General features: G+C 73.2%; 43 protein-coding genes and 1 pseudogene. 30 read left to right on the top strand and 14 right to left on the bottom strand.

Annotation, left to right across the window (positions count from 1 at the left end):
* Positions 1-73: 73 nt before the first annotated feature.
* Positions 74-598 (bottom strand): hypothetical protein, encoded by a 525-nt coding sequence (locus WA762_RS31745; RefSeq protein WP_335940622.1) that lies wholly within the window; start codon positions 596-598, stop codon positions 74-76.
* Positions 599-942: 344 nt separating this feature from the next.
* Between WA762_RS31745 and WA762_RS31740 the strand changes: the two genes are divergently transcribed.
* The 6 genes from WA762_RS31740 (at position 943) to WA762_RS31715 (ending at position 8,162) form a co-directional block, all read left to right on the top strand.
* Complete coding sequence (locus WA762_RS31740) at positions 943-2,568, top strand: peptide ABC transporter substrate-binding protein (RefSeq protein ID WP_335940619.1); 1,626 nt, start codon at positions 943-945, stop codon at positions 2,566-2,568.
* Positions 2,569-2,728: 160 nt separating this feature from the next.
* The gene (locus tag WA762_RS31735; RefSeq protein WP_335940617.1) at positions 2,729-3,652 is read left to right on the top strand and encodes an ABC transporter permease; all 924 of its coding nucleotides are present in this window, start codon (positions 2,729-2,731) and stop codon (positions 3,650-3,652) included.
* Positions 3,645-4,619, top strand: coding sequence for an ABC transporter permease (locus WA762_RS31730; RefSeq protein WP_335940615.1), 975 nt, complete (start codon positions 3,645-3,647; stop codon positions 4,617-4,619). The genes WA762_RS31735 and WA762_RS31730 overlap by 8 nt, the downstream gene beginning before the upstream one ends.
* 14 nt (positions 4,620-4,633) lie before the next feature.
* On the top strand, positions 4,634-5,611 hold the full coding sequence (locus WA762_RS31725; RefSeq protein ID WP_335940614.1) for an ABC transporter ATP-binding protein: 978 nt from the start codon (positions 4,634-4,636) through the stop codon (positions 5,609-5,611).
* Positions 5,601-6,815, top strand: coding sequence for an ABC transporter ATP-binding protein (locus WA762_RS31720; protein WP_335940613.1), 1,215 nt, complete (start codon positions 5,601-5,603; stop codon positions 6,813-6,815). The genes WA762_RS31725 and WA762_RS31720 overlap by 11 nt, the downstream gene beginning before the upstream one ends.
* 117 nt (positions 6,816-6,932) lie before the next feature.
* Complete coding sequence (locus WA762_RS31715; protein ID WP_335940612.1) at positions 6,933-8,162, top strand: hypothetical protein; 1,230 nt, start codon at positions 6,933-6,935, stop codon at positions 8,160-8,162.
* Between the two features lie 18 nt (positions 8,163-8,180).
* On the opposite strand, the gene WA762_RS31710 is transcribed toward WA762_RS31715, so the two are convergent.
* Entirely contained in the window at positions 8,181-10,313 is a 2,133-nt protein-coding gene (locus tag WA762_RS31710; RefSeq protein ID WP_335940611.1) for a S9 family peptidase, read from the bottom strand.
* 165 nt (positions 10,314-10,478) lie between these two features.
* Here WA762_RS31710 and WA762_RS31705 point away from each other — a divergent pair, with 165 nt between their 5' ends.
* From WA762_RS31705 to WA762_RS31675, 7 genes are all read left to right on the top strand, one after another.
* Positions 10,479-10,673, top strand: coding sequence for a hypothetical protein (locus WA762_RS31705; protein ID WP_335940610.1), 195 nt, complete (start codon positions 10,479-10,481; stop codon positions 10,671-10,673).
* A gap of 266 nt (positions 10,674-10,939) precedes the next feature.
* Positions 10,940-11,932 (top strand): N-acetyl-1-D-myo-inositol-2-amino-2-deoxy-alpha-D-glucopyranoside deacetylase, encoded by a 993-nt coding sequence (gene mshB / locus WA762_RS31700; RefSeq protein WP_335940608.1) that lies wholly within the window; start codon positions 10,940-10,942, stop codon positions 11,930-11,932.
* A complete protein-coding gene (locus tag WA762_RS31695) occupies positions 11,929-12,375 on the top strand; it encodes a DUF6113 family protein (RefSeq protein WP_335940606.1) in 447 nt (148 codons plus the stop codon). Before mshB ends, WA762_RS31695 begins: the two co-directional genes overlap by 4 nt.
* Before the next feature lie 175 nt (positions 12,376-12,550).
* On the top strand, positions 12,551-14,599 hold the full coding sequence (locus WA762_RS31690) for a peptidoglycan binding domain-containing protein (RefSeq protein ID WP_335940604.1): 2,049 nt from the start codon (positions 12,551-12,553) through the stop codon (positions 14,597-14,599).
* Between the two features lie 268 nt (positions 14,600-14,867).
* The gene (locus WA762_RS31685; protein ID WP_335940602.1) at positions 14,868-15,806 is read left to right on the top strand and encodes an ABC transporter ATP-binding protein; all 939 of its coding nucleotides are present in this window, start codon (positions 14,868-14,870) and stop codon (positions 15,804-15,806) included.
* Entirely contained in the window at positions 15,800-16,564 is a 765-nt protein-coding gene (locus WA762_RS31680) for an ABC transporter permease (RefSeq protein WP_335940600.1), read from the top strand. The genes WA762_RS31685 and WA762_RS31680 overlap by 7 nt, the downstream gene beginning before the upstream one ends.
* 131 nt (positions 16,565-16,695) lie before the next feature.
* Positions 16,696-17,889 (top strand): sensor histidine kinase, encoded by a 1,194-nt coding sequence (locus WA762_RS31675; RefSeq protein WP_335940624.1) that lies wholly within the window; start codon positions 16,696-16,698, stop codon positions 17,887-17,889.
* On the opposite strand, the gene WA762_RS35805 is transcribed toward WA762_RS31675, so the two are convergent.
* Both WA762_RS35805 and WA762_RS31670 read right to left on the bottom strand, forming a co-directional pair.
* Positions 17,843-18,586 (bottom strand): transposase, encoded by a 744-nt coding sequence (locus WA762_RS35805; RefSeq protein WP_443080725.1) that lies wholly within the window; start codon positions 18,584-18,586, stop codon positions 17,843-17,845. The genes WA762_RS31675 and WA762_RS35805 overlap by 47 nt on opposite strands.
* A complete protein-coding gene (locus WA762_RS31670) occupies positions 18,541-18,939 on the bottom strand; it encodes a GNAT family N-acetyltransferase (RefSeq protein WP_335940598.1) in 399 nt (132 codons plus the stop codon). The genes WA762_RS35805 and WA762_RS31670 overlap by 46 nt, the downstream gene beginning before the upstream one ends.
* A 480-nt stretch (positions 18,940-19,419) precedes the next feature.
* On the opposite strand from WA762_RS31670, the gene WA762_RS31665 reads away from it, so the two are divergent.
* Together WA762_RS31665 and WA762_RS31660 are read left to right on the top strand one after the other, a co-directional pair.
* Positions 19,420-20,061: a response regulator transcription factor gene (locus WA762_RS31665; protein ID WP_335940596.1), complete on the top strand. Its 642-nt coding sequence runs from the start codon at positions 19,420-19,422 to the stop codon at positions 20,059-20,061.
* An 874-nt stretch (positions 20,062-20,935) separates the two neighbouring features.
* Positions 20,936-21,157 (top strand): hypothetical protein, encoded by a 222-nt coding sequence (locus WA762_RS31660; RefSeq protein ID WP_335940594.1) that lies wholly within the window; start codon positions 20,936-20,938, stop codon positions 21,155-21,157.
* Between the two features lie 140 nt (positions 21,158-21,297).
* Here WA762_RS31660 and WA762_RS31655 read toward each other — a convergent pair whose 3' ends face one another.
* The gene (locus WA762_RS31655) at positions 21,298-22,329 is read right to left on the bottom strand and encodes a hypothetical protein (RefSeq protein WP_335940592.1); all 1,032 of its coding nucleotides are present in this window, start codon (positions 22,327-22,329) and stop codon (positions 21,298-21,300) included.
* A 284-nt stretch (positions 22,330-22,613) separates the two neighbouring features.
* Here WA762_RS31655 and WA762_RS31650 point away from each other — a divergent pair, with 284 nt between their 5' ends.
* Both WA762_RS31650 and WA762_RS31645 read left to right on the top strand, forming a co-directional pair.
* Positions 22,614-23,438, top strand: coding sequence for a helix-turn-helix domain-containing protein (locus WA762_RS31650; protein WP_335940590.1), 825 nt, complete (start codon positions 22,614-22,616; stop codon positions 23,436-23,438).
* Positions 23,425-23,727 carry a DUF397 domain-containing protein gene (locus tag WA762_RS31645; RefSeq protein WP_335940588.1) on the top strand — a complete coding sequence of 101 codons (303 nt, stop codon included), beginning with the start codon at positions 23,425-23,427 and terminating at the stop codon, positions 23,725-23,727. Before WA762_RS31650 ends, WA762_RS31645 begins: the two co-directional genes overlap by 14 nt.
* A gap of 130 nt (positions 23,728-23,857) precedes the next feature.
* Here WA762_RS31645 and WA762_RS31640 read toward each other — a convergent pair whose 3' ends face one another.
* Positions 23,858-24,583, bottom strand: coding sequence for a class F sortase (locus tag WA762_RS31640; RefSeq protein ID WP_335940586.1), 726 nt, complete (start codon positions 24,581-24,583; stop codon positions 23,858-23,860).
* 370 nt (positions 24,584-24,953) lie between these two features.
* Here WA762_RS31640 and WA762_RS31635 point away from each other — a divergent pair, with 370 nt between their 5' ends.
* Entirely contained in the window at positions 24,954-25,928 is a 975-nt protein-coding gene (locus WA762_RS31635; RefSeq protein WP_335940583.1) for a hypothetical protein, read from the top strand.
* A gap of 606 nt (positions 25,929-26,534) precedes the next feature.
* Here WA762_RS31635 and WA762_RS31630 read toward each other — a convergent pair.
* From WA762_RS31630 to WA762_RS31620, 3 genes are all read right to left on the bottom strand, one after another.
* Positions 26,535-27,308 (bottom strand): alpha/beta fold hydrolase, encoded by a 774-nt coding sequence (locus tag WA762_RS31630; protein ID WP_335940582.1) that lies wholly within the window; start codon positions 27,306-27,308, stop codon positions 26,535-26,537.
* 245 nt (positions 27,309-27,553) lie between these two features.
* On the bottom strand, positions 27,554-28,420 hold the full coding sequence (locus WA762_RS31625) for a transglutaminase-like domain-containing protein (protein ID WP_335940580.1): 867 nt from the start codon (positions 28,418-28,420) through the stop codon (positions 27,554-27,556).
* Between the two features lie 16 nt (positions 28,421-28,436).
* Positions 28,437-29,549 carry a GNAT family N-acetyltransferase gene (locus WA762_RS31620; RefSeq protein ID WP_335940578.1) on the bottom strand — a complete coding sequence of 371 codons (1,113 nt, stop codon included), beginning with the start codon at positions 29,547-29,549 and terminating at the stop codon, positions 28,437-28,439.
* A 117-nt stretch (positions 29,550-29,666) separates the two neighbouring features.
* Here WA762_RS31620 and fdxA point away from each other — a divergent pair, with 117 nt between their 5' ends.
* A complete protein-coding gene (gene fdxA / locus WA762_RS31615) occupies positions 29,667-29,987 on the top strand; it encodes a ferredoxin (protein WP_018956287.1) in 321 nt (106 codons plus the stop codon).
* A gap of 182 nt (positions 29,988-30,169) precedes the next feature.
* Positions 30,170-31,270, top strand: coding sequence for a succinyldiaminopimelate transaminase (dapC, locus tag WA762_RS31610; RefSeq protein ID WP_335940574.1), 1,101 nt, complete (start codon positions 30,170-30,172; stop codon positions 31,268-31,270).
* Between the two features lie 172 nt (positions 31,271-31,442).
* On the opposite strand, the gene WA762_RS31605 is transcribed toward dapC, so the two are convergent.
* A complete protein-coding gene (locus WA762_RS31605) occupies positions 31,443-31,841 on the bottom strand; it encodes an ATP-binding protein (RefSeq protein ID WP_335940572.1) in 399 nt (132 codons plus the stop codon).
* 299 nt (positions 31,842-32,140) lie between these two features.
* Positions 32,141-33,271, bottom strand: a complete 1,131-nt coding sequence (locus tag WA762_RS31600; protein WP_335940571.1) for a VldE C-terminal domain-containing protein — start codon at positions 33,269-33,271, stop codon at positions 32,141-32,143.
* Between the two features lie 155 nt (positions 33,272-33,426).
* Between WA762_RS31600 and dapE the strand changes: the two genes are divergently transcribed.
* Positions 33,427-34,506 (top strand): succinyl-diaminopimelate desuccinylase, encoded by a 1,080-nt coding sequence (dapE, locus tag WA762_RS31595; protein ID WP_335940569.1) that lies wholly within the window; start codon positions 33,427-33,429, stop codon positions 34,504-34,506.
* A 285-nt stretch (positions 34,507-34,791) separates the two neighbouring features.
* Positions 34,792-35,541, top strand: coding sequence for an LOG family protein (locus WA762_RS31590; protein WP_335940568.1), 750 nt, complete (start codon positions 34,792-34,794; stop codon positions 35,539-35,541).
* A 293-nt stretch (positions 35,542-35,834) separates the two neighbouring features.
* On the opposite strand, the gene folP is transcribed toward WA762_RS31590, so the two are convergent.
* Complete coding sequence (gene folP, locus WA762_RS31585; RefSeq protein ID WP_335940567.1) at positions 35,835-36,707, bottom strand: dihydropteroate synthase; 873 nt, start codon at positions 36,705-36,707, stop codon at positions 35,835-35,837.
* A gap of 258 nt (positions 36,708-36,965) precedes the next feature.
* On the opposite strand from folP, the pseudogene WA762_RS31580 reads away from it, so the two are divergent.
* Both WA762_RS31580 and WA762_RS31575 read left to right on the top strand, forming a co-directional pair.
* Positions 36,966-37,343 (top strand): annotated as a pseudogene (locus WA762_RS31580) (DivIVA domain-containing protein); the annotation flags it as partial.
* A 149-nt stretch (positions 37,344-37,492) separates the two neighbouring features.
* On the top strand, positions 37,493-38,098 hold the full coding sequence (locus tag WA762_RS31575) for a DNA-3-methyladenine glycosylase I (protein ID WP_335940565.1): 606 nt from the start codon (positions 37,493-37,495) through the stop codon (positions 38,096-38,098).
* 104 nt (positions 38,099-38,202) lie between these two features.
* Here the strand turns inward: WA762_RS31575 and chcB are convergent, their stop codons facing one another.
* Positions 38,203-39,015 (bottom strand): 2-cyclohexenylcarbonyl CoA isomerase, encoded by an 813-nt coding sequence (gene chcB, locus WA762_RS31570; RefSeq protein ID WP_335940564.1) that lies wholly within the window; start codon positions 39,013-39,015, stop codon positions 38,203-38,205.
* A gap of 327 nt (positions 39,016-39,342) precedes the next feature.
* Here chcB and WA762_RS31565 point away from each other — a divergent pair, with 327 nt between their 5' ends.
* On the top strand, positions 39,343-39,510 hold the full coding sequence (locus WA762_RS31565; RefSeq protein WP_003966491.1) for a DUF3117 domain-containing protein: 168 nt from the start codon (positions 39,343-39,345) through the stop codon (positions 39,508-39,510).
* Positions 39,511-39,837: 327 nt separating this feature from the next.
* Here WA762_RS31565 and WA762_RS31560 read toward each other — a convergent pair whose 3' ends face one another.
* Positions 39,838-40,503, bottom strand: coding sequence for an O-methyltransferase (locus tag WA762_RS31560; protein WP_335940370.1), 666 nt, complete (start codon positions 40,501-40,503; stop codon positions 39,838-39,840).
* A 180-nt stretch (positions 40,504-40,683) separates the two neighbouring features.
* On the opposite strand from WA762_RS31560, the gene sigE reads away from it, so the two are divergent.
* The 5 genes from sigE (at position 40,684) to WA762_RS31535 (ending at position 46,036) form a co-directional block, all read left to right on the top strand.
* Positions 40,684-41,448 (top strand): RNA polymerase sigma factor SigE, encoded by a 765-nt coding sequence (gene sigE, locus WA762_RS31555; protein ID WP_335940369.1) that lies wholly within the window; start codon positions 40,684-40,686, stop codon positions 41,446-41,448.
* Positions 41,445-42,557, top strand: a complete 1,113-nt coding sequence (locus tag WA762_RS31550) for an anti-sigma factor family protein (protein ID WP_335940368.1) — start codon at positions 41,445-41,447, stop codon at positions 42,555-42,557. The genes sigE and WA762_RS31550 overlap by 4 nt, the downstream gene beginning before the upstream one ends.
* Positions 42,558-42,665: 108 nt before the next feature.
* Positions 42,666-44,669 (top strand): trypsin-like peptidase domain-containing protein, encoded by a 2,004-nt coding sequence (locus WA762_RS31545; RefSeq protein ID WP_335940367.1) that lies wholly within the window; start codon positions 42,666-42,668, stop codon positions 44,667-44,669.
* Between the two features lie 99 nt (positions 44,670-44,768).
* A complete protein-coding gene (locus WA762_RS31540; protein WP_335940365.1) occupies positions 44,769-45,254 on the top strand; it encodes a sec-independent translocase in 486 nt (161 codons plus the stop codon).
* A 116-nt stretch (positions 45,255-45,370) separates the two neighbouring features.
* Complete coding sequence (locus tag WA762_RS31535; RefSeq protein WP_335940363.1) at positions 45,371-46,036, top strand: hypothetical protein; 666 nt, start codon at positions 45,371-45,373, stop codon at positions 46,034-46,036.
* Positions 46,037-46,205 lie beyond the last annotated feature (169 nt).

The raw sequence follows: 46,205 nt of genomic DNA, 5'->3' as shown, positions 1-46,205 counted from the left end.
CGGCGTACCGTCGTCCTCCGCTGTCACCGACGGTGCGTCGACCGGCGATGTGCCGACCGGCCGCGGGGCGGGCCTACTGGTACTGGATGCCCCACAGGTTGTTGTTCCGCTTGACCGGGGCGACGTTGTTGGACTTCTTCCAGACCTTCACCTTCTCGCAGCCGCCGCCGAACTTGGGCTGGAAGCGGTACTTGGTGACGCTGAAGCCCTTCGCCTCGTGGTACATCATCAGGCGGCCCCGGCTCTTGCCCTTCTTCTTCGCGACCTTGGCCGAGTACGTCCAGGTGTCGGACTTCGCCCAGGACTTGCCGACCGAGACGCTGAACGAGGCCGACGCCTTGGCGAAGATGACGCCCGCCTCGGTGCCGACGGTCGCGGTGCCGGTCGCCGTCCAGGTTCCGGTCTTGTTCTTGGCGTAGCTGATGGTCACGCCCGGCTTCGCCCAGTCGCTGTGCACATTGGTCGCGCGCCAGACGGTCTTCTTGTCGCCGATCGAGTAGACCGGCGGCCCGTCGCAGATGGCGCCGGCCGCGGCCGGCGTGGCGGACACCGCCACGACTCCGGCGCTCAGCAGAGCGGTGGAGAGAACGGTGCTCATGACACGCTTCACGTAGATCCTCCGGATCCGAGGCGTTCTTGTGAGGTACACGCCATATTCTTCCAGCCAAGTTCCCGAGTACGCACGGGATTTGAGTGACTGTTGAGGTTCGGTTGCGGAACACGGACGGACCCGTCGTCATGTCCCGGGACGGTGCCGGTCCGGTGACGCGCGGCCTCGGATCCCGGCTCCCTCCCGGTCGGCGCGACCGGCGCGGCGCGGTCCCCGCCCCCCGACAGACAGGTGACGGATAAACACGTACGGGCGCAGACAAAATGCATGGGTGCTGACATGGGGGTGATATTTGGGCGCAAGTGAAACGGATCACGAGGAGGAGGCACTCCATGCGCGGAGCCACACGGGCCGGATGGGCGGCATGCGCGGCGGTCCTCGCCCTGGCGGCGGCGGCGTGCGGCGGGGGCACCCCGCTCCGCGGCGGCCCCGACGGCATCGTGCGGTCCTCCTGGGGCGACCCGCAGAACCCGCTGGAGCCGGCGAACACCAACGAGGTGCAGGGCAGCAAGGTCCTCGACATGATCTTCCGGGGGCTCAAGCGGTACGACCCGAGAACCGGCGCGGCCGTCGACATGCTCGCCGAGCGGATCGCCACCGAGGACAACCAGAACTTCACGATCACCGTGAAGGACGGCTGGACGTTCAGCAACGGCGAGAAGGTCACCGCGCGGTCCTTCGTGGACGCCTGGAACTACGGCGCCCGGCTGAAGAGCAATCAGAAGAACGCCTACTTCTTCGGGTACATCGACGGCTACGACAAGGTCCACCCCGACCACGGCGCCGCCACGGCGAGCACGCTCTCCGGCCTCCGGCTCGTCGACGCCCGGACCTTCGCCGTGAGGCTGTCGCAGAAGTTCTCCCTCTGGCCCGACACCCTCGGCTATCCGGCCTTCGCCCCGCTGCCCCGCGCCTTCTTCACCGACCACGCCGGCTGGCTGGCCAAGCCCGTCGGCAACGGCCCGTACACCGTCGACTCGTACACCAGGGGCGCGGCGATGAGCCTGCGCCGATGGGACGCGTACCCCGGTCCCGACAAGGCGCGGAACGGCGGCATCGACCTCCAGGTCTACACCGACGGCAACACCGCCTACACCGATCTGACGGCCGGGAACCTCGACCTCGTCGACGACGTGCCCGCCGCCCAGCTGAAGAACGTCAGGACCGACCTCGGCTCCCGGTACATCAACACCCCGGCCGGCATCATCCAGACCCTGGCCTTCCCCTTCTACGACCGGAGGTGGGCCCGCGCCGACGCGGTCAAGGTCCGCCAGGGGCTGTCGATGGCCGTCAACCGGGAGCAGATCACCCACCAGATCTTCCAGAACACCCGCACCCCGGCCACCGACTGGACCTCCCCGGTCCTCGGCGCGCAGGGCGGCTTCAAGGCGGGGCTGTGCGGCGCGCCCTGCGAGTTCGACGCGGCCCGCGCCAAGAAGCTGATCCAGGAGGGCGGCGGCATCCCCGGCGGCCGGCTCACGATCACGTACAACGCGGACACCGGCTCCCACAAGGAATGGGTCGACGCCGTCTGCAACAGCATCAACCGGGTGATGGGCGACAACAACGCCTGCGTCGGCTCACCGGTCGGCACCTTCGCGGACTTCCGCGACCAGGTGTCCCGGCAGAAGCCGACCGGGGCCTGGCGGGCCGGCTGGCAGATGGACTACCCGCTGATCCAGAACTTCCTCCAGCCCCTCTACTACACCGACGCCTCCTCCAACGACGGCAAGTGGAGCAACCGGAAGTTCGACGGGCTGGTCGACCGGGCCAACGCCGAGAGCGACCGCAGCAGGGCCCTGGTGACCTTCCAGGACGCGGAGAAGGTCCTGGCCGAGCAGATGCCCGCCATCCCGCTCTGGTACCAGAACGGCAGCGCGGGCTACTCGGACCGGCTGACCCAGGTGTCGCTCAACCAGTTCAGCGTCCCGGTGTACGAGCAGATCAGGGTCAAGTGACCGCCCGGCGGCCGCGCGCACGCGCCGGACCCGCCGCCCGGGACGGGCCCCGCCCCGCCGCCCCTGGCCGCCCTGCCGCCCCGTTTCTCCGCCTCGGCCCCCCGGCCGCCCCGCCCCTCCGCCCCGAGCCTCCGTCCCCCCGCGACCCCCGGAGCCCTTCATGGGACGTTATGTGATCCGGCGACTGCTGCAGATGATCCCGGTCTTCGTCGGCGCCACGCTGCTGATCTTCCTCATGGTGAACGTGATGGGCGACCCCGTCGCGGGCCTCTGCGGCGAGCGCCGGTGCGACCCGGCGACCGCCGCCCGGCTCCGCTCGGAACTCGGCCTCGACAAGCCCGTCTGGCAGCAGTACGCGACCTACATGGGCCACGTCTTCACCGGCGACTTCGGCACCGCCTTCAACGGGCAGAAGGTCACCGAGCTGATGGGCGGCGCCTTCCCCGTCACGATCCGGCTGACCCTCGTCGCGATCGTCTTCGAGATCGTCATCGGCATCAGCCTCGGCGTCGTCACCGGGCTGCGCCGGGGCCGCCCCGTCGACACCGCCGTCCTCGTCCTGACCCTGGTCGTCATCTCCGTCCCGACCTTCGTCACCGGACTGCTGCTCCAGCTCCTGCTGGGCGTGCAGTGGGGCGTCATCAGACCCTCCGTCCCCCCGGAGGCCCCCATCGACTCGCTCATCGTCCCCGGGCTCGTCCTCGCCTCCGTCTCCCTGGCCTACGTCACCCGGCTCACCCGGACCTCGATCGCGGAGAACTCCCGCGCCGACTACGTCCGCACCGCCGTCGCCAAGGGACTGCCCCGGCGCCGCGTCGTCGTCCGGCACCTGCTGCGCAACTCGCTGATCCCCGTCGTCACCTTCATCGGCACCGACATCGGCGCCCTGATGGGCGGGGCGATCGTCACCGAGCGGATCTTCAACATCCACGGCGTGGGCTACCAGCTCTACCAGGGCATCCTGCGCCAGAACTCCCAGACCGTCGTCGGATTCGTGACCGTCCTGGTCCTCGTCTTCCTCGCGGCCAACCTGATCGTCGACCTGCTGTACGCCGTACTCGACCCGAGGATCCGCTATGCCTGAACAGACACCGGACGAGGCGATCTCGTCGGCCGGGGCGGGAGGCGCGATGGACCTCGCCCTGGAAGAGGGCACCACCCTGGAGAGGACGCCCGGCGGTCCCGAGGGCACCGGCCCCGCCGGGAAGCCGCGCAGCCTGTGGTCCGACGCCTGGCGGGACCTGAGCCGCAACCCGGTCTTCCTGGTCTCCGCCCTGATCATCCTGTTCCTGGTGGTCATCTCGGTCTGGCCGTCGCTGATCGCCGGACAGGACCCGCTCGACTGCGACCTCGCCCGGGCCCAGGACGGTCCCCGGCCCGGACACCCCTTCGGCTTCGACGGGCAGGGCTGCGACGTCTACACCCGTACCGTCCACGGGGCCAGGAACTCGGTCACCGTCGGCGTCTGCGCCACCCTCGGCGTCGCCCTGCTCGGCGGCGTCCTCGGCGGCCTGGCCGGGTTCTTCGGCGGCTGGTGGGACGCCGTGCTCTCCCGCGTCACCGACGTCTTCTTCGGCATCCCCGTGGTCCTCGGCGGGCTGGTCTTCCTCTCCGTCGTCACCAGCTCCACCGTCTGGCCGGTGATCGGCTTCATCGTGCTGCTGGGCTGGCCGCAGATCGCCCGCATCGCCCGCGGGGCCGTGATCACCGCCAAACAGAACGACTACGTGCAGGCGGCCCGGGCACTCGGCGCCTCCAACCCCCGGATGCTGCTGCGCCACATCGCCCCCAACGCCGTCGCCCCGGTGATCGTCGTCGCGACCATCGCGCTCGGCACCTACGTCGCGCTGGAGGCGACCCTCTCGTTCCTCGGCGTCGGCCTGAAACCCCCGGCCGTCTCCTGGGGCATCGACATCTCCGCCGCCTCCCCGTACATCCGCAACGCCCCGCACATGCTGCTCTGGCCCGCCGGGGCCCTGGCGGTCACGGTGCTCGCCTTCATCATGCTCGGCGACGCGGTGCGCGACGCCCTCGACCCCAAGCTGCGCTGAGGAGCCCCGCCGTCATGCTGCTCGAAGTACGTGATCTGCACGTGGAGTTCCACACCCGCGACGGCGTCGCCAAGGCCGTCAACGGAGTCGCCTACGCGGTGGACGAGGGCGAGACCCTGGCCGTCCTCGGCGAGTCCGGCTCCGGCAAGTCCGTCACCGCGCAGGCCGTCATGGGCATCCTCGACACGCCCCCGGCCCGGATCACCGGCGGCGAGATCCTCTTCAAGGGCCGCGACCTGCTGAAGCTGGGCAGGGACGAACGCCGCGGGATCCGCGGCCGGGAGATGGCCATGATCTTCCAGGACGCCCTGTCCTCCCTCAACCCCGTGCTCACCGTGGGGGAGCAGCTCGGCGAGATGTTCACCGTGCACCGGGGGATGTCCCGCCGGGACGCCCGGGCCGAGGCCGTGGAGCTCATGGACCGGGTCCGCATCCCGGCCGCCCGGGACCGCGTCCGCGACTACCCGCACCAGTTCTCCGGCGGGATGCGCCAGCGCGTCATGATCGCCATGGCGCTGGCCCTGGAACCCTCGCTGATCATCGCGGACGAACCCACCACCGCCCTCGACGTCACCGTCCAGGCCCAGGTGATGGACCTGCTCGACGAACTCCGCCGCGAGCTGGACATGGGCCTGATCCTGATCACCCACGACCTGGGCGTGGTCGCCGACGTCGCGGACCGGATCGCCGTGATGTACGCGGGCCGGATCGTCGAATCGGCCCCCGTGCACGACATCTACCGGGCCCCCGCCCACCCCTACACCCAGGGCCTGCTCCGCTCGATCCCCCGGCTGGACCGGAAGGGCCGGGAGCTGTACGCGATCAAGGGCCTGCCGCCCAGCCTGCTGCGCATCCCGCCCGGCTGCGCCTTCCATCCGCGCTGCCCGCTGGCCCGGGACGTCTGCCGGACCCAGGTGCCGCCGCTGTACGAGGTGTCCGCCGACCGCGAGAGCGCCTGCCACTTCTGGAAGGAGACGCTCGATGCGAGCTGACCGGCCGACGCGCGCGGCGGAGGGGGCGGCGGACGCCGGCCGGGGCGGCGCCCGCCCGGGCGGCGAGCCGATCCTCCGGGTCCGGGACCTGGTCAAGCACTACCCGCTGACCCGGGGCATCCTGTTCAAGAGGCAGATCGGCGCGGTCAAGGCGGTCGACGGGGTCTCCTTCGATCTGGCGGCCGGCGAGACGCTCGGCATCGTGGGGGAGTCCGGCTGCGGCAAGTCCACCGTGGCCCGGATGCTGGTGCACCTGGAACGACCGACGGCCGGCGCGATCACCTACAAGGGCGAGGACATCACCCGGCTGTCGGGACGCGCCCTGAAGGCGGTGCGCCGGAACATCCAGATGGTGTTCCAGGACCCGTACACCTCGCTGAACCCGCGCATGACGGTGGGCGACATCATCGGGGAGCCGTACGAGATCCACCCCGAGGTGGCGCCGAAGGGCGACCGCCGCCGCCGGGTGCGGGAGCTGCTGGACGTCGTCGGCCTGAACCCGGAGTACATCAACCGCTATCCGCACCAGTTCTCCGGCGGCCAGCGCCAGCGCATCGGCATCGCCCGCGGCCTCGCGCTCAACCCGGAGATCATCGTGGCCGACGAGCCGGTCTCCGCGCTCGACGTCTCCGTACAGGCGCAGGTCGTCAATCTGCTGGCCCGGCTCCAGAGGGAGTTCGGGCTGAGCTATGTCTTCATCGCGCACGACCTGTCGATCGTCCGGCACATCTCGGACCGGGTCGGCGTGATGTACCTGGGCCGGATCGTCGAGATCGGCACCGACGCGCAGATCTACGACCACCCGACGCACCCGTACACCCAGGCGCTGCTGTCCGCCGTGCCGGTGCCGGACCCGGGGGCCCGCGCGCGGCGGGAGCGGATCATCCTGCACGGCGACGTCCCCTCGCCCGCCGACCCGCCCTCCGGCTGCCGCTTCCGGACCCGCTGCTGGAAGGCGCGGGAGCGGTGCGCGCGGGAGACGCCGGCGCTGGCCGTCCCGGAGGCCTTCCGGTCGGCGCGGGGCCCGGCCCGGCACGACTCGGCCTGCCACTTCGCGGAGGAGCTGCGGGTGGTGCCGGCGGGCGGGGCGGCCGGAACGGACGTGCCGGGCCGCCGGGAGGCCCGGGACGCCGGGCCCGGCGGGGAGGACGGAGCGAGCGGCGGGGGCGGGGCGCCGCCCCCCGGGACCGGCCGGGCGGGCTGATCCCGCGTCCGCGCCGTGGCCCGGCCGGGGCCAACTCCCGTCGGCCGTGCGCTCGTTCGCGCGACATCCCGGGCGGACCCCTTGCCGGGCACACGGGGACGGGGGAGTATCGCTCGGGTGATACTGACACGGGGGGCAAGGGCAACCGGGGCCGTTCTCTGCGCCCTGCTCGCGGCGATCGTCGCGGGCTGGCTGTTGCGGGACCTCGGCGCGGCCGACGATCCGGGACAGGTGCTGCGGTACTGGGCCGGCTACTACGACGCGCGGCTGTCCACGGCGCCGGCCACATCGGCCGACGACGTGGCGCTGCTGGTGATGTACGTCGTCGTGGCCCTCGCGGCGCTGCGGTCGGCGGCGGCGTCCGGCGCGCTCGTCGTCACCGGAGTGGTCACCTTCGCCGTACGGCTTCCCGGGCTCTGGACCATCGGGAGCCCCGGGGCGCACGGCCGGTTCTCCGACGGACTGAGCACCCTCGCCATGGTCAGCGCCTTCGCGGCCCTCGCGGCCGGGATCGCGCTGCTCATCACGGTCGGCGCGGGACGGCGTCCGGCGGCCGGTTTCGGCGAACGCGTCCCGGACCGGCCGGGACAGGGCGCGAGCGTGACCGCCTTCCTGCTGCTGGGCGCCTCGGCGGCGATCGTCGCCGCCTGGGAGATCCGCCAGACGGTGAAGCTTCCCGAGCTCCTCCCCGGCTGGTTCGTGGGCGGGGAGCGGTTCTGGCAGGCCCTGACCGACGCGCCGCCCGGCTGGCGCAACGCGCTCCTCGTCCTGCTCTGTCTGTTCACGGCGGTGAGCGCGCTCGCCCGCGCCCCGCACACCCGGCCGTTCGGTCTCGTCGCCGCCGGACTGCTGCTGCTGAACGGGGTGCTGGCCGTGGTCACCGCCGCGCACTACAACATGCTGGAGCACTTCGGCGAACTGCCGACCGAGGACCAACTCAGGGTGCTCAGCTGGTTGTTCGAGGCGTTCGCCGCGGTGGTCGTGCTCCTGGTGCTGGCCCGCAGGGGCCCGGCCGACGCCCCCGTCCCGCCGTACCAGGGCTACGACCCGGCCTACGGACAGGGGTACCAGGGCCACGACCCGGCCTACGGGCAGGGCCCCGGTCGCACCCCGGGGCACGGGCAGGACCAGGGGGCGGGCCAGGGGCCGGGAGACGGGCCCGGCGGGGCTCCGGGCCCCGGGCGGCCCCAGGGGCCCGGATACGGCGCTCCGGGCCCCGGCAACGGCCCCTACGGGACGCCGCCCCCGCCCTCGTATCAGCCCCCGCCCTCGTACCGGCCCCCGTACCAGCCGCCGCCTCCGCCGAACCAGCCGCCCCCGCCGCCCTCCCAGCCGCCGGGCTGGTGACGCCGGGGCGCGGGCGGCTCAGTCCCGCAGGCCCAGCGACCGCTTCAGGAAGTCCACCTGGAGCAGCAGCAGGTTCTCCGCCACCTGCTCCTGCGGGGTCATGTGCGTCACCCCGCTGAGCGGCAGCACCTCGTGCGGACGTCCCGCCGCCAGCAGCGCCGACGACAGCCTGAGCGAGTGCGCGACCACCACGTTGTCGTCCGCCAGCCCGTGCACGATCATCATCGGCCGCACCTGCTCCGCCGCTTCCGAGAGCCCGTCGTCCGTCAGCAGCGAGTTGCGGGCGTACACCTCCGGCTGCTCGGCGGGGTCGCCGAGATAGCGCTCGGTGTAGTGGGTGTCGTACAGACGCAGGTCGGTCACCGGCGCGCCCACCACCGCCGCGTGGAACACGTCCGGCCGCCGCAGCGCCGCCAGCGCCGCCAGATATCCGCCGAACGACCAGCCGCGCACGGCCACCCTGCCGAGGTCCAGCGGGTACTCGCCGGCCAGCGCGCGCACCGCCTCGACCTGGTCGTCCACGGTCAGGACGAGATCGTCCCTGACGGCCTTCTCCCAGGCCGGCGAGCGCCCCGGGGTGCCCCGGCCGTCCGCGACGACCACCGCGAAGCCCTGGTCCGCGAACCACTGCGAGGTCAGATACGCGTTGTGCGCCGCGAGCACCCGGCGGGCATGCGGTCCGCCGTACGGATCCATCAGCACCGGCAGCGGACCGTCCGACTCCTGGTAGTCACGGGGGAGCAGCACGGCGCACGGAATCCGGCGTGCGCCCCCCTCGGTGAGCCGCACCCGAGGCGAAATCACCGGTTCCTGGGCGAAGTTCGCGACGGCGGCGATCCGCTTGCCGCCCCGGAACACCTCGGCGCGCACCCCCGGCCACCGGAGCGACTGGGAGACCAGCACCGTGACCTCGCCCGCGCGGACGGCCGAGTGCACCCCCGCGCCCTCGGAGACCCGCTCCACGCCCAGCTCGTTGACCCGGTACACATGGGTCTCGCCGGTCTCCGGCTCCGGGGCCTCCTCGCCCGCCGACGCCGCGATCAGAATGTCCGAATCGCCGATGTCCAGGACCGACTGGAGATGCAGCTTCGCTCCGGTCAGCAGCCGGTCGCCGACCGCGAGCACCCGTGCCCCGCCCTCGTCCGCGATCCGGACCAGCCGTCCATCCGGCGCCCAGGCGGGCACTCCAGGGAAAATTTCCAGCCAGATTGGATCCTCGTCCACGTGGACCGTGCGCGTCGCCCCGGTCTCCGTGTCCACCGCGAGGTGGAGCTGGCTGCGCTGGTCCCGGGCCTGCACCAGGAGCAGCGGCGCGCCCGCCGAGGACCAGTGCACCTGCGCCAGGTACGGGTGCCGGGCGCGGTCCCAGACCACCTCGGTCCGGCTGCCGTCCAGGCCGGTCAGGAAGAGCCGCACCTCGGCGTTGGGCGTCCCCGCCGTCGGGTAGGCGATCTCGGCGGGCCTGCGGTCCGGGTGGGCGGGATCCGCGATCCACCACCGCCGCACCGGGCTGTCGTCGACCCGGGCGACCAGCAGCCGGTCGGATTCCGGCGACCACCAGAAGCCCCGCGAGCGCTGCATCTCCTCGGCGGCGATGAACTCCGCCAGGCCGTACGTGACGTTCCCGTCCTCCGGCTCCGCCAGCGCCCGGTCGCCCTCGCCGTCGGAGCCCACGACGCGCAGCGCGCCCCCGGACGCGTACGCGATGTGCCGCCCGTCCGGCGACGGGCGGGGGTCGATCACCGGGCCCGGCACCGGCAGCGCCCGCGCGGTGCCCGCCCGGAGCTCCGCGACGTACACCTTCCCCGAGAGCGCGAAGGCGGCCAGCTCGACGGCCGCGTCGACCGCGTAGCCGACGATCCCCGCGCCCCCCTCGCGGCTGCGCTCGCGCCGGGCGCGCTCCTGGGCCGACAGCCGCTCCGACGAACCGCCCAGCAACACCTCGGGATCGGCGACGACGCGCTCCTGCGGAGCGCCGCCCTCCGGCAGGTCCAGCACCCACAGCCGGCCCGACCGGTCGGTGCCGGAACCTGACCGAAGAAAGACCACCCGCTCCCCGTCGGGTGAGATGGTGAACGCGCGCGGAGCGCCCAGCGTGAAGCGCATCGTCCTGGCGTGCTGGCGAGGAAATGAGATCTTCTGCGAAGTCATGGCCCGAACCTAGCTCCCGACCGCCCGGTCGTGCGCCCCTCGTGCTGCCGTGCCCCGATCAATGCGGTGGCACGGATAGTTATGATCCGTAGCGCTCGGTGGGTATGAACCTGCTGGCTCCACGTGTGCTGCCCGTCCCGACCGTACTGATGGAGGTGAACCGCCGTGGCACTCTCGATTTCGGCGGTGGTGCTGCTGGCGATCGTCGTCTTCCTGCTGATCCGGAAATCCGGACTGAAGGCCGGACATGCGGTGGTCTGCGCGCTGCTCGGTTTCTATCTCGCCAGCTCGTCCATCGCGCCCAGCATCTCGAACCTGACCACGAACGTGGCAGGCATGATCGGCGGCCTCAAGTTCTGAGGCGCGCCCCGACGGCTTGCGGGCACGGTTCCGAGGTACGGTCCGGCGGCACGGGAGCGCGCCCCTGAGGCGTCGCTCGACGGCACGCGGGCTCTGACGGGCCCGGGGCACGGCCCCGCAAGCGCGCGAGACGCGAGAACGGCCTCCGGGGCCCGGCGCGACGGCGCCGCGGTGCGGTCAGGGGGGCCGGTCGCGGCTGCCCACGCCGACGGCCGGAACGCGGGCGCGGTCGGTTCTCCAGGCGCTCGGCTCGTAGGGTGGTCCCCATGACGGACCACCCAGCCCGGCGCCTGCTTCTGGTGCACGCGCACCCCGACGACGAGTCGATCAACAACGGCGCCACCATGGCCAGGTACGCGGCCGAGGGCGCCCGGGTCACGCTGGTGACCTGCACGCTCGGCGAGGAGGGCGAGGTCATCCCGCCCGCCCTCGCCCGTCTCGCGGCGGACCGGGACGACGCCCTCGGCCCCCACCGCCGGGGCGAACTCGCCGCCGCCATGCGGGAGCTGGGGGTCACCGACCACCGCTTCCTCGGCGGCCCCGGCCGCTACCGCGACTCCGGGATGATGGGCGCCGAGCAGAACCACCGCCCCGGCTCCTTCTGGTCCGCGGACGTGGACGAGGCCGCCGCGCACCTCGTGACGGTGATCCGCTCGGTGCGCCCGCAGGTCCTCGTCGCCTACGACCCCGACGGCGGCTACGGGCACCCCGACCACATCCAGGCGCACCGCGTCGCGATGCGCGCGGCCGAGCTGGCCGCCGACCCCGCGTACACCGCCGTCCCGGGCGACCCGCACACCATCGCCAAGATCTACTGGAACCGGGTGCCGCGCCCGGTCGTCGAGGCGGGCTTCGCCCGTCTGCGGGAGACGGCGCCGGACGCCTTCCCCGGGATCGCCGCCGTCGAGGACGTGCCGGGCGTGGTCGACGAGGCCCGGATCACGACGCGGATCGACGGCTCGGCCCACGCGGAGGCCAAGCGCGCGGCGATGCGCGCCCACGCCACGCAGATCGTTGTGGACGGCGACTTCTTCGCCCTCTCCAACGACCTCGGCCAGCCCGTCCTGACCACCGAGTACTACGAGTTGGCGCGGGGCGTCCCCGGCGCTCCCGAGGGACTGCTGGAGGACGACCTGTTCGCGGGCGTGCCGGGCGCGGAACCGGCCGCGGGCGCGCCGGCCGCCGGTGCGCGGGAGACCGCCGGCACGGGCGCGGCGACCGGGCCCGGGGCCGCGGCCGAGGCGGGAGCGGGACGATGAGCGACGGCAGGCAGCGCGCGGCACGCTCCGGCGCGCCCTCCCGGGAGGCGCCGGCCACCGGCCTGGCCGCCCCCCTCGCACCCGGCCGGATCGGCGTCTATGTGGGCCTCGCCGTCCTCGGCGCGCTCGTCGGGATCGCCGGCGCGCTCGTCCAGGCGGCCTGGTTCCCCGGCGGGCTGCTGCTCGCGCTCGCGGCCTGCGCCGGACTGTTCCATGGCGGGCGGCTGATCTTCGGCACTCAACTCGGTGCTCTGGCGCCGGCGGCGGGGTGGCTGATTTCGATCGTGGTGCTGCTCGGAGGACGGCCGGAAGGCGACTATGTCTTCGGCGACGTGGTGGGTCTCGCCCTCTTCATGCTGGGCGGGATGGCCATCGCTGTGATCTGTGCCACCATGTCGCGGGCGCCCCGGCCGGGCGCCGACAGTGGCCGACCTGGCAAGTAAGGTGCCACGGCCGATCCCGTAACGCCCCTGGCCCGTCAGGGGTTCATGCGTTCGTCTCCCCCGGTCGCGGGGGGACGTCGACGCTGGCCAGTATGGTGGTTCGCGCGCCGAGCCGTCCCCCTGGCCCGCGGCATGGGGGGCGTACGGGCGGCGGAGCCAATCGGGAGAACCTGCTTTGAGTCGTGAAACTGACAGTTCGTCCTCCGGGACCCAGGGGCGCGGAGGAACCGCGTACCCCTCGGGGACGCCGCCGTACGGATCCCGCCAGTATCCGTCGCCGCACCCCTCGCAGGACGCCCCGGACGGGGACGCGGAGTCCGGGGACCGGAAGCGGCCCGAGGAGCCGCGCACCGAGACGACCCTGACGACGCGTATCCGGATCAACATTCCGGGCTCGCGTCCCATCCCGCCCGTGGTGATGCGCACGCCCATGGGCGAGGGCGCCGACGCCGAGCGCACCGGCACCGTCCCGCGCCCCGGCCCGGTGGCGTCGGACACGTCCGACGCCGTCCCCGGCGCCGACGCCGCGCCCGCCCCGGCGCCCGCGGAACCGGCCCCGGAGAAGCCGGCCGCCAAGGACAAGGGCGGCAGCGACTGGTTCGCCCCGCGCAAGCCCCCCATGAGCACCTCGGTCACCGGCCCGAAGACCCCGGTCGCGGGCGGGCCGGCGGGCGGCGCGGCCGGCTCCCCGGCCGCCGGCGGCACGGGCGGCGTGGGCGGTGCGGGCGCCCGCGAGGGCGCGGGGGCCACCCCGCCCCGGGCCGACCTGCCGTACTTCTCGGACGGTCCGCAGCGGACCGGCGTACCGGACGCGCCCCGCCCCGGCGGCGGCAGCGCCCTCGACGACTTCGGCGTCGGGACCCCCGCCGGCCCCGCGGCCGGTCCGCGCCCCACGCCGGACCTCGGGGTCCGTACGCCCGGCCCCACCGGCCCCACCACGGGACCGGCGACCGGCGCCTCGCCGCTGAGCGCGGACCCGGTTCCCCGGCTGTCCGACGACACGGCGGAGCTGACGCCGCAGTTCGCCGCCGCGGTCCGGGCCGGCGCCGACGGCAACGTCTCCGGTGACACGCTCACCAGCGGCATCCCGGTCATCAAGCCGGAGCAGCGCTCCCCGCATCCGTTCCCGGGCGCGGGCGGCCCCGGCGGTCTCGGCGCCCGGCGCGCCGAGGCGGGGCACCGGGTCGAGGAGGACGCGATGGGCACCGGCCCGGTGGGCACGCCCGCCGCGGCCCCGTCGCCCGCCCCCGCCCCGTCGTCCGGTCCCGCGAAGAAGAAGGGCCGCTCCAAGCTGGTCCTGCTCGGCGCGGGCGTCGTCGGCCTGCTCGCCGTCGCGTACGGGGCCGGGCTGCTGGTGAACCACTCCGAGGTCCCGAAGGGCACCACCGTCCTCGGCGTCGACATCGGCGGCGGCACGAAGGACGAGGCCGTCGCGAAGCTGGACGCCGCCCTCGGCAAGCGCGCCGTGGCGCCCCTCCAGCTGTCCGTGGACGGCAAGAAGACCGAACTCGTGCCGGACCGGGCCGGACTCGCCCTGGACAGCCAGGAGACCGTGCGCTCCGCCGCCGGCAGCGACTACAACCCGATGTCCGTCATCGGCTCCCTCTTCGGCCAGAAGCGCGTCGTCGACCCGGTGATCCCGGTCGACGAGGAGAAGCTCGGCGTCGCGCTGACGGACCTGGCGGGCGTCTCCGGCTCCGCGAGCGACGGCACGATCGAGTTCAAGCCCAACAAGGCCGTCGCGGTGCCCGGCAAGGCGGGCAAGGCCCTGGACGTCAACCAGTCGATGATCTCGGTGCGCGACGCGTACCGGGCGCAGGTGCAGACCGGCCGGGCGGCCACCGTGCAACTGCCCGTCACCACCCGCGAACCCACCATCACCAAGGCCGAACTGGACCGGGCGATGAAGGAGTTCGCGGAGCCCGCGATGTCCGGGCTGATCACCATCCAGGCCGGTCCCAAGCAGATCCAGTTCGGCCCCGCCAGGTCGCTGCCGCAGATCCTGTCGATGGTGCCGGTCGACGGCAAGCTGGTCCAGCACTACGACAAGAAGGCCATCGACACCCTGTGCGACGGCGTCTTCGACGGCATCATGGTCACCAAGGGCGACGGCAAGAAGCACCAGCTCAACGCCGACGACGTCGCGGCGGCCATGCAGAGCGCCCTGCTCGGCAAAACCCCCGCCGAGCGGACCGCCGTCATCAGCCTCGACGGCAACGGCTGACCCGGCCGCCCGGCCCGCGCCCCGCCCGGCCCGGACCCCCGGAAGCGAAACCCGCACCCGCCGCCCCCGCCCGGACCTCCGGCCGGGGGTGGCGGCTTTTCCGCCTCGGGCGCCCCGCCTGGGGCCTTCCACGTCGCGCGTCGCGCCCGGCCGTGTGCGTGTACGTGTACGCGATGTCCCCTCACCGCCTCCGGCATGACATCTGTCATCCCGTTTCCACGACCGGCGGCCCTGCCGGGCCGGCCCCCCGTTCCGTGACGCTGGACGCATGACGACGACAGCCACCGAGGCCATCCCGGCGACGACCGCCGCGGTCGCCTTCGACCGGGTCAGCAAGTCCTACGGCGAGGTGCGCGCCGTGGACGGCCTCACACTCGCACTGCGCCCCGGCGAGACCGTGGCGCTCCTCGGTCCGAACGGGGCCGGGAAGTCCTCCGCGCTGGATCTGCTGCTGGGCCTGCGCACCGCCGACTCCGGCACGGTCCGGCTCTTCGGCATGACCCCGCGCGAGGCCGTCACCGCCGGGCGGGTCGGCGCGATGCTCCAGACCGGCGGCCTGATGGAGGACGTCAAGGTCGGGGAACTGGTGCGCCTGGCCTGCGAGCTGCACCCCAGGCCCCACCCGGTGGACGAGGTCCTGTCCCGGGCCGGTCTCGGCAGGATCGCCGACCGTATGGTCAACAAGCTCTCCGGCGGCCAGGAGCAGCGGGTGCGGTTCGCGCTCGCGACCGCCGGGGACAACGACCTGATCGTCCTCGACGAGCCGACCACCGGCATGGACGTCACCGCCCGCCAGGAGTTCTGGGCCACCATGCGGGTCCAGGCCGAACAGGGCCGCACCGTGCTGTTCGCCACCCACTACCTCGAAGAGGCCGACGCGATCGCGGACCGCGTCCTCGTCCTCCACCGGGGCCGCCTCCTCGCCGACGGCACCGCCGCCGAGATCAAGGCGCGGGCCGGGGCCCGCCGGGTCTCCTTCGAACTGGACGGCCCGTTCGACGAGACGGCGCTGCGCGGGCTGCCGCACCTCGCCTCGCTCGACATCCGCGGCGGCCGGGTCCGCATCCAGTCGCACGACGCCGACGCCACCGTCCACGCCGTCTACGCGCTCGGCCTCCGCCCGCGCGGGCTGGAGGTCACCGGAATCGGCCTGGAACAGGCCTTCGTCGCTCTCACCGAGGCCGAGGAGGCCAGGACCGCATGCTGAACCTCCCGACCTTCCCCTCCTGGTCCCTGACCCGGCTCGAAGTCGCCCGCACCCTGCGGAACAAGAAGTTCTTGTTCTTCTCGGTCATCTACCCGTCGGTGATCTACCTGCTGATCGCGGGCCCCCAGAGCACCACCGGCCGCATCCCGGGCACCGGTCTGAGCTTCCCCGCGTACTTCATGGTCTCGATGGCGTCGTTCGGCGCGCTGACCGCCGTCCTCATGGGCAACAGCGAACGCATCGCGAAGGAACGGGAGAACGGCTGGATCCGCCAGCTGCGGCTGACCGCCCTGCCCGGACGCGGCTACGTCCTGGCGAAGACCGCGGGCGCGGCGATCGTCACCCTGCCCTGCATCGTGGTCCTCTTCCTGGTCGCCGCCGTCGTCAAGGGCGTGCGGGTGGAGACCTGGCAGTGGTTCGCGCTGACCGGGGTCGTCTGGGCCGGTTCGCTGGTGTTCGCCGCGCTCGGGGTGGCCATCGGCTATCTCGCCGACGGCGACGCGGTCCGCCCGCTCACCATGATCGTCTACTTCGGGCTGTCCATCCTCGGCGGCCTGTGGATGCCCACCACGACCTTCCCGCAGTGGCTCCGGAGCGTCTCGGAGTGGGTGCCCACCCGCGCGTACGCTGCTCTGGGCCAGGCGATCGAGGCGGGGAACGCGCCGCACGCCAGGGACGTCGGCATCCTCTGCGTCTCCTTCCTGGTCTTCGCGGGCGGCGCGGCCTGGCTCTACCGGAAGGACACTCGGAAGGCGTGAACGACGACGGTACGACGGCGGCGACCGGTTGGAGCGGCACGGGAGCGGCTCCCGGCGGCACGGCGGCGACCCCCGGCTGGGGTGGCACAGCGGCGGCTCCCGGCGGGATCGGAACGGCGGCGGCCGGTGGCGTGACCACGGTCCCCGGCGGCGGTACGGACGTCGGCGTCGGCCGCCCGCCCGGGGGCCGACGACAGGTCTGGATCAAGCTGTTCTGGATCGGCATCTGGCTCGCGTTCATGAGCGCCCCGGTGACGGACCTCGTCGACGGCCGGCACACCGGGTGGGCGACGGGCTGCGGCGCGCTCGGTCTGGTGGTCTTCGTCGCCTCGTACCTGGTGCTGGTCTTCCGCCACACGGCGAGGCCGACGGGCCGGCGCCTCGTCCGGGGGACGATCGCCTTCCTCGGCGCGCTCTCCGTCGTCCTCACGCTCACGCTCGGCACGGCGTGGCTGGTCCTCTTCGTGTACGTGGCGGTCTCGGTCGGCGCCACCCTGCCGCCGCGGACGTCCCGCTGGCTCATTCCCGGCGTCACGGCCGTCATGGCGGGCCTCGGCCTGGCCGACGGCCACCCCCGCGAGACCATCGTCTCCCTGCTCTTCCCGGCCCTGCTCGGCGGCTTCTCCATGGCCGGTGTGCAACAACTGGTCCGCACCACGGTCGAGCTGCGCGAGGCCCGCGCGACCGTCGCCCAACTCGCCGCCAACGAGGAACGGTTGAGGCTCGCCCGGGACCTGCACGATCTCCTGGGGCACTCGCTCTCCCTGATCACGCTCAAGAGTGAACTGGCCGGACGGATGCTCCCCGGCCACCCGGAGGCGGCCGCCGCCCAGGTCGCGGACATCGAGCGGGTGAGCCGCCAGGCCCTGGCCGACGTGCGCGGCGCGGTCACCGGCTACCGCAGGCCCACGCTCCCCGGCGAACTGGCCGGCGCCCGCACCGCCCTCGCCGCGGCGGGCATCGCCGCCGACGTCCCGCCCGAGGCCCCCGACGGCGTCCCCGAGCAGGCGGAGGAGGCGCTCGCCTGGGCGCTGCGGGAAGCAGTCACGAACGTGGTGCGCCACAGCGGCGCCCGCTCCTGCGCGGTCGGCCTCGCCCCGCGCCAGACCCTGGACGGCAGGGTCCTGGAGCTCACCGTCGAGGACGACGGCGCCGGCCCCTCGGGCGCCGCCCCCGGCAACGGCCTCACCGGCATCGCCGAACGCCTCGCCGCGGTCGGCGGCGCCATGACCGCCCGCCCCGCCCACCCCGCCTCCGGCAAGGGCTTCGCGCTCGTCCTCACCGTTCCCCTGGGCCCGGCCCCGGAGCCGGCGGAGGGGGCCTGACCGGAGTGCCTCGCGCGGGTGGGCCGGTGGGGGCCTGGAGCCGGCGCAAGTTCGTGCAAGTCTCTGGTGCGGGGACCGTGAGCCGGCGGTAGCCGAACAGCCAGGCGATCGACCGCTCGATCTTCCAGCGGTGCCGGCCGAGCCGCTCGCTCGATTCGATCCCGGGACGTGCGATGCGTGGGACGAGTCCGCGTTCGCGCGGCCAGGCGAGGCGTTCGGCGGAGAAGTACGCCTTGTGCACCCGGAGTTTGACGGGGCGGCGCCGCCGCGGCCCGCGTCGGGAGGGGACGGCGGGTATGCCGCGGATCAGTGGCTTGAGGGCCAGGCTGTCGTGGGTGTTCGCACCGGACACCGCAACGGCCAGAGGGATGCCCTGGGCCTGGGACGGCACGTGCGGTTCGCTGCACTTCTTGCCGCGAACGACCGGGTTCGGCCAGCGTGCTCTCCTTCTGGCCCGGACCGAGGCGGCGTCGACGATCGCCGAGGCCCAGTCCAGCTCGCCCCGCGCACCGAATCCGTCCAGAACTGCCCGGTGGAGCCGACGCCACAGCCTCGCCCGGGTCCACGCGGTGGACCGGCGATGCGCCGTCGCCGGCGCGACGCCGAACGTCTCCGGCAGATGCCGCCGGACGACTGCGGAGCAAGCGTGAACTAGCGCAGGGCGATGAGCCCTGCGTCCGTGGGTCTGAAGCCGCACGCGTCGAAGTAGAAGGGACGCAGATGCTCGTCAAAGTCAACGTGGAGCCATTCACAGTCCGCTGCACGGGCGCCTTGCACTGCGGTCGTCACGAGTCCGGTCCCGACGCCGGCCTTGCGCACGTCCTGAGCGACCATCGTGTCGAGAACGAAGGCATGGACGCCACCGTCCCAGGCAACGTTGACAAACCCTACGAGCCTGCCGCCTTCCCGGGCACAGACCCAGCCGAGGCTGTGACGGTGCACTTGTGCCTGCCAATCGATGGGCATCTGGACGTGACCGAACGCCTCCGCGTGAAGCGCGTTGACGGCAGCGTTGTCGAAGTCGCCGCGCCACTCATACGTGATCACCATGGGCCGCATCGTAGGTCAAGAGACATCCGGCTCAGCCCTCTTTTTTCGGGGCCTATGCCCCTTTCAGCCAGAGGCATTCCGGGAGTTCCAATACCCGACTCCACCATTAGCGACCGCCTAATACTCCAGTCTGGTTTCGTGATCTTGCGGTGGGCCCAGCCGGGAATGGGTACGGCCACCGCGTGATCATCGGGGGTTGTGTGGACTCCTGAAGATCGTGCGGTGGCCGCAGGCCATAGCGTAGACCCTGTCCGCTGGCGGGCGATGTTCGACCAGGTCATGGCCCGGATCGCGGGACAGTTCGGCAGAGTTGAGCCGAGGGCGAGTGCCCGCGCCTATCTGCTCGGGCTGCTGTCGAAGAAAGGGCCAGAGCGGTCAGCGATCAGACCCATGGCCTGTGCCTCCGGCCGTCCGTTCACCCATATGACCGGCGTCCGGTCTCCTCGGAGTCGGGTGGGGCGCGGTCCGTACGCTTGTGCCGTGACGGATACACCGCAGGACGAGCAGTCGGCGAGGTGCGTGAGACTCCTCCTCGCCGAGGACCAGTCCATGGTGCGCGAGGCGCTCGCCGCGCTCCTGGGCCTGGAACCGGACATCGAGGTGGTGGCCCAGGTCGCCCGGGGCGACGAGGTGCTGTCCGCGGCCCGCGAGCACCACGTCGACGTGGCGCTCCTGGACATCGAGATGCCCGGGATGACCGGCATCGACGCGGCGGCGGTGCTGCGTCGTGAACTCCCGGACGTGAAGGTCGTCGTCGTCACCACCTTCGGCCGCCCCGGCTATCTGCGCCGGGCGATGGAGTCGGGCGCGGACGCCTTCCTGGTGAAGGACGCCCCGGCCGCCCAACTCGCCTCGGCGGTACGGAAGGTGCTGGCCGGGGAACGGGTCATCGACCCCGCCCTCGCGGCGGCGGCGCTCGCGGACGGGGCGAACCCGCTCACCGACCGTGAACGCGATGTGCTGCGCACGGCGGCGGACGGATCCACCAACGCGGAGATCGCTTCCGCGCTCCACCTCTCGCAGGGGACGGTACGCAACTACCTCTCCATGGCGATCCAGAAGCTGGCCGCCCGCAACCGCGCGGAGGCGGTCCGCATCGCCCGGGAGAAGGGCTGGCTCTGAGCGCCGGCTCAGAGGGGAGGGCCGGGCGGGGGTCCGTCGGCCGCGTGGTCTCGTCGGCCCATCGTCACATGGTCTCAAAGAGTGCTAAGCAGCTGTAAAGCGAACAAGCTGCTCATATCGGGATCTTTCTCATGTTCTTCTGATGTCGCGTCACCTGACGCTCGCCTCACCACTCATGAGAAGGAGCTGCTGGTATATGACATGGCACTGGAGACCGGGCGCGTCCGGACGCGCGAGAGGGGCGCTCGTCGTGGGCGTCGCCCTGCCCTGCCTGCTGGCCGGGTTCACGGCGACGGCCCAGGCGGCGACCGCCGTACCGGGTCCGTCGCGGGCCGACTCACCCAGGACCGGCGGGCCCGGGGAGGGCGCCGGGGGACCTGACGGCTGCGAGGACCACGGCCACAAGGTCATCGGCAAGTACTTCCGGGGCCACGGGCCCGAACCCGACTGCTCCCACAGCAAGCCCGGCCCCCCTGGGCCTCCCGGACCTCCCGGACCCGAAGGGCCTGCCGGACCTGCTGGACCCGCCGGGCCTGCCGGGCCTGCAGGGCCTGAAGGTCCGCAGGGCGAGAAGGGGGACCCGGGCACGCCGGGAGCCGAGGGACCCGCCGGGCCCGCCGGACCTGCCGGACCTGCCGGGCCGCAGGGCGAGGCCGGGGCCGAGGGGCCCGCCGGACCCGCCGGAACGCCGGGTGAGACCGGTCCTGTCGGGCCGCAGGGTCCGGAAGGGCCGCAGGGACCTGCCGGGACGCCGGGCGAGACCGGTCCCGTCGGGCCGCAGGGTCCCCAGGGTCCGGAAGGGCCCCAGGGTCCGGAAGGGCCGCCCGGACCGATCTTCCCGCCGCGGTACGAGTACTTCGAGACCATCGCCGTGGTGCCCGCGGGGGCGACCCAGTACGAGGTCGTGGCTCCGCAGTGCCCGTTCTTCGAGGGCACGGCGGCGGTGGGCGGCGAACCGCTCGACCCGGCCGCGAACCCGGAAGTCGTCACCTCCAGCAACATCATCCGGCCCGGCGAGGCCATCCAGCGGTTCAACAACCCGAGCGCCGTCGACGTGCCGGTTCGCGTGTGGGTCTCCTGCCAGATCCCGTTCTAGGCACTGTTCCGGCGGATCACGGCCGGAGTCACCAGCGGATCGCTGCTGCGGTGACGGTGCCATGGAAGGCGAGAGTCACATGATCCGCCGGGCGGAGCCCAGTTCCCTGGGTCGGCTCGTCCTCGCGTCGGCCGTCCCGGTCAGCGCCGGAGGGCGGGCCGCTCGGACAGTCCCGCGCGTACGGCCGCCGCGCCGCGCGCCGTGGACGCCGTGTACCGGTCCCGTTCAGGCGTCCCGCCCTGGCGGCACGCGGCGCACAACTCCTCGTCGCCCGCCGGGGCGAAGAGGCGGGGCTGCACGTGTGCCCCGGCGCATTCCCGCATCCGGGTCACTCGGGGTGGAGTCCGGTGCGGGGCGGGCAGGGGGACGGGCCTCGGCTCGCGGAGCACGTAGCGCAGGAGGCCGCCGGGGCGGTGGATGGCCTGGCTCCGCCCCGGCAGGCTGCGCCCGATCTCCGCGCGCACGTCGTCGACGGTGTGGCCGAGGGTCAGCCATTGGGAGACGAGCGTGACGAGTTGCGGGAGCATCCCCCGGGGGACGGTCAGCCGGGGGTCGAGGGCGGTGATGCCGTCGAGCAACTCCCTTGCCTCGTCGCTGGTTTCGCGCGCCGTCTGTGGCTGCGGTTGCGGCTGAGACTGCGTCTGCGGCTGTTCCTGTGACTGTTCCTGTGCCGCCGCCTCGGCGTCCGGTGTCGCTTCCGCTCCCGGCGTCGCCTCGACGGCCGGGATCGGAGCCGGGGGAAAGGGCGGGGGAGGGGTGGAGGTGTTCCCTTCGGGGGTCTTTCCGGGATGACGTCCGGCGACCGGACCCCTCGGCTGACCGGCGGCCGGACAGACGGCCGTCGGACGCCCGTCGCGCACGGTGGCGGCCTCCTCGGCGGTCAGCGGCACGGACGACACCAGTTGCACGGTGGTCCATAATCCGCGCAGCCCCTGCTGCCGCCACTCATGGACGTAACCCTCCTCCTTGAGCTGGGACTTGGCGCGGTTGAAGGCGGCCTTCTTGATTCCGGCGCGTTCGGCCGTGCGGGAGAGGGACTCGTCGGCGTCCTGGGGGAGGGAGAGCTGCCAGGTGAGGATGCGCGCCGCGTCGGACGACAGCCGGGGATGGCGCAGGATCTCGTTGGAGATCTGTGAGAAGAAACGAACAGGCGCGATAACATGCCGAAGCATCGCTGGTGCTCCTTGGGTTTAAGCACTGACGGTGAAGGCCCTCGTCGCCGGCTGCAACCAGCGATGGGGGCCGCTTTGTTGGTCACCGTACAGCAACGACCGGGCACGCATCGTCACTTCGCTGATGCCTGACGTTCCCTCCGTAGGCGTTCGGCCCGGGCGGCGTCGCCGTTTACCGCGCCATTCACTCTATGTAGGTGATTCGCGTCACAGGGTGAGCTTCTTGTGGTTACGCTCGCCCTGGGTCCGAGAGGCGACGCGTTCCGCACGCAAGGGAGTTGGCGATGGCGATCGAGGACAATCCCGTGACGCGAGTCTCGTACGGCAAGGAGCTGCGCATCCGCAGAGAAGCCGCCGGGTTGACGCAGGAGGAGCTGAGCCGCCGCGCGATCCTGACCGCGTCGCACATCTCGCACATGGAGAAGGGGCGGCGCCGGCCCGCGCTGGAGGACGCGCAGCGGCTGGACGAAGTGCTGGGAACGGGCGGCATCTTCGAACGTTTCCTGCCCATGCTGGACGGTCGCAAGGTCGCCGAACACTTCGAGGAGGCCTCCGAGTTGGAGCAGAAGGCGACGGTGATCCGGTTCTACGAGCCCAAGTTGGTGCCCGGGATTCTTCAGACCGAGCCGTACGCGTACGAGGTGCTCAGCTCCGGCTTCCCCACCAAGAGCGACGAGAAGCGGGACGAGCTGCTGGCCTCGCGGCTCGAACGGGCCCGCATTCTCGACACCTTCGGTTCGCCCGTGGTGTGGGTGCTGCTCGACGAGGCGGTGCTGCGGCGTCCGATCGGTGGTCCCGCCGTGATGGCGGAGCAGTTGCGTCACCTCGTGGAGGTGGGGGAGAGCCGACGAATCCGGCTGCATGTCCTGCCGTTCGCGGTCGGCCATCACGCGCTGTTGGAGGGCATGGTTTCCCTGATGTGGTTCAAGGATCTGCCGCCGGTGGCGTACGCGGAGGGGCTCATGACGGGCAAAGTCTGGGAGATTCCGTCGGTAGTGCGTGACTGTCAGGTGGCCTACGATCACGCACTGGGGGACGCGCTCTCGCACCGCAAGTCCCTGGCTTTCATCCGGTCGGTCGCGGAGGAATACGAGCATGAAGCGCAGTGAGTACGTCGTCCGAGATGCCTCGTCCCTGCCCGCGTGGCGCAAGTCCAGTTACAGCGGTGCCAGCGGCGGTTCGTGCCTGGAGGTCAGCGAGGCGTTCGCGGTCTGGCGCAAGTCTTCGTACAGCGGCGGCAGCAGCGGTGACTGCCTTGAGGTGAACGATGCCTGTGCTGCCTGTGTCCCTGTGCGCGACAGCAAGAACCCGCAGGGTCCGGCTGTCGTCTTCTCGGCTTCGGCGTGGACGCCCTTCGTCGCGGCGGTCAGGGGCGACGGCGGCGGTCTGCGGCACTGACGACGACGATGTGAGGTACGGCGGCGGTCTCAACTGCCGCCGTACGCAAGGCCCCCCCGCCCGGTCCTCGTACGCCATTCCGGGGCGTACGCGGCCGGGCCGGGGGGAGTCGGTCGAGGGCCCGTGGCCGTCAGCCCTTCTTGGACGATTCGAGGTGGGCGAAGGCCACCACGTTGTCCTCGTAGTCCTTGGCGGTCTTGTTGTACGCGCCGCCGCAGGTGATCAGGCGCAGTTGGGCGGACGGGGTGTCGGCGTAGACCCGGTCGTCCGGGAAGTTCGACTTCTTGAACCTCTCGACGGAGTCGACCTTGAACGTGGCCACCGAACCGTCGGCACGGGTGATGTCGACCGTTGCGCCCGGCTTGAGGAACTGGAGCTGGAGGAAGACGGCCGGGCCGGTCTTCGTGTCGACATGGCCCGCCACGATGGCGGTTCCGCGCTCGCCGGGCGTGACGCCGTCCTTGAACCAGCCGACCAGGTTGCTGTTGTTCGCGGGCGGCGGGTTCAGCCGGCCGTCCGCGCCGATGGCCAGGTCGGTGAAGGGCGCGTTGACGGCGAGGGTGGGGATCCGCAGTCGCGTCGGGACGGACCGCAGCATCGACGGGCCCTGGGCCGGGGGCGCGGGGCGGGGCGGCGCGTGCGAGCCCAGCACCTCGTCGGGGGCGGCGGGCATGGCGGGAGCCATCGCGGGTGGGGGCGGCTGCGTCGCCGTGCTGTCGGCCGCGTTGCCGAAGGAGTTGTAGATCAGGATCACGCCGAGACCGGCCGCCAGCGCGGGCAGCAGCAGGGTGGGGCGCGGTCTGGAGGGGCGGGCCTTGCGGTCGGAGCTGGAGCCGGGTGGCTGCGGGGCGGCCATGGGAGCGTGCCTTTCACTGGTGCGGGGTGGGGGGTGCGGTGTGTGGGGTGAGCGGGGACGGGCGAGAGGGGGATGGGCGAGAGGGGCTGGACGGGCGGGGCGGAAACGCAGCCGCCGCGGTCGTCGCCCCCGGGGGACGACGACCGCGACAACGTTGACGACCGGTTGAGTGGGTTACTGGTCACGGATGACGGGCTGCGACGGGTTGTGGTGCGTTGTGACGGGCTGCCTGGCGGGGAAACCGTCAGGCGACCGCGCCACCCGTCGAGCGGCGGCGCAGCTTGTACGCGCCGATGCCGAGGCCGCCGAGCAGCAGCGCCGAGCCGGCGGCCAGGCTGCTGCCGGTCATCGCCGTTCCACCGCCACCGGTGTGCATCCCGCCGTGCGGGCGACCGCCTTCGTCGCCGCCGCGACCGCCTTCTTCGTCGCCGCCACGGTCCCCGCCGCGGCCGCCTTCGTCACGGTCCCCGCCGCGGCCGCCCTCGTCACGACCGCCGTCGCGGCCACCCTCGTCACGACCCCGGTCGCCGCCGCGCCCGTAGTCGTCGTCGCTGGTGAAGGCCGTGGCCATGAAGCCGCCGCCGGTGTGGACGCCGCCGTGCGGGCGGCCCTCGTCGCGGCCGCCGTCGCCGCCGCGTCCGTAGTCGTCGCCGCCTTCGTCGCCGCCACGGCCGTAACCGCCGCGACCGCCTTCGTCGCCGCCACGGCCGTAACCGCCGCGACCGCCTTCGTCGCGGCCGCCGTAGCCGCCGCCCCGGCCGCCCTCGTCCCCGGCGGTCACCCGGGCCATGAAGCCGCCGCCCGTGTGCATGCCGCCGTGGGGCTTGTCCCCGCGACCGCCCCCGCGGCCGCCCTCGTCGCGACCACCGCCGCGGCCGCCCTCGTCACGACCGCCGTGGCCGCCGCGACCGCCTTCGTCACGACCGCCGTGGCCGCCGCGACCGCCTTCGTCACGACCGCCCTCGTGGTCGTTCGCGACGACGCCGGCCATGAAGCCGCCGCCGGTGTGGACGCCGCCGTGCGGGCGGCCCTCGTCGCGGCCGCCGTCGCCGCCGCGTCCGTAGTCGTCGTCGCCTTCGTAGCCGCCGCGACCGCCTTCGTCGCCGCCACGGCCGTAACCGCCGCGACCGCCTTCGTCGCCGCGACCGCCGCGGTCGGATCCGTACCCTCCGTGCTCGTCGTCGCGCGAGGGCGACGAGCCGATGCTCTGTGCCGAGTCCCCGGCCGCGACCATGGCGTACGCGGAGGGACCGGTGATGGCGAGGACCGCTGTGACAGCGGCCGAAGCGAACAGTGTGCGGGCAGAGCGCATCTGAACACATTCCTTCCGCCGCGACTGCGATGAGTGACGGGGTGTCGACTCGATGTGGAGCAGTGGCGACATGATCCACCGTCAGCCGGAATGCGATGGCGCGCCATCGGGGAGCGCCGCATTCGAGCTACGCCGTGGGCTCATCGGGTGGCGCGGCGCTGATAATCACCCGTTGGATCGCATGCGAGGCGTCGCGAGGTTTGAACGGCGACCTTCCACCCGTTTGCCGAGGTTCCGGCGCTGTCGTCCGGTCGGCCCGAGGCGATCCCGGACGACCCCGCGCCGGTCCTGAACTCCGCCTGGGGGAACGGTGGTTGGCGGGCGCTCTCGATGTGCCTGGCGCCCGGTGCGCGCGTACCGCCCGAGGCGGTCGCACCGGCCGTCCGCCCCGGACCGCCCGCGAATCCACCGTGCGGCGTACAAGAGGCGGAGAGACGCGCCGACGCCGGGTTACTTGTCTTCGGCCACCCCGATGTGGTCCAGGGCGAGGCGAACGGGTGTGCGTACGGGCCCACGTGGCTTCGGCCCGTCGAGCCCCGGGCTCGCGTGACCCCGGTTCGTCGGGCCCCGGGCCGCCCGGCCCCAGGTTCGTCAGGCCCCGGGTTCGTCAGGCCCCGGTCCGTTTCAGTCCTGGTCCGCTCAGTCCTGGTCCGTGAGCGCCGCCGCGGTGGCGCGTACGAAGGCTTCCGGATTGTCCAGCATGATGTTGTGGCCGCAGTCCGGGACCGCGACGACGGACACCCCGGCGTCCCTGAGCGCGTCGGCGCCCGGGAGCGGGCCGTCGGCCTCGGGCAGCAGGTAGGCGCGGGGGATCTTCAGGCTCAGCAGCAGCTCGCGCAGGGTGGGAACGGTCCCGCGGACGAGGTGGACGGCGCTGCGGTGGAGGGCTTCCCGCCCGGCGAGGCGCATGGTGGACCACCAGTGCGGACCGACCCGGTCGCGGACCTCCGCCCAGCCGCCCGCCGAGAACTCCCGCTCGGAGTACGCGGCGATGCCGCTGCTGCCGCTCGCGCCGGGGACCGGCGGGATCGGGTCGAGATTGGCGTCGACCAGGACCAGGCGGGAGACCAGACGGGGGTGACGGGCGGCCAGGACGATGGCCACGGAGCCGCCCATGCTGTGCGCGATCAGCTCGGCGCCGGTGACGTTCGCGGAGACGAGCGCCGCGGCGAGGGCGTCGGCGTGCGACTCCAACGTGTAGTCGAAATCCGTCGGCCGGTCGCTGATGCCGTGCCCGAGCAGGTCGATCAGCAGCGAACGGTGACCGGCCAGCAGCGGATGGACCGCGACCTCGGCGAAGTAGGCGGGCGATGTCGCGCCCAAACCGTGCACGTAGACGCGGGACGGCTCCCGGCCCGGCAGTTCGACCCAGCGGATCCGGTCGCCCTCGGCCGTCACGGTGGCGGTGCGCACAGCCTGCTCTCTCTCCTGTGGTCGGGGTCGGTGGTGCCGGACGAGCGTAGCCGTACGGCCGCACGAGCGGGCATGCCACCGTCGCACGAGCGGGCATGCCACCGTCGTACGCGCGGGCACGTCACTGCCGCAGGGGCCGGCGTCCAGCGGCATAGGGCTGTGTCCACGACGCCCCCGCCCGGCTCATGGCCGCCTCGCCGGACGGCCAGGCCCCCGCGCGCCCGCCAGGGATTACGGGACAGCCCTCAGTTCAGCAACGCCCGTGCCGAGCGGGCGCGTTGGCGGATTTCCTCGGCCGCCTCCGGCTCGATCCGGGCCACCACGTCCGCGTACTCCTCCATCTCCGCCGCCCCGCGGAGGAACTGTCCGCTCTGCACCAGCAGCTGCGCCCGCTCGTAGCGCAGCCTGGCCGGGTGCGAGGGCAGCCGCAGCGCGAGGTCCACCGCCCACAGCGCCACGTCCGTGTGCTCCGGACGGGCCGCCGCCCACGCCCTGACGTTGTTCAGGATCCGCAGCACGATCTCCAGCGGCCGGGCGGGCTCCAGCATCGACTCCTCCAGCGGCGCCCCCGTCGTCCCGGCCACCAGCAGCCCGGCGTCCCGTTCCGTCATCGGGCGGCCGCCCTCGAAGGGATCGACCAGCACCCGTTCCGACGGGTCACCGAACCCGACCACGAAATGCCCCGGCAGGGCCACCCCGTACACCGGGGCGCCCGCCCGCCGGGCCACCTCGATCCACACCACCGACAGCAGGATCGGCAGCCCGCGCCGTCGGCGCAGCACCTCATGGAGCAGCGACGACTCCAGCCGCCGGTAGTCCGCCGAGGAACCCGCGAAACCGCACCGCTCGCCGAGCAGCCCGGCCAGCGCCGAGGCCCACGCCCGGCCGCCCCGCAGCCCGTACGGAAGCCGGCCGGCCAGCTCGTCCAGCTCGATCTGCGCCGCGTCGATCCCGTCCTCGCCCAGGGCCGGGTCGGCCACCGCGGCCAGCAGCAGGCACAGCTGCGCCAGGTCCGGCCGCTCGGCGCGCGCCTCGGCGGCGAACCGCCGGTACAGCTCCTCGCGGTCCGGGCGCTCCGGGCGGCCCTGCCGCCCGGGCCGGTCAGCGTTCATCGGACACCACGCCCCCTCACGCCGACCGGAAGTGGTGGTACCGGTGATGGACCGCGAACCCCATGGCGTCGTACAGCGCCCGCGCCGCCTCGTTGTCCTCCTCCACCTGGAGCCACGCCGCCGACGCGCCCTCCTCCAGGGCCCGGCGGGCGAGCGCGGTCATCACGGCGGTGGCGAGGCCCCGGCGGCGGTGCGCGGGGTCCACCTCGACGGCCATGAACCCGGCCCACCGCCCGTCCACCACGCACCGCCCGATCGCCGCGGGTGCCCGGGCGGCGGCCGCGTCCGAGCCCCCGCCGGCCGCGTCTCCGGCCCCGCCGGCCTCCGCGCTTCCACCGGCCCCCGCGCCCTCGTCGGCGTCACCGGCCTCACCGCCCCCGGGCGCGCCCTCGGCCGGCACGGAGGCGAACCACACCGAGGGGCCGCCCCGCAGCACCTCCAGGACGTGCGCCCCCGGGGTCTCGAAGCGCTGGTAGCGGGAGAGCCACGCGGGATCGAGGTCCCGGCTCAGCCGCACCCGCGCCACATCGGCGTCCAGGTCGCCGATCGGGGCCAGCGCCGCGACCCGTACCTCCGTCGTCACCTCGCGCCGCCAGCCGCGCTCCTCCAGCTCCGCGCAGAGCCGCTCCTGCGTGCCCTCCGCGCCGGTCGCGACCTGGAGATACGCGGGCAGCCCGCGCTCCCCGTACCACCGCTGGACGCGCCGGAGCGCCTCGTCGAGCGGCACGCCGGGATCGCCGAGCGGCAGCACGGAATTGGCGCGCCGGGTGAACCCGCGCGCGGCCCGCAGCCGCCAGTCGCCCAGGGCCTCGCTCTCCACCGGGGGCCAGGATCGGGCGCAGACTCGGGCGAGCTCCTCGAAGGCGACCGCGGGCACCCCGCGCCGCCGGGCCGGGGCGGCGGGCACGACCTTGCCCGCCACCAGTTCCGACTCCGGGATGCGGACGGACTCCCCGCGCCGCGTTGTGATCGACAGCACACCGTGTTCCCACGATGTGAGAACGCCGACCGTGTCGCTGAAGCCCGCCTCCCGCGGGCCATGCCCGGACGCACGTCGGACTGATACCCGTTTGCCCACGTCAGTCGGTGCAATTCGGACGGTGAGTCGTCCGCCGATGGTGAATTCCACAGCTCTGTCCGCCCCTCCTGTTCGGTTCGTGCCCGGGAACGGAGATACTAGGGGTGGGCATCGACGACGCCGCGCTCCCGCGCGAGAGCCAACGCCCTACCGAGGAGGAACGACAGCGTGACCTACGTCATCGCGCAGCCTTGTGTCGACGTGAAGGACAAGGCCTGCATCGAAGAGTGCCCCGTCGACTGCATCTACGAGGGCCAGCGGTCCTTGTACATCCACCCGGACGAATGTGTCGACTGCGGAGCCTGTGAGCCGGTGTGCCCGGTCGAGGCCATCTTCTACGAGGACGACACCCCGGAGGAGTGGAAGGACTACTACAAGGCGAACGTCGAGTTCTTCGACGACCTCGGGTCGCCGGGTGGTGCCTCCAAGCTGGGCCTGATCGAGCGCGACCACGCGTTCATCGCCGCGCTGCCGCCGCAGAACCAGTAATCGGCGGGCCGCACGTGCGTCGCCCCGGTCCCGTACGGCTCGTCACCGTGCGGGACCGAGGCGTTTTCGCGCACCGGCGGCCCCCGGTGGTCCGGGCGGCCCCCGGCCGGCCCCGCGCCTGTCGTCGGCCCCGCGCCGTCGAATGACGCCGCCCGTCCACCCGTACGAGAAAGCAGAGATCCGTGTCCGCAGTCTCCTCCCGTCTCCCGGTCTTCCCCTGGGACAGGCTCGTGCCGCACAAGACGACGGCCGCCGCCCACCCGGACGGCATCGTCGACCTGTCGGTCGGCACCCCCGTCGACCCGGTGCCCGAGCTGATCCAGGGGGCCCTCGTCGCCGCCGCGGACAGCCCCGGCTATCCCACGGTCTGGGGGACCGCCGCACTGCGTGACGCGATCACCGGCTGGGTGGAGCGGCGGCTCGGCGCGGCCGGGGTCGCGCACGAGAACGTGCTGCCGGTCGTCGGCTCCAAGGAGCTGGTGGCCTGGCTGCCCACCCAGCTCGGACTCGGCCCGGGCGACAAGGTCGCCCACCCGCGCCTGGCGTACCCGACGTACGAGGTGGGCGCCCGGCTCTGCGGGGCCGAGCCCGTGGTCTACGACGACCCCACCGAGCTGGACCCGGCCGGTCTCAAGCTCCTCTGGCTCAACTCGCCGTCCAACCCGACCGGCCGCGTCCTGGCCAAGGACGAGCTGATCCGGATCGTCGCCTGGGCGCGCGAGCACGGCGTCCTGGTCTTCAGCGACGAGTGCTACCTGGAGCTGGGCTGGGACGCGGAGCCCGTCTCCGTGCTGCACCCGGACGTCTGCGGCGGCACGTACGACGGCGTGGTCGCCGTCCACTCGCTCTCCAAGCGCTCCAACCTGGCCGGGTACCGTGCCGCCTTCATCGCGGGCGACGCGTCCGTGCTCGGGGAGCTGCTGCTGATCCGCAAGCACGGCGGGATGATGACGCCGGCCCCGGTCCAGGCGGCGGCGGCCGCGGCCCTGGGCGACGACGCGCACGTCGCGGAGCAGCGCGCCCGGTACGCGCGACGGCGGGCCGCCCTGCGCGAGGCACTGGAGTCCCACGGCTTCCGGATCGAGCACAGCGAGGCGAGCCTCTACCTGTGGGCGACGCGGGACGAACCCTGCTGGGACACCGTGGCCCATCTGGCGGAGCTCGGCATCCTGGTCGCGCCGGGGGACTTCTACGGCCCGGCCGGCGACCGCTTCGTACGGGTGGCGTTCACGGCCACGGACGAGCGGGTGGCCGCCGCGGTCAAGCGCCTGACCGACGGCTGACGGAGGGCCCGGCGGCCGGGGAACGCGAGGAGCCGGGGCACGCGAGGGGCCACGGGAGGCGCACCCACAGGGGTGGCTCCCGCGGCCCCTCGCGTGTGTGAGGAGGCGTACCCACAGGGACGGCGGCTCCTGCGGCCCCGCGTGCGCGAGGAGGGGGCGGCCCGGGACCGGATCAGCCGATCGGCAGGCCCCGGGTGGGCAGGCCGCCCTTGGTCGCGGCACCCGCGGTGTCGCCGAGGACCTTGCCCGCGTTGCCCGCGGCGCCCCCGGCGGTCTTCTGCACGGTCGGGACGGTCTCGGACTGCGCCTTGCCGACGGTCTTGCCCGCGGCCGGGAGCGTCGTCCCGACGAGCCTGCCGCCGGTCTCGCCCGCCGCCTTGGTGCCCTGCTTGGACACGCCGTCGACCGTCTTGCCGAGACCGGAGCCGTCGACGGAGGTCAGACCGCCGAGCTCCGGCGTCTGCGGGAGCGGGGCGGCACTCGCGGCTCCGGCCGCGCCGACCACGGGGGCCGCGCCCGCGGCGAGCAGCAGGGCGGCACGGGTGATGCGGCGGGTCAGGGGGAGGGACATGATGCTCCTTACGACGGGATGAGGAATCTGCCTGTCCGTTGATCGGACGCAATGACAACCGTCATGAGGGCGGGAGAGGTTGCGGTGGGCCGAGGTAAAGACTCGGTAACGCCGCTCCCGGCCCCCGGCGGAGGAACCCGGACGGGCGGCGCGTTCCCGGTGTACCCGATGAATGTCTGACGACACGTCAGTTTGCCGTGCGGGCAGGGGATTCGGGCTCTCGCCGAGGGGCGCGGGCGGGGGTGGCGCGAGGCGGCGTCACGGGGGTGCCCGATGACGCCGCCGGGTGATCGTTCGTTCTACTGTGCGAGCTTCATGCGGACCTTGTCGGTGGTCGATTCCGAGCGCTCCGTGCGCCAGCCCGACCCGGCCTTCCACACCCGGTCTCCGTACACGACCTCGGCCAGGCCCAGGGACTCGGAGCGTGCGACCGCCCAGTGCGCCAGCTCCCAGCCGCGCCGCTCCGCGTCGTCCTCGTCGGAGTCGGGCGTCGCGCGCACCGGCACCGCGACCGTGTTCGCCGCCGCCGGCGCGCCGGCCGCGCCCCTCGCGCCCCCCTCGGATCCGCCGGAACTCTCCGACGCGCCGGAACCCCCGGACCCGCCGGGGGGCCCGGACGCGTCCGAGCCCTCGGACACCGCCGAGTCCCTGGACGTCCCGGAGCCCCGGGAGCCCCGGGAGCCCTCGGAACCGGCAGAGCCTTCGGGGCCCTCGGTCCCGTCGGAGTCCTCGGACGCCAGGGACGCCTCCGTCGAGGGCAGCACGTCCTTGCCGAAGTCGCGGACCAGTTCCGTGCGCACCTTGGCCGCGTCGGCCACCGTGCCCGTCACCCGCGGCGGATTGCAGTTCAGGGTGGCGGGCGTACGGCCGGTCAGCGCGGCCGCCAGCAGCGCCGCGTCCGGCTCGTGCTTCGCGTACGCCTGCGGGAAGCCGCTGCGCTGCACCCGCTGCGCGGCGACCGTCAGCGGCAGCCGCGAATAGCCGGGCACCTCGGCCAGGTGCCGGTAGAACTGGCCCGCGGAGTACACCGGGTCCATGATCTCGGCCTCGGTCCCCCAGCCCTGCGAGGGCCGCTGCTGGAACAGCCCCAGCGAATCCCGGTCGCCGTGCTCGATGTTGCGCAGCCCGGACTCCTGCAGGGCGGTCGCCAGCGCGATCGTCACCGCGCGCTCGGGCATCCCGCGCGAGGTGCCGACGGCGGAGATCGTCGCGGCGTTCGACGCCTGCTCCAGACTCATCCGATAGGTGCGGTTCTTGCCGGAGGAGCCGTCGGCGGACTCGACGGTGCACCCCTGGGCGACGGCTTTACCGGTTATGTACTGGATGAGCACGTAGCCGCCCAGGGCGGCGAGCACGACGAGGGCGGCCGCGACACGGAAGAGGCGGCCGAGGCCGAAACGGCGGCGGGCTGAGGAGTCGGTCCGGGGCACGGGGCCACCGTACTTGAGTACCCGTCCGGGGCCGAGGGCCCCAGGTCCCCTTCGTCGGCCCGGCCGGTCCGGACGGGACCGCCGGACGCCGCACGGGCCGGTCCGCCGGGCCTCGGACACCGGGCTCCCGCGACGGTCGGTCTATGGTCGGTGCCATGACCGAAAGCACCCTTGACCTCACCCTGGACGGCCCCGCGCTGACCGCCCGTCTCGTCGACTTCCCGTCGGTCAGCGGCCAGGAGAAGGACCTCGCGGACGCCATCGAGGCGGCGCTGCGGACCCTCCCGCACCTGACCGTCGACCGGCACGGCAACAACGTCGTGGCCCGGACGCACCTGGGCCGTGCCGAGCGGGTCGTGCTCGCCGGACACATCGACACCGTGCCGATCGCCGACAACGTGCCGTCCCGGCTCGACGACGACGGCGTGCTCTGGGGCTGCGGCACCTCCGACATGAAGTCGGGCGTCGCCGTCCAGCTCAGGATCGCCGCCACCGTGCCCGAGCCCAACCGCGACCTCACCTTCGTCTTCTACGACAACGAGGAGGTCGCCGCGCACCTCAACGGCCTCGGCCACATCGCGGAGGCCCACCCCGACTGGCTGGCGGGCGACTTCGCCGTCCTGCTGGAGGGCTCCGACGCCGAGGTCGAGGGCGGCTGCCAGGGCACCCTGCGGGTCTTCCTGCGCACCGAGGGGGAGCGGTCCCACTCCGCGCGCAGCTGGATGGGGTCCAACGCCATCCACGCCGCCGCCCCGATCCTGGCCCGCCTCGCCGCGTACGAACCGCGCCGCCCGGTCATCGACGGCCTCGAATACCACGAGGGCCTGAACGCGGTGCGGATCGAGGGCGGCGTCGCCAACAACGTCATCCCCGACGCCTGCACCGTCGTCGTCAACTACCGCTACGCCCCGGACCGGACGGCCGAGGAGGCGCTGGCCCACGTCCGCGAGGTCTTCGCGGACTGCGGCGTCGCGCAGTTCGTCGTCGACGACCACTCGGGCGCGGCCATGCCCGGCCTCTCCCACCCGGCGGCCAAGGCGTTCATGGCGGCGGTCGGCGGCACCGCCCGCCCCAAGTTCGGCTGGACCGACGTCTCCCGCTTCGGCGCCCTCGGAGTGCCCGCGGTGAACTACGGGCCGGGCGACCCGCTCCTCGCGCACAAGCGGGACGAGCACGTGCGGGTCGACCGGATCAGCCACTGCGAGGAGCGGCTCCGTTCCTGGCTGACCAGCTGACCAGCTGACCAGCTGACCGGCTTGGCCTGCTCGGCCGGCTGACCGGCCGGGCCGGCTGCCGGGCCGGTGGCCCACCCGGCTTCCCGGCCTCCCAGCTGCTTGGCTTCCCGGCTGCCCGGTCGACCGGCCGTCGGGCGGGGCCGGGAGACGGGCCGCGGGCCCGGGGCCGGTCGCCCGACCTCGGGGATTCTCCCGCGCGTAACCTCCGTGGATCTACGCTGACCTGACAGAGACGGTCATCGCGGACGACGGATGGCTGTCGACCGTCGTCGGAGGGAGCAGGTCATGGGCAACCCCGAGGGAGCGCAGGTCCCCGAGGAGCAGCGGCTCGGACCGGTACTGCGCCGCAGGGAGCAGGTGCAGCCGGGCACCACGGACCAGCGGCTGCTGGACACCGAGGGCGACTCCGAGTGGGTGCACACCGACCCATGGCGGGTGATGCGCATCCAGTCGGAGTTCGTCGATGGGTTCGGCGCCCTCGCCGAGCTGCCGAGCGCCATCAGCGTCTTCGGCTCGGCCCGGACCCGTCCCGGCGGCCCGGACTACGAGGCGGGCGTGCGGATCGGCCGGGCCTTGGTCGAGGCCGGCTTCGCGGTGATCACCGGCGGCGGCCCCGGCGCCATGGAGGCGGCGAACAAGGGGGCGCGGGAGGCCAGGGGCATCTCGGTGGGGCTCGGCATCGAGCTGCCCTTCGAGTCCGGTCTCAACCCGCACGTCGACATCGGGGTCAACTTCCGCTACTTCTTCGTCCGCAAGACGATGTTCGTGAAGTACGCGCAGGGCTTCGTCGTCCTGCCGGGCGGCCTCGGCACCCTCGACGAGCTCTTCGAGGCGCTCACCCTCGTCCAGACCGGCAAGGTCACCCGCTTCCCGATTGTGCTGTTCGGCACCGCCTACTGGAGCGGGCTGGTGGACTGGCTGCGGGACACGGTGGTGGCGCAGGGCAAGGCGTCCGAGCGGGACCTGCTGCTGTTCCACGTCACGGACGACGTGGACGAGGCGGTCGACCTGGTGACCAAGGAGGTCGGCCGGTGACCGTGACCAAGGAGGTCGGCCGGTGACCAGCGGTTCCTTCCGGGCCGCCCGCCGGTGACGGACGGGAGGGCCCGGGCCGTCGGCCGGTGAGCGGCGGCGCGGAGACGGCGGCCGGCCGGCGGCCCGGGACCTTCGTGGTCTTCCGGGTCTTCGTGGTCCTCGGGGGCCCTCCGGCCTCGGGGGCCTCCGAGGCTTCGAGGCCTTCCGGTCCTGGGAGTCTTACGGTCCTGGGACTTCCGGTCCTGGGAGTCTTCCGGGGCTTCGGAGGCTGTCAGGGTGCGGCGGCGGCCGCGTCAGGCGAGTCCGCGCCTCGCCACCGCGGGCTCCCGGAGCCCCGCGATCGACGCGACCATGTCCAGCACCTGCCGCGTCTCCGCCACCTCGTGCACCCGGTACACCCGTGCGCCCAGCCACGCCGACACGGCCGTGGTCGCCAGCGTCCCGATCACCCGCTCCTTGACCGGGCGGTCCAGCGTCTCGCCCACGAAGTCCTTGTTGGACAGCGACACCAGGACCGGCCACCCGGTCTCCGCCATCTCCCCGAGCCGACGCGTGGCCTCCAGCGAGTGCCGGGTGTTCTTCCCGAAGTCGTGACCGGGGTCGATCATGATCCCGTCCGGCCGGACCCCGAGCCCGACCGCCCGCTCGGCCAGCCCCACCGTCACCCGCAGGATGTCCGCCATCACGTCGTCGTACGCGACCCGGTGCGGCCTGGTCCGGGGTTCGGCGCCGCCCGCGTGGGTGCACACCAGGCCGGCCCCGTGGCGCGCGGCGACCTCCGCGAGCTTCGGGTCGACCCCGCCCCACGCGTCGTTCAGCACGTCCGCGCCGGCCTCGCAGACCGCCTCGCCGACGTCATGGCGCCAGGTGTCGACGCTGATCACCACGTCCGGGTGACGGCGTCGCACCTCCGCGACGAACCCCACCGTGCGGCGGGCCTCCTCCTCGGCCGTCACCTCCGCGCCGGGGCCCGCCTTCACCCCGCCGATGTCGATGATCGCCGCGCCGTCCGCGACCGCCTGCTCGACCCGGGCCAGCGCGGGCTCGTCCCGGAACGTCGCGCCCTGGTCGTAGAAGGAGTCCGGAGTACGGTTCACGATCGCCATGATCACCGGCTCGTGCGCATCGAATTCGCGCCGTCCCAGCCGCAGCGCACCGCTTCGCATTCCGTGTCTCTCCTCTGGCCGGATCACCCTTGGTCGCCTGCGACCCTAGTGCCCCTCCCGGTTCCGGCGCCGTCACGGCTCCCGTGGTCTCGTGGCTCCGGTGTCCTCCCGGCACCGGTGTTCCGCCCGGTGGGGGCGGTGTCCCGGCGGCGGACCCGGTGTCCCGGTACGGCAGGACCGCGCCGTGCGGGGCACCGGCTGTCGGTGCCGCGTGGCACGATCGGACGCGGACAGGTTTCCGCTCCCGGGGAGATGCGCGTGTTCTGGTTCTTGCTGCTGACGATGGTGGTGGTCGTGTCCGCGGTCACGCTCGCGGTGGTCGGCGGGGGGAAGAGCGCCGTCCTCCAGGACGTGGCCCCCGAGCGGCTGACGGACCCGCTGCCCGCGACGCGCGCGGTCGGCCGTGCGGACGTCGAGGCGCTCCGGCTGCCGGTGACCCTGCGCGGGTACCGCATGACGGACGTCGACGACGCGCTCGACCGGCTCGGCGCCGAGCTCGCCGAGCGGGACGCCCGGATCGCGGAGCTGGAGTCGGCGCTGGCCGGCGCGCAGGCGACCGCGGTCGGCGGTCCCGGCCTCCTCAAGCGGCCGGAGGATGACTCGCACCCGGAGCCGGAGCGGCCGGAAGACGACCCGCACCCGGAGCCGGAGCGGTCCGAGGACCGTTCGAGAACCCCCTGGGACACTTCCTGGCAGGACGAGCCCCCGCAGCACGAGCCCCCGCAGCACGGGACCCAGCAGCACGCGTCCGAGCGGACGGAACACACCGGAGAGGAGCCCCGGCGATGAGCGGAGGCACACAAGCGGCACCGGACGGCGGCCTGCGCTGCCCCTGGGGGCTTTCCACCGACGACTACCTCGTCTACCACGACACCGAATGGGGCCGTCCCGTCCACGGCGACGACGCCCTCTTCGAACGGCTCTGCCTGGAGGCGTTCCAGTCGGGCCTGTCCTGGCTGACGATCCTGCGCCGCCGGGAGGGCTTCCGTTCCGCCTTCGCCGGGTTCAAGATCCCCGCCGTGGCGGCGTTCACCGACGCCGACAAGGACCGTCTCCTCGCCGACGCGGGCATCATCCGCAACCGGGCGAAGATCGAGGCCACCCTGGCCAACGCCAGGGTGCTGGCCGAGTGGCGCTCCGGCGAGCTGGACGAGCTGATCTGGTCCCATGCCCCCGACCCCGGCGGCCGCCCGGCCCCGCGCACCGTCCAGGACGTTCCCGCGGTCACGCCGGAGTCCACCGCGCTGTCCAAGGACCTCAAGAAGCGCGGCCTGCGCTTCATCGGCCCGACGACGGCCTACGCCCTGATGCAGGCGTGCGGCCTGGTCGATGATCATCTTGCCGACTGCGTGGCACGCGGCGGCGGGGAGGTGCGCGACTCCGCGGCCTGACCCGGCGCCGGGGCCACGAGCCGGCCGGGACGCGGACACCGGGGGCCGGCCGACGAGCGGCGGCGGCCGGCGGCCGCCGGGTCCGGCCGGCCGCCGGCCGAGGGCTACCGGCCCAGGTACTTCGGCTTCTCCTTGTCCAGGAACGCCCGCACCGCGATCGCGTGGTCCTCGGACACGCCCGCCTTCGTCTGGAGTTCGTCCTCCTTCTCCAGCGCCTCGTCCAGCGAGTGGGCGGCGCCGTAGGCCAGGGACTCCTTGAGCGAGGCGTACGCCACCGTGGGCCCGGAGGCCAGCGCGCGGGCCACGGCGGCGGCCTCGGCGGCCAGGTCGGCGGCGGGCACCAGCTTGTTCACGATGCCCAGCTCATGGGCCTCCCGCGCGGAGATCGAGCGCGGGAAGAACAGCAGATCGGCGGCGCGGCTCTGCCCGATCAACCGGGGCAGGGTCCAGGAGACGCCCGAGTCGGCGGTGAGCGCGACCCCGGCGAAGGACGTGTTGAAGGAGGCGGTGTCCGCGACCACCCGGTAGTCGCAGGCGAGCGCGAACCCGAAACCGGCCCCGGCGGCGACCCCGTTCACCCCGGCGACGACCGGCTTGGGCATCTCCGTGATGGCCCGCACGATCGGGTTGTAGTGCTCCCGCACCGTGCCCAGCGCGTTGCCGCTGCCGGACTCGCGGACCTCCGCCAGCTTTCCGACGTGCTCCTTCAGGTCCTGGCCCACGCAGAAGGCCCGCCCCGTCGCGGTGAGCAGCACCGCCCGTACGGCGGTGTCGGCCGCCGCGGACCGCAGCGCGTCGCGCAGGCCCTCCTTGGTGGGGGTGTCCAGGGCGTTCATCGCCTCGGGACGGTCGATCGTGATCGTCGCGAGCCCCTCGCCCACCTCGTAGCGCACGCTGTCCGCCGTCTCGTCGGCCATGTCGCCGTCCCCTCTGCTCGCCTCGGCGATTTCTCTGTCGAGGCAAGCATGGCCCGGTCCGGCCACGGGCGAACATGTGACCTGCGTCTAACAATCGCGTTCAGATGCGCTCGGGTGAGGGGGCGAAGAGGGCGGAGTATCGCAGGCCGGTCCCCGAATTGGGTGGTTTTGAGTGCGCGCGTTGCGCAAGCGATGCCGACCGATGTTGGTCATTGGGGTCTGTGATGCGGGATAATGGCCTGGAAGCAATGTGTTCGATGCCGGTGACACAGCGCCTGTCATGGGGCCGCCGGTTGCGATGAGCTGGTTTCAGGAAGGGGAACGAGCATGGCGGCCATGAAGCCGCGGACGGGCGACGGCCCGCTCGAGGTGACCAAGGAGGGGCGGGGCATCGTCATGCGCGTTCCGCTCGAAGGCGGCGGTCGGCTTGTCGTGGAGCTGACGCCGGACGAGGCCGACGCGCTCGGTGACGCCCTCAAGAAGGTTGTCGGCTGAGCCGAGGCTCCCACACTTCGGCGCTGCCCCGGCACGATCTCCTCGTGCCGGGGCAGCGCTGTGTCGCGACTCTGTCACGGTTGTGTCGCACACGCCTGTGTCGCGGAGCGCCGCGCCGCGGACGGATCCGGTCGTTCCCCGCGGCGGTCCGGTCACGACCGGTCACGCCACGCGCCGCGGCCGTGCCCGTCCATGCGCGGTCGGGAAAGCGTCACGGCCGCTCGGAATCGTTCGCCCTCGATCACGCCAGGTGCCGGTTCTCCCGCCGGCCCGGCCCAGGGGCGGGTGCGGCCCCGACCGTGACGGATCACACGTCCGGTCCGCCCGTCAGCCCCGTCGTACCGCGCACAGTAGACCGTTGCCCACCGGCAGCAGCGTCGCCATCAGCTCCTGGCTCTCCCGCACCGCCCGCAGCAGCTCGCGCAGCCGCAGCACCTCCGCGGGCTGCGCCGCCGCGTCGACCGTGCGCCCGTCCGCGAACACGCCCTCGAAGCAGACCAGGCCGCCGGGGCGCAGCAGGCGCAACGATTCCGCGAGATAGTCCAGGCTCTCCAGCCGGTCCCCGTCGCAGAACACCAGGTCGTATCCGCCGTCAGCGAGCCGGGGCAGCACGTCCAGGGCCCGCCCCGGAATGAAACGCGAACGGTTGGCGGCGAAGCCCGCCGCGCGGAACGCCTCCCGGGCGAACTGCTGGCGCTCGGGCTCCGGGTCGACCGTAGTGAGGACCCCGTCGGGCCGCATCCCGTACAGCAGATAGAGTCCGGACACACCGGTCCCGGTGCCGATTTCGGCCACGGCTTTGGCGTCCGTGGTGGCAGCGAGCAGGCGCAGCGCTGCGCCGGTACCAGGCGACACCGGGCGAAGCCCTGCCTCCCGGGCCCGGTCCCGGGCCCAGTGCAATGCTTCGTCCTCGGCGACAAAGGCGTCGGCGAACGCCCAGCTCGTCTGCCGGTTGGCGGTAATGACCCTCTCCTGTCCCCGTAGTTGGCGCAACCGTGACTGTATCCGCTGCGCCCGGGAACCCGCAGATGGGACCGGACGTTGTACGGGAACGGGGAGAGCCCGTGGAGAACGGCCCGGAGGACCGGGCCGGGCGCCGCGGGCCCTGTTTCCGGGGCGATCCCCGGCCCCAGCAGGAAAAAGGCTTATCCGGAGCTAACGGGCGAGGTGGCTATGGTAGGGGCTCCGCTGGACACCACCAGAGCCGATAGGGGAGGTGCGGCTGCGCCTGCGGATCGGGGAGGAGTGCTCAGGCGCCTTCTCAGGTCGGCGGGTGAGCCGAAATCCGTGACCGACACCGCTGACCGTTCTTCCACCGACTCCGCGCAGACCGCGACCTTCGCCTCCGATGCGGACTCCCAGGCGTGGACGCCGCCCTCATGGGAAGAGATCGTCAGCACGCACAGCGGCCGGGTCTACCGCCTCGCCTACCGTCTGACGGGCAACCAGCACGACGCCGAGGACCTCACCCAGGAGGTCTTCGTCCGCGTGTTCCGGTCGCTGTCGACCTACACCCCGGGCACCTTCGAGGGCTGGCTGCACCGCATCACGACCAACCTGTTCCTGGACATGGTCCGCCGCAAGCAGCGGATCCGCTTCGACTCCCTCGGCGACGACGCCGCCGAGCGGCTGCCGAGCCGCGAGCCGTCCCCGCAGCAGGTCTTCAACGACGCCCATTTCGACGCGGACGTGCAGCAGGCGCTGGACACCCTCGCGCCCGAGTTCCGCGCCGCCGTCGTGCTCTGCGACATCGAGGGCCTCTCGTACGAGGAGATCGCCGCGACGCTGGGCGTGAAGCTCGGCACCGTGCGCAGCCGCATCCACCGGGGCCGCTCGCACCTGCGCAAGGCGCTGCGGCACCGTTCGCCCGAGGCCCGGCGTGTCGAGCGGCCCTCGCTGGCGGGCGTCGTCCTGGCGGGGGAGGGCGGAACGGCGTGAGCGGCACAGGTCCCACCCCCGCGGAACAGCACCTGGGGGACCGGCTTGCCGCGCTTGTCGACGGCGAGCTGAAACACGACGTCCGCGAGCGGGTCCTCGCCCATCTCGCGACCTGCGGCAAGTGCAAGGCCGAGGCGGCCGCCCAGCGCCGTCTGAAACGGGTCTTCGCGCAGGCCGCCCCGCCGCCGCCGTCCGAGGGGTTCCTCGCCCGGCTGCAGGGCCTCCCCGGGGGCGCGGCGGGCGACGGCGACGGCCGGCAGGGTCCGTTCGGCGGGCCCGGGCGGTTCGCCGACGGCTTCCTTCCCGTGATCCAGCCGCCCCGCGGCCGCCCGGGCGGCGGCGAGGGCGCGGGCGACGGTCCGGGTGCGGGCGACTTCGGGTACCTCCCGGTCCCGCACGGCTCGACCGCCGTGCTGCCGGGCGGGCCGTCGCGCGACGGCTTCCGGCTGCCCGGCGGCTCCGCCCGCGAGGGCTTCCGGATCCATGAGACCGGCCGCGAGACGGACCGGCCGTCGTGGCGCGGCCGGAGGTTCGCCTTCGCCGCCGCCGGCGCCGTGTCGCTGGCGGCCATCGCCCTCGGCGGGGCCCTGCAGACCGGCGCCGGCGCCGGCACCACTGCCAGGGCCGCCGGCACCGGGAAAACCGTGACCCCGCTCGACACCGTCCGGGGCGAGAGCGGCGGCTCGGCGAGCCGCCGCAACGGAAACGGCCAGAGCGCCCCCGCCGCGACGGAGGCGTACGACCGCTCCGGCGCGCCCGCCGCCCCGCCGGCCCCCCAGGTGGCCACCCTCGCGCCCTATGTCGCGCCCACGCTCTCCACCGGGAGCCTCCCGGGCCTCGTGGGCGCGGGTTTCTCGGACCTCTCGGACCTCCCGCGTCTCCCGCACAACACCCTCGACCTCCAGGCCCTGCCCCAGGTGTCCGCGCCGCCGCTGATACGCCCGACCGGCACCACCCCGCTCTTCGCCCGGGTGCTGGGGCGGTCGGCGCCGTCCTCCCCGACCCCCTCGCCGGTGCCGTCCGTCCAGCCGTCCTGGACGGACCCGCCGGCCTCCGCCCTCCCCACGCCCCCCGCCGACCACGCCCTGCCGCTGTCCTCCCGGCACTGAACGAGGTCTGCGCAGACATTCGCAAACCTGGTTGAATTCCGGGTGGAGTTCCGGGATGGGCGCCCCGCCCGGGGCGCGGAGGCCGGTCGCGGCAGTTGCGGGGAGAGCATGGAAGACGGGAAGTCCACCGGGCCGAAGGCGAAGTGGTGGAGCAGGCCCACACCGGGACACGACACCCGTACGACGCCCGACGAGCCGCCCTCCGCGGAGCACACCGGCCCGGGCGCCGACGTGCCGCAGCCGCCGTACGCGGCGCCCGCCGTGCCCGCCACGCCTCCGCCGCCCGCCGGGGCGGACCGCCCGACGGACCACGCGGGCGGCTCGGCCGCGGCGCACGCGCCCGCCGCTACAGCGGTCCCGGGCCCGGCGGACGCGCCCGACACGCCCGATGCGACGGACGGGACGGACGCGGCGCAGGCGACGAAGGCCATGGACGCGCCGGTCACCGCCCCGCCCGCCGTGCCGTCGTCCCCGCCGGCCGGACCGGTGCCGACCGGGTCCGCGACCGCTCCTGAGCCGACGCCCGTTCCCGGGCCCGCGTCCGCCGTCGACGCCGCGGCGCCGTCGTCCCCGGTGACCGGGGCCCCGGCGCCCGTGCCGGCCGCGCGGACCGTACGGCCCCTGCACGAGCCCGACGAGTACAGCACCCCGCCGTACGGCGAACCCGGCCCCTGGGCCCCCGCGCCCCCCGTCCAGCGGCCGGTCCCGACCCCGGCGCACGGCACCCCCGTGCCCCCGCAGTACCCGGGGACCGACGGCGCGGGCGTCCACACCGCCCCCGCGCCCGGCTTCGCCCACCCCGCACCGCCCGCGCACCAGCCGCCCCCGCACACGGCACAGCCCGGTCCCCAGCCGCACGCGGCGCATCCCGGTCCTCAGCCGGCGCACCCCGGGTCCCAGCCGGTCCAGTCGGCGCAGTGGCTCCAGTACGACCCCTGGGGCGCCCCGCACCAGCCGCTGACCCACCCCGGCCCGGCGACGGGCGGCGACGGCGGACGCGGGAAGAGCCGCCGCGGCTCCCTCCTCGTCGGCGCGCTGCTCCTCGCGCTGGTGGCGGGCGGCATCGGCGGCGGCGTCGGCTCGTACATCGAGCGCAACGGCGGCCTCACCCGGGTCGAGCTCCCGCAGGCCGGCCGGAGCAGCGGCGGCCGGGCCCCCGACAGCGTCGCGGGCATCGCCGCCAGCGCCCTGCCCAGCGTGGTCACGCTCCACGTCAGCGGCACCACCGAGGCGGGCACCGGCACTGGCTTCGTGCTCGACAAGAGCGGCCACATCCTCACCAACAACCACGTGGTGGCCCCGGCCGGGTCATCCGGCCGGATCACGGTCACGTTCAGCGGCGGCGAGACGGCCCGCGCCGAGATCGTCGGCAAGGACAGCGGCTACGACCTGGCCGTGGTCAAGGTCAGCGGCGTCTCCGGCCTCAAGCCGCTGCCGCTGGGCAACTCCGACAACGTGCGGGTCGGCGACCCGGTGGTCGCCATCGGCGCCCCCTTCGACCTGTCCAACACGGTGACGTCCGGCATCATCAGCGCCAAGGACCGCCCGATCACCGCGGGCGGGGAGAAAGGCGACGGCAGCGACATCAGCTACGTCGACGCGCTCCAGACGGACGCCCCGATCAACCCCGGCAACTCCGGCGGCCCGCTCGTCGACGTCGACGCCCACGTCATAGGCATCAACAGCGCCATCCGCGCCGCCGACAGCGGTTCGAGCACCGAGGGAGGACAGTCCGGATCCATCGGTCTCGGCTTCGCCATCCCGATCAACCAGGGCAAGCGCGTCGCCGAGGAGCTGATCAACACCGGCCGGGCCACGCACCCCGTGATCGGTGTGACCCTCGACATGAAGTACGCGGGCGACGGCGCCAAGGTCGGCGTCGAGGGCTCCGGCGGACGGCCCGCCGTGACGCCCGGCGGGCCCGGGGCCAAGGCCGGGATCAGATCCGGCGACGTCATCACCGAGGTCGACGGTCACCGGGTGCACAGCGGCGAGGAGCTGATCGTGAAGATCCGGGCGCACCGGCCCGGTGACCGGCTGGATCTGGGCCTGACCCGCGAAAGCAAAGAGCTCTCCATCTCCGTGACGCTCGGCTCGGCGACCGGCGGCTGACGGCCGTGGGACGCTACCGTCCGGGCCGGGCCGACCGGTACCGTGGGGCGGGTCCGGACCACACCCGACCTGGTCGCGGAGAACACGAGGAGCGACAAGGTGTTCAATGACATAGGCGTACTCGAGCTGTTGACGCTCGCGATCATGGGCATGCTGATCTTCGGTCCGGACAAGCTGCCCAAGGTCATCCAGGACGCCTCGCAGTTCCTCCGCAAGATCCGTCAGTTCTCGGAGAACGCCAAGCAGGACATCCGTTCGGAGCTGGGTCCGGAGTTCAAGGACTTCGAGTTCGAGGACCTCAACCCCAAGACGTTCATCCGCAAGCAGCTCATCGAGAACGGCGACGAGCTCGGGCTGAAGGAGATCCGCGAGAGCTTCGACCTGCGCAAGGACCTGGACGAGGTCGCCGACGCGGTGAACGGCCGGGAGCCCGCGGCCCTGGAGCCCGCGGACTCCGGGAGCGGCACGTCGGGCGGTTCGGCGGTCGGGGCCGCCGACGGCTCCTCCGGCACCCCGGACCTGCTGAAGAAGCGGCCCCAGCCCACGAAGCACGATCACCCGCCGTTCGACGCCGACGCCACCTGACAGCAGTCAATCCCGGGTCGTCCGGACGGTATGGCTATTCTCCATCTGTCCGGTTGTGAGGGCCCGTGGGGAGCGGGCCGCTCCGGACCCCATGGATCGAGGAGGCGGCCGGGCAGATGGAGACGACCAGTCGGGTGGGCGCGGAGGACGCGCCGGGCACAGTCACCGAGAAGGGGACGTCGGCTGCCCGGCGCACGACCGACGGTTTCCTGGCCGCTCCGTTTCCCTGGTACGGACTGGACGGGGCCTTCACCGGAACGCGTCGGCTGATGCAGGTGGGCACGGCCGCGGACGGTCTGGTGCAGCACGGTTCCATCGGCCACGGCGACGAGCCGTCGATGCGCGTCGACGCGGGCGCCGAGAAGAGACAGCGGTTCGCCGTCGTCGTGACGGTGGCCGGAAACCCGGTGCGGCGCAGCGGCGACGGCACCGGCGTGCTGGAGGCGACCACGGCCTCCTCCGCCGCCTGGCTCGCCGGGTCCGGGCTGCTCGCCTGCACCTGGCCCGCCCACCTGGACCACGCGCTGCGCGACGACTGGCTCGATCAGCAGACGGAGACGGCGTTCGAACTCGCCGACGATCTGGACGGGCCGGCCTGGTCGCTCCTGTCGCTGCCGGTGGACGGCGCGCCGGTGCCGTTCCACTACCGCGAGTCCGAGTTCGGCTGGGTGCTCGCGGGGTCGGCGGCGCCCGGCGGGGTGCACATCGGCGCCTACGGGCGGGGGATGAGCGCCTACGGGCTGGGCTTCGCGGTCATCGACGACATCGCGGCGTACGCGTAGGCCGCTCGGCAGGGCGCGCGCGACGGCACGGGCCGTGCCGGGCGCGGCCCCCGGGCAGCGAGTGCGGACGGACACCGCGCGCACGCCCCTGGGGGCGGATGCGCGGTCGCACGGACGTGGGGACGGCGTACTGTTCGAGGGCGCGGTCCGCTCGCCCAACGGCGAGGAC

This window comes from Streptomyces tyrfis (assembly GCF_037034285.1).
Lineage (GTDB): Bacteria > Actinomycetota > Actinomycetes > Streptomycetales > Streptomycetaceae > Streptomyces.
Note: the sequence above shows the minus strand (reverse complement) of the source record. Positions and strands in the feature narration are given on the sequence as shown.

Excerpts from the sequence above, each read along its gene's own strand:
- WA762_RS31745 (WP_335940622.1), bottom strand. The coding sequence starts at position 598 with ATGAGCACCGTTCTCTCCACCGCTCTGCTGAGCGCCGGAGTCGTGGCG.
- WA762_RS31740 (WP_335940619.1), top strand. The coding sequence starts at position 943 with ATGCGCGGAGCCACACGGGCCGGATGGGCGGCATGCGCGGCGGTCCTC.
- WA762_RS31735 (WP_335940617.1), top strand. The coding sequence starts at position 2,729 with ATGGGACGTTATGTGATCCGGCGACTGCTGCAGATGATCCCGGTCTTC.
- WA762_RS31730 (WP_335940615.1), top strand. The coding sequence starts at position 3,645 with ATGCCTGAACAGACACCGGACGAGGCGATCTCGTCGGCCGGGGCGGGA.
- WA762_RS31725 (WP_335940614.1), top strand. The coding sequence starts at position 4,634 with ATGCTGCTCGAAGTACGTGATCTGCACGTGGAGTTCCACACCCGCGAC.
- WA762_RS31720 (WP_335940613.1), top strand. The coding sequence starts at position 5,601 with ATGCGAGCTGACCGGCCGACGCGCGCGGCGGAGGGGGCGGCGGACGCC.
- WA762_RS31710 (WP_335940611.1), bottom strand. The coding sequence starts at position 10,313 with ATGACTTCGCAGAAGATCTCATTTCCTCGCCAGCACGCCAGGACGATG.
- mshB (WP_335940608.1), top strand. The coding sequence starts at position 10,940 with ATGACGGACCACCCAGCCCGGCGCCTGCTTCTGGTGCACGCGCACCCC.
- WA762_RS31695 (WP_335940606.1), top strand. The coding sequence starts at position 11,929 with ATGAGCGACGGCAGGCAGCGCGCGGCACGCTCCGGCGCGCCCTCCCGG.
- WA762_RS31685 (WP_335940602.1), top strand. The coding sequence starts at position 14,868 with ATGACGACGACAGCCACCGAGGCCATCCCGGCGACGACCGCCGCGGTC.
- WA762_RS31680 (WP_335940600.1), top strand. The coding sequence starts at position 15,800 with ATGCTGAACCTCCCGACCTTCCCCTCCTGGTCCCTGACCCGGCTCGAA.
- WA762_RS31670 (WP_335940598.1), bottom strand. The coding sequence starts at position 18,939 with ATGGTGATCACGTATGAGTGGCGCGGCGACTTCGACAACGCTGCCGTC.
- WA762_RS31655 (WP_335940592.1), bottom strand. The coding sequence starts at position 22,329 with ATGCTTCGGCATGTTATCGCGCCTGTTCGTTTCTTCTCACAGATCTCC.
- WA762_RS31650 (WP_335940590.1), top strand. The coding sequence starts at position 22,614 with ATGGCGATCGAGGACAATCCCGTGACGCGAGTCTCGTACGGCAAGGAG.
- WA762_RS31645 (WP_335940588.1), top strand. The coding sequence starts at position 23,425 with ATGAAGCGCAGTGAGTACGTCGTCCGAGATGCCTCGTCCCTGCCCGCG.
- WA762_RS31640 (WP_335940586.1), bottom strand. The coding sequence starts at position 24,583 with ATGGCCGCCCCGCAGCCACCCGGCTCCAGCTCCGACCGCAAGGCCCGC.
- WA762_RS31625 (WP_335940580.1), bottom strand. The coding sequence starts at position 28,420 with ATGAACGCTGACCGGCCCGGGCGGCAGGGCCGCCCGGAGCGCCCGGAC.
- WA762_RS31605 (WP_335940572.1), bottom strand. The coding sequence starts at position 31,841 with ATGTCCCTCCCCCTGACCCGCCGCATCACCCGTGCCGCCCTGCTGCTC.
- dapE (WP_335940569.1), top strand. The coding sequence starts at position 33,427 with ATGACCGAAAGCACCCTTGACCTCACCCTGGACGGCCCCGCGCTGACC.
- WA762_RS31590 (WP_335940568.1), top strand. The coding sequence starts at position 34,792 with ATGGGCAACCCCGAGGGAGCGCAGGTCCCCGAGGAGCAGCGGCTCGGA.
- folP (WP_335940567.1), bottom strand. The coding sequence starts at position 36,707 with ATGCGAAGCGGTGCGCTGCGGCTGGGACGGCGCGAATTCGATGCGCAC.
- WA762_RS31575 (WP_335940565.1), top strand. The coding sequence starts at position 37,493 with ATGAGCGGAGGCACACAAGCGGCACCGGACGGCGGCCTGCGCTGCCCC.
- chcB (WP_335940564.1), bottom strand. The coding sequence starts at position 39,015 with ATGGCCGACGAGACGGCGGACAGCGTGCGCTACGAGGTGGGCGAGGGG.
- WA762_RS31565 (WP_003966491.1), top strand. The coding sequence starts at position 39,343 with ATGGCGGCCATGAAGCCGCGGACGGGCGACGGCCCGCTCGAGGTGACC.
- sigE (WP_335940369.1), top strand. The coding sequence starts at position 40,684 with ATGGTAGGGGCTCCGCTGGACACCACCAGAGCCGATAGGGGAGGTGCG.
- WA762_RS31545 (WP_335940367.1), top strand. The coding sequence starts at position 42,666 with ATGGAAGACGGGAAGTCCACCGGGCCGAAGGCGAAGTGGTGGAGCAGG.
- WA762_RS31535 (WP_335940363.1), top strand. The coding sequence starts at position 45,371 with ATGGAGACGACCAGTCGGGTGGGCGCGGAGGACGCGCCGGGCACAGTC.